This window comes from Ferrovibrio sp. (genome assembly GCF_029255545.1).
Taxonomy (GTDB): Bacteria; Pseudomonadota; Alphaproteobacteria; order Ferrovibrionales; family Ferrovibrionaceae; genus Ferrovibrio.
This window is the reverse complement of record NZ_JANLJJ010000042.1, coordinates 14,913-57,579: the sequence shown is the minus strand read 5'-3', so window position 1 is coordinate 57,579 and position 42,667 is coordinate 14,913. Positions and strand designations below refer to the sequence as shown.

The window sequence follows — 42,667 nt, the reverse complement described above, 5'->3', positions numbered from 1 at the left end:
GTATCTGCGAAATGAAGCGGCTGTATGTCGACCCGGCTGGCCGAGGCCACAATCTTGGCCGCCTGCTGGCCGATGCGGTGATCGCGGAGGCCCGGCGGCTGGGCTATCGGCTGATGCGGCTGGATACCCTGCGCCGCATGGTGGCGGCCAACCGGATTTATGATGCATTGGAATTTCGCGATATTCCGCCATATTATGACAATCCCATGCCGGATGTGCGCTACCGTGAACTGAAATTATGAACATTGTTCATTTTTATGAACGATGATACGGTTTCCTTCATAAGCCGGAGGAAGCCATGACGACAGAACCCATCGTTTTGTACGATCGCGACGGCCGCATCGCCCGCATCACCCTGAACCGGCCCGAACACCTGAACGCCATCCATGAAGAGACGCCCGACCTGCTACGAGCCGCCGTGGAGCGCGCCAACCGGGATGACGATGTGCATGTGATCGCGCTGACCGGCGCGGGGCGAGCCTTCTGCTCGGGCTATGATCTCAAGGAATATGCCGAGGCGCCGCGCCCGGTGAAGGGTAGCCAGGACATGCCCTGGGACCCGCTGGTGGATTACCAGTGGATGCGGCACGCCACCGATTGCTATTTCAGCCTCTGGCGCTCGCTCAAACCCGTGGTGGCCAAGGTGCGCGGCTTTGCCGTGGCCGGCGGCAGCGACATCGCCCTGTGCTGCGACCTGGTGGTGATGGCGGAAGACGCCAGGATCGGCTATCCGCCGGCACGCATCTGGGGCTGCCCTACCACGGCGATGTGGGTCTATCGCTTAGGGGCCGAGAAAGCCAAACGCATGCTGCTGACTGGCGACCTGATCGACGGCAAAACGGCCAAGGAATACGGCCTGGTGATCGACGCCGTGCCGGAAGCCGATCTGGATGCCCATGTGGAGGCTCTGCTGGCGCGCATCGCCAGCGTGCCGAAGAACCAGCTGATGATGCAGAAAATGATGGTCAATCAGGCCTATGACAATATGGGCCTGAACTCGACCCAGACGCTGGCGACACTGTTCGATGGCATCACGCGGCATTCACCCGAGGGCGTGGCGTTCAAGGCGCGCTGCGAACAGATCGGCTTCAAGGCCGCCGTGAAGGAACGCGACGGCGGCGACCCGCTGGCCTGGAAGAATGCCCGCTGAGACGACCGCCAATGCCGACACCGCTGCCGCGAAGCAAAAGCGCCGCGGCGCGGTGAAGGCATTCAAGCGCGACGCCATCCTGCAGGCCGCGCGCGCCATTTTTGCCCGTGACGGGCTGGATGGCGCCACCCTGCGCGCCATCGCGGCTGAGGCCGGCGTGGCTGTCGGCACGGTGTATCTGCATTATCCCGGCAAGGAAGCGCTCTATGCCGACATGCTGGCCGGCTCGCTGGCCGACCTGCTGAAGCACCTGCGCGAGGCTGTGGCGAAAGCCTCGGCCGAGGATCACCTGCTGGCCGCCGCGCTGGCCTTCTACGGCTTCTACCGCGACCGGCCCGACGACCTCCATCTCGGCCTATACCTGTCCCAGGGTCTGAAGCCCATGGGCCTCAATCCCGAACTGGATCGCCTGCTGAACGGCCGTCTGATCCAGTGCTACACCGTGATGGGCGACGGCATCCGCCGGCTGGCGCCGTTGCCGCCTGAGGCGCTGAAGGCCGAGACGGTGTCACTGGCGGCCGCCATCACCGGCGCGCTTATGCTGGAGGTCACCGGCCGCCTGAAGGTGCTGGGCGATGACGGCGAGGCCGTGGTGCGCCGGGCCGTGGAAAGCCTGGCCCGCCGGCTGCGTTCCGGTGCTTGAATAGCGGCCCCTGACGGGCGAACATGGCCCGGCATAAAAAACATAGCCCGACCCGAGAGAGTTTCCCGTGAGCAGTTTTGTCGAGACCTACCGCGGCTCCGTCGCCGCCACGGAATGCGACCAGTATGGCCACATGAACGTGCAGTTCTATACCGCCCGCGTCAGCGACGCGGCAGCCAGCGCGATGCTGGCGGCGGGCTTCGGGCAGAAGGCTTTTCTTGAGCACAAGCTGGGCATCGTCGCGGTGAATGCCGAGATGAAATACCTGAGCGAGTTGCATGCCGGCGACATGATCCGGGTGGAAAGCGGCGTGCGCTCGGCCGAAGGGCGCAAGATCCGGTTTCAGCATCGGCTGTACAATGCCGAAAGCGGTGCGCTTTGCATGCAGGCCGATGTGCTCGGCTTGTGCTTCGACCTGGAGCAGCGCAAATCCGTGCCGCTGCCGGCCGATATCCAGGCTGGTTTTGAAACGCTGCGGGTCAGCGGCGAGGAGCCGGCCGGCGCGGTGGCCCTGCCGCCGGCAGAACAGGGTTTCGTGCCCAGCGGCCGCGCGCCGGTGCAGCCCTGGGAATGCGATCACATGGGGCATCTGAACGTACAGTTCTATCTCGCGCGTTTCGCCGAAGCCGAGAAGCAGGTGCTGCTGGCGCTTGGTTATGGTCCGACGCGCCGCCGCACCGACAGGGTGGCGGTGCGGCCGCTGAAGCATCGCATCCAGTTCAAGCGCGAAAACCACGAGGGTGCGGTGCTGCGCCTGCGCAGCGGTATCCGTGCCGTGGAAGCCGACCGCCTGCATCTGTATCACGAGCTCTACGAGGACGAGACCGGCACATTGTCGGCCACCTGCGAAGCGACCGTGATCCTCGACGCGCTGGATGGCAGCGGCGCGTTTGCCCTGCCGGCCGATGTGAAACAGGCGGCCGGGAAACTGGCCGCGCAGCTTGTGGCGCCGCCGCCGCCCGGCCCGACCGGCAGCCTGCCGCCGCCATCCGCTCCGGTGGAAGGCATGTTCGAGACCTGCCGTGGTTCGGTGGACAAGTGGGAAGCGGAAGAGACCGGCCGCATGGCGACGCGATTCTATATCGCGCGTTTCTCGGAGGCGGCCGGCAACATGCTGGCTGGCGGCGACATGACCGCCGAGCAGATGCGCCAGCAGGGCCTGGGCTCTGCCGCGCTGGATTACACTATCGACTATTTCCAGCCGCTACATGTCGGTGATGCCTATTACACCCGCACCGGCATGCTTGAGCTGCGGGAAAAGACCTGGCGCTTCTGCCATTTCCTGCTCGACAGCAACACGCGCCAGCCGCTGGCGCGTGCCGAGATCATCGCCGTGCTGTTCGACCTGAAGGCCCGCAAGTCCATCGTGATGCCCGATCATGTGCGGCAGTCGTTTTCCACGCGGCTGGTGACGCCGCAGCCGGTGGAATAGGCGAACGAGGGAAGGGCGGCGCGGCATGGAAACCCTGCTCAACGTCTCGCTGCCGTTTTTCGGCCTGATCTTCACCGGCTATGCCGCCGGCTATACAAAACTGATCACCGCCCAGGCTTATCTGGGCCTGAATGCCTTCGTGATCTGGTTCGCCCTGCCGGCAATGCTGTTCCTCAAGATGTCGGAAGCCCCGGTCTTCGAGGCTTTCGACCCGAAATTCGTTGCCGCCTATACCGGCGGCGGGTTGATGGCCTATGGCCTGGTGGTGGGCCTGAGCCGCTTGCTGTTTCCGATGAAGTGGGGCGAGCGCGCCGTGCAGGGCATGGGCGCATCCTTCGGCAATGTCGGCTTCATGGGCCTGCCCATTCTGGTCACGCTGTTCGGCGATGCCGCCGTGCTGCCGGCCGTGCTGGTGATCGTGTTCGACCATATCCTGCTGATCCCGATCACGACCGCGATCATCGAGGGCAGCGCGGGCGGCCATGCCTCGCTGGGTGCGATCTTCCGCAAGGTGGCGATCGGTATGAGCCGCAATCCGCTGATCCTCTCCACCTTTGCCGGCCTGATCTGGGGCCTGATCGGCTGGCATTTGCCGGTGCCGCTGTATGCGCTGCTCAAGCTGCTGTCGGATGCCTCGGCGCCTTGCGCGCTGTTCGCGCTGGGCCTCACGCTGGTCGGCCGGCCGATCTCGGAGGGGCTGGAACAGGTGACGCTCACCGCCATCGGCAAGCTGGCGATCCATCCGCTGCTGGTCTGGATGCTGGCGGCCTATGTGCTGAAGCTCGATCCGTTCCTCACCGCCGTGGCGGTGATCCAGGCCTCCATGCCGACGGCGGCGAATGTTTATATCCTCGCCACCGCCACGAATACCTACGTGCAGCGCACCTCCAGCACCATCCTGGTGACGACGATGATCGCCACGATCACCGTGTCGGCTTTCATGGTGCTGTTTACGGCCTATTGAGGCCGGATCAGAGTTTCGTGCGCACCGACCACAGCTCGGGGAAGAAGCTGCGTTCCAGCGCCTGGCGCAGATAGGCCACGCCGGCGCTGCCGCCGGTGCCGGGCCGCATGCCGATGATGCGCTCTACCGTCTTCATGTGGCGGAAGCGCCATTGCTGGAAGCTGTCCTCGACATCGACCAGCTCCTCGGCCATCTCGTAGAGATCGAAATGGGTTTCGGATTCGCGGTAGACGATCTGCCACAACGCCTCGATGCGCGGATCGGCCTCATGCGGTTTGGTCACGTCGCGGTTCAGCACATCGGCCGGCACGGCCAGGCCGCGGCGCGCCATCAGGCGCAGGGCTTCGTCGTAAATGCTGGGGGCATCAAAAGCGGCCTGCAGGCGGGCGAAGATGTCGGCGCGGTGGCGGTGGGGTTTGAGCATCAGCGCGTTCTTGGCGCCGAGCTTGAATTCGATCAGGCGATATTGCCAGGACTGGAAGCCGGAAGACGAGCCCAGCACCGGGCGGAAACGCAGGTAATCCGCCGGCGTCATGGTGGCGAGCACGTCCCAGGCCTGGATCAGTTGCATCTGCACGCGCGAAACGCGGGAGAGGCATTTGAACGAGGGGCCCAGTTCGTCGGCGCGGATATGGTCAATCGCGGAATCCAGCTCGCGATTGAGCAGTTTCATCCATAATTCCTGCACCTGGTGGATGACGATGAACAGCAATTCGTCATGCTCGGCCGAAAGCGGCTGCTGGGCCGCCAGCAGGGTGTCGAGCTTCAGGTAGTCGCCATAGCTCATCCGGTCGGAGAAATCGGTCTGGATGCTGTCGGTGGTCATGGGCTTGCTCCGCAAATAATTTTAAGCTTAAAATATCATGCCCGGCACGGAAAGGGCGAAAAGCGGGATACCTGCCTTGCTCGACCTGAAATCCCATTTCAGCCGTTTCTTAAGCAGCGACCCGCAACGCCTGCATTTCGCCGCCCACAGCCATCATCCCTGGCCTGATGTCAGTCGCGACGCCCACCAACAGGCCTGGGACGATGCCGCCCGCCTGATCGACGGCAAATGGGAGCATATCCTGGGCGCGGTGCTGCCCGCAGCGCAGGGGCATGTCGCCTGGCACCTCAATTTAAGCGATCCAACGAGTGTCGTCTTTGCGCCGAACACCCACGAGTTGCTGATGCGGCTGCTGTCCTGCTGCCCGGCGGAGCGGCCGGTGCGGGTGCTGACCAGCAACAGCGAGTTCCATTCCTTCACGCGCCAGATCGCCCGCTTGGAGGAAGACGGCCTGGCGCAGGTGCAGCGCGTGGCTGCTGAGCCGTTCGACAGCTTCGCGGCGCGGTTCGCGGAAGCGGCCCGCGCCGGATTCGACCTGATCTATCTCAGTCAGGTGTTCTTCAATTCCGGTTTCGCCGTGACGGCGCTGGATGAGATCGTGGCGGCTGCCGGCGATGCATTGCTGGCGGTGGATGGCTACCACGCCTTCATGGCGCGACCGGTCGACTGGTCGGCATTCGAGGCGCGGGCCTTCTATCTGGCTGGCGGCTACAAATACGCCATGGCGGGCGAGGGTGTATGTTTCATGCATTGCCCGCCGGGTTGGGGCGCACGGCCGCGCGATACCGGCTGGTATGCCGCCTTCGGCGCGCTGAGCAAGCCCGATGACGCCCGCGTGGCCTATGCGGAAAACGGCTGGCGTTTCATGGGCGCCACCTTCGATGCCTCGGGGCTGTATCGCTTCAATGCCGTGCAGAATTGGCTGCAGGGGCAGGGCATCACGGTGGCGATGATCCATGATCATGCCCAGGCCCTGCAGGGGCGATTTGTCGCCGGCCTGCCCCGGCTCCTGCCGTCCGAGTGGCTGGTGGTGCCGATCACCAACCCGGCGCGCGGCAATTTCCTCACCTTCGACCTGGATGATGCCGAGGCGATGCATCGCCGGCTGACCGAGGCAAAGGTCGTCACCGACCTGCGCGGCCGTCGCCTGCGCTTTGGCTTCGGCCTGCACCAGACGCAGGCCGATGTGGATGAGCTGCTGCGGCGGCTTCAGAGCCTGTAGCCGGGATCCTTCGCATCCAGCAAACGCAGCAGCCCGGCCCAGGCCAGGCCGCTGACATCGATCTTCATGCCGCGCACCTGGGCCTTCACCACCTCCTGCACATGCGCCGGCGGCGTGTGCATCGGCCGGCCGCCGGCCAGGGCGCGCACCTGGGCCTGGCAGGCCCGTTCCAGCACGTGGATGTTGAGGAAGGCCTGGGCCACGGTCTTGCCGCAGGCCAGCGTGCCGTGGTTGCGCAGGATCATCAGGTTGTTCATGCCCAGATCGGCCACCAGACGCTCACGCTCGTCCAGGTTCAGCGCGATGCCCTCGAACTCGTGGTAGCTCAGGTTGCTCAGGGCCACCATGGCGGTCTGGCTCAGCGGCAGCAGGCCCTCGGCCATGGCCGAAACCGCGATACCGTCGCCGGTATGCAGGTGCAGCACACAGCCCACGTCGTGGCGCGCCGCATGCACGGCGGAATGGATGGTGAAGCCGGCGGGATTAATGATGTTGTCGGTGGGCGAGACGATGTTGCCCTCCAGATCCACCTTCACCAGCGAGGATGCCGTGATCTCGTGGAACATCCAGCCATAGGGATTGATCAGGAAATGCTCCTGCGGCCCCGGCACGCGGGCGGAGATATGGGTAAAGATCAGGTCGTCCCAGCCATAATGCGCCACCAGGCGATAGGCGGCGGCCAGGTCGACGCGGATCTGCCATTCCTCGGCCGATACGGTTGCGCGGATATCGGGGACAGCCTTGAGCGACGTGGCGGGCGGGGGCATGGCTACTCTCTGGATCAGTTGCTGGAATTGCGGTGAATCTCGCGCATGGTCTTGATGAAATCGTAGATCATCATAAGCATGACGCCGACCCAGATGATGATCAGCGGCAGCGCCTTGACCCAGGCGATCATGATGCCGAGGAACGCGCACATCAGCGCGATGCCGATCAGTCCGGCGAGCAGGTTGGATTTGAACATCGCGGTCTCCCGTCCGGTCAGGTGAAGTCGAAATTCTGCAGCCAGTTGGCGGTACGCAGCAGCCTGGCGTCGCTGCCGCGTGGCCCGACCAGCTGAACGCCGATCGGCATGCCACCCTCGCCCTGCAGCAGAGGGATGGTGACTGCCGGCAGGCCGCAGAAGGTCCATAACGTGCAGAAGGCAGGGCTGCCGGTCGCCTGCAGGCCAAGCGGGGCAACGCCCGGCGCGGCCGGCGTGACGAAGGCGTCATAGGCGAAGAAGGCGTCTTCCAGCGCGGCGTTCAGGGCCTCAATCGCCTCGATGGCGCGGGCATAGTCGAAACTGGAATGGCCGCTGCGGCCGCGGGCGATCATCTCGCGCAGCACGGGGCTGATCTGCTCGGGAGATTGTTCGTATTCGCGGCTGAGATTGACGGCCAGATCGGTTTCCATCAGCGTCTTGTGCCAGGCGATGGCATTGCCGAAGGCCGACGGCAGGTCGAACCGCTCAATCGTTTCGCCTAATGCCTCGACCAGTTCGGCAAATCCCGCGTGGGTATCCTCGCCGGCCTGGTCCCACAGCGGCGAGGGCACAAAAGCCAGCCGGGGCGTTACCGGCGGGGTGCTGACCGCGGTTTGACGCAGTGGCATGCGCTGCGGGCGCGTCGCCGCATCCTCGGGATCAAAGCCGATCATGCATTCGGCGATCAGCGCCGCGTCTTCGACCGAACGGGCAAAAACCCCGACATGGTCGAGCGCGCGTGACAGGCGCAGCGCGCCGGTGCGCGGGATCAGGCCGAAGCTGGGCTTGTAGCCGACCACGCCGCAGAATGACGCGGGGCGGATCACCGAGCCGTTGGTCTGGCTGCCGATGGCCAGCGGCACCATGCCGGCGGCCACGGCGGCAGCCGAACCGCTGGAGGAGCCACCGGGCGTGCGGGCCGGGTCAAGTGGATTGGCGGTTTTGCCGGGATGATAGACGGCAAATTCGGTGGTCACCGTCTTGCCGAGGATCACGGCGCCAGCCTGGCGCAACAACGCCACCGCGGCGGCATCGCGGCGTGGCGTGCGGCCGGCATGCAGCGGAGAGCCGTCGCCGGTCGGCATGTCGTGGGTGTCGAAAATATCCTTCACCCCGACCGGGACGCCGTGCAGCGGGCCATGCGGCCTGCCGGCGCGGTGGGCGTCATCGGCCATGTCGGCCTGCAGCAGTGCCAGGTCACGGTCGAGAAATGCCCAGGCGCCGACGGTATCTTCCTGCCGCTCGATACTCGCCAGGCAGGCCTCGGTCAGCTCGCGTGAGGTGATGCGGCCATCGGCGATCGCCGCCGCCGCATCACGCGCCGAGATCCATTCCAGGGCATCGCTTTTCATGACTGTATCCAAAGTGGCTCCTTCACCGCGGCGAGTAGAGATAGTCCGGCAGCCACAGAACGATGCCCGGGAAGATGTAGACGATGACCATCGACAGGAAGACCATGAACACGAAGGGCAGGGCACCGGCGAATATCTGTGTCAGTTTCACATGTGGCGGTGAGACGCCTTTCAGGTAATAGGCCGCCATCGCCATCGGCGGCGTGTTGAACGAGGTCTGGATGTTCAGCGCCACCAGGATGCCAAAGAAGATCGGATCGATCTCGAATGTCTTCAGCAGCGGCAGGAAAATCGGCACGAAGATGATGATGATCTCGCTCCATTCCAGCGGCCAGCCCAGCAGGAAGATGATGACCTGGGTCAGGATCAGGAATTCCACTGGCGACATGTCAAGGCCAAGGATGAAATGCTCGACCACCGAATGACCGCCCAGATAGGAGAAGACCGACGAGAATGTCCATGATCCGATAAACAGGTAGCAGACCATCGCCGTGGTGCGGGCGGTGAGGAAAACCGCTTCCTTCACGCGCTCGAAGGTGAGCTGGCGATAGGCCGCGGCCAGGACCAGGCTGCCCAGGGCGCCGATGCCGGCGGCTTCTGACGGCGTGGCGAGGCCGAACAGGATGGCGCCCAGCACGGCAAGGATCAGAATCGCCAGCGGGAAGAACGAGGTCAGCAGCGCCCAGATCACCCGGCTGAACGGCACATCGGTCTGATCCTTGGGCAGTTTCGGCGCCCAGTCCGGTTTCACCACGGCCACGCCGATGACGTAGACGATGTAAAGACCGGCCAGCATGAAGCCCGGGAACAGTGCGGCGGCATAGAGTTTCACCGCCGATACGCCGGCGGTGGCGGCGTAGACGATCAGCAGGATCGAGGGCGGGATCAGGATGCCCAGCGTGCCGCCGGCGCAGACCACGCCGGCCGACAGGCCGGTGTTGTAGCGCGCCTTCAGCATGGCCGGGAAGGCGAGCAGGCCCATCAGCGTCACCACGGCGCCAACGATGCCGGTGGCAGTGGCGAACAGGGCGCAGGTGATCAGGGTCGCGACGGCCAGCGCTCCGGGAATGTTGCGCATCGCCACCTGCACCGAATGGAACAGGCGGTCAAGAATGTTCGATCTTTCGACCACGTATCCCATGAACAGGAATAACGGTACGGCGGTAAGCACGTCGCTTGACGTCACTTCGAAGGTTTTCTGGATCAACAGGCTGAAAACCCGGTTGTCGAAAATATTGTCGAGCTGGGTTGGTCCGGCATAGGCGTAGTAGCCGAACATCACGCCCATCGCCATCAGCGTGAATGCGATCGGGAAGCCGAGCATCACGATGACGATGAACAGCGAAAGCATCAGAATAGCGACCTGCGGGTCGGTCATGGTCAGGCCCCCTTGCCCGAGGCGGCGTTTTCGCCGGCATGTTCTTTCTGGTATTGCTGCTCGGCGAGGATCGCCGTCTCCATTTCCTCCACGTCATGCAGGCGTTGCGGCCAGGCGCCGTCGCGGATGCAGACGATGCAGCGGATGATGTCGGCGATCCCCTGCAGAAACAGCAGAACGCCGGTAAGCGGGATCAGGCCTTTCAGCGGAAAGACTGGGATGCCGGCCGGGCTGAAGATGCTCAGCTCCTTGAACATCCATGACATCCTGGCGAAGTTCCAGCCCGCCCAGATGAAGGCGATCACGGCGGGAAAAAAGAAGATGATGTAGAGGATGAGGTCGACAATGGCCTGCACCCGTGGCGGCCACAGGCGGTAGATCACGTCGGCGCGCACGTGGCCATTGCGCGATAGGGTGTAGGCGCCGGCCATCAGGAACAGCGCACCATAGGTGATATAGCTGATATCGAAGGCCCAGGTGGTCGGCGCGCCCAGCAGGTAGCGCATGAAAACCTCATAGCTGACGCCGAATGTCAGCACGAGGATCAGCCAGCCGAAGCATTTTCCGACCCAGGAACTGAGCAAGTCGATGAAGAGCAGCATGCGTGTCATTATCAGTCACCCGAAGGCAGCGTCTACTTGCAGTGAGAAGTGGGCGGCGTCTTGCGGCGCCGCCCACGGGATAGAAATCCGGCTCGGGCCGGACTTTTCCGGTCAGCCCTGCATCTTGCCGAAATGATGCTCGTAGGCGGTGACGTAATCGGCCGAGTTCAGGGTTTCGTAATAGACCACCCGCTTGACCCAGGCCTTCTGTGACTCCATCACCTTCTTCATGTAGGCATCCTTGCCCAGAGCCTCGATCAGGCCGTCCCAGGCCTTGATCTGCGCCTCGAACACATCCTTCGGCGTGCGGATGACGTTGACCTTGTCCTTGTCCTTCAGTTCCTGCAGGTCCCTGGAGTATTGATCCATGGCCTTCCAGTAATTCGCCGAGGATGCGGCCTCGGCGGCGTATTGCAGGATTGCCTGATGCTCTTTCGGCAGGCCGGCAAACTTCTGTTTGTTGAACATGATCTCGAAATACTCGGTCGCCTGGTGATAGCTGCCGAGCATGTAGTTTTTCGCCACGTTCTGGGCGCCGAAGCGACGATCGGAGGTCGGGTTGTTGAACTCGAACGCGTCGATCACGCCGCGTTCCATGGCGGGCACGATTTCGCCACCGGGCAACTGCGCGACGGCCAGGCCCATGGCTTGCATCAGGTCAGCCGCCAGGCCCACCGTGCGGTATTTCAGGCCTTTCATGTCGGCCATGCTCTTGACCGGCTTCTTGAACCAGCCAAGCGGCTGGGTCGGCATCGGCGTGGCGAAGAAGCTGACGATGTTGAGCTTGAGGATGTCGGTCAGCAGCTCATTGAACAGCTCCTTGCCGCCGCCGCGATAGATCCAGCCCAGCCCCTGCTCGGCATTGAAGCCGAAAACCGGGCCGGAGCCGAACAGCGATGCTGCCTTGTGCTTGCCGTACCAGTAGACGGGCACGGTATGCGCCGAATCCAGCACGCCGGTATGCACGGCATCCTGCACGCTGAAGGGATGCACCACCGCGCCGCCGACCAGCAGATCGACCTTCAGGCGGCCGCCAGCCATCTCGTTCACGCGGGTGCAGTAATCGGCCGCCATCTCCTGGAAGATGTCGGATGCGGTCCAGGACGTCTGCATCTTCAGGGTCACGGTCTGGGCCCGTGACACATTCGGCATGGCGATGGTGCCGACGGCTGCGCCGGCAGCGATACCGCCGGCCTTGAGGAATTTGCGGCGCGTGGACTTGGCCGCGCCGGTTTCGGGATTGCTAAGGGTTTGATTGGTCATATCGTTCCTCCCATTCGTTGTCGATCTTTTCACGCGACAATCGCACCGCCGTTATCCTGCCTGTCGGTCGGCTGACCGGCTCAGGCAGGCGGCGGCAAATTCGGTACGATGGGAGGCAACGTCTTCTTTATTTAGGTCAGCCTAGGTCGCGACGTGTAATGGGTCAATGCCACAATGTGATGCTACCAATCTGAACCAATTTTGCAGCGCAATATGCGGTGGCAGACAACGAAAAAGGGCCGGGAAACCCCGGCCCTTTGACATCGCATGCAGGTTTGTAATCAGGCGGCGTAGAAGCTTTTGCCCTGATCGGCCATGTCGCGCAGCAGCCTGGGTGGCGTGAAGCGGGCACCGAATTTCTGCGCCAGCTGGTCGCATTCGGCCACGAAGGGCTTCACGCCCACGCTGTCGATGTTGCTGACCGTGCCGCCCCGGAAGGGCGGAAAGCCCCAGCCCATGATCGAGCCGACATCGGCATCGCGCACGTCGATGATCACCTTTTCCTCCAGGCAACGGGCGGTTTCGACCGACTGGATGTAGACCAGCCGCTTGATCACGTCCTGCACGTCGGGCTGTTCGGCCTTGACCGGGAAATGTTTGCCCAGATCAGCCCACAGCTTCTTCCTGCCGTCGGCCGGATAGTCATAGAAGCCCTTGCCGGCCTTCTTGCCGATGCGACCCAGCTTTTCGACCATGGCCTGGAGCACCGGCTCTGAACCATCCGATTTGTAGGCGTCACCCAGGTCCTTCCTGGTCTGGCTGCGCACGCGGTGCATCAGCTCCAGCGACACTTCATCGGCCAGCGCCAGCGGACCGACCGGCATGCCGGCCATCTTGCCGGCATTCTCGATCACTGCCGGGGCCACGCCCTCGGCCAGCATGGTCAGGCCTTCGGTCACGTAGGTCGCGAAGACGCGGCTGGTATAGAAACCGCGTGAGTCGTTCACCACGATCGGCGTCTTGCGTATCTTCTTCACGAAGTCCATGGCCCGCGCCAGCGTCTCATCCGAGGTCTGCTTGCCGCGGATGATCTCCACCAGCGGCATCTTGTCGACGGGCGAGAAGAAATGCAGGCCGATGAAATTGGCCGGGCGGCTGCTGGCTTCGGCCAGGCCGGTAATCGGCAGGGTCGAGGTGTTGGAGGCAAAGATGGCGGTCGGCTCCAGCTGAGCCTCGGCCTTCTTCGTCACCTCGGCCTTGATGGCGCGATCCTCGAACACGGCCTCGATCACTAGGTCGCAGCCCTTGAGGTCGTCGTAAGACGTCGTGGCCTTGATCAGGCCCAGCTGCTTTTCCTTGTCGGCTTCGCTGGTCTTCTTCGCCTTCACCCGCTTGTCGAGCAGGCCGGCGGTATAGGCCTTGCCTTTCTCGGCGGCTTCCTGGGTGGAGTCCAGCAGCACGACATTCAGCCCGGCAGACGACGCTGCATAGGCAATGCCGGCGCCCATCATGCCGGCGCCCAGGACGCCCACCTTTGTGTAGGCCTGGGTCGGCACGTTCTTGGGGCGGTTGGCCAGCTTGTTGGCTTCGCCGATTGAGAAGAACAGCGAGCGGATCATGTTGCGCGCTTCCTTCGACTGGGTGCAGGCGACGAAATAGCGGCTTTCGATCTTCAGGCCGGTATCAATATCGACCAGCATGCCCTCGTAGACGCAGGACATGATGTATTGCGCGTTCGGGTAGTTGCCCATGGTCTTGGCGCGCAGCATGCCGTTGCCGGCAGTGAAGACCTGCGCGCCCTTCGGCGTGTTGGCGGCTTCCGGCACGCGGAAGCCTTTCTGGTCCCAGGGCTTCACATGGCCGGTCTGGCCCTCATTGAGCAGCCAGGCCTTGGCGCGGATCAGCAGCTCACCTGGCGCCACCAGCTCGTCGACCATGCCAAGGGCCAGCGCGGCCTTGGGATCGACCTTCTTGCTTTCCAGGATCATCGGCAGGGCCTTGGACACGCCGATCATGCGCGGCAGCCGCTGGGTGCCGCCGGCACCGGGCAGCAGGCCGATGCTGGCTTCCGGCAGGCCGATCAAAGCCTTGGGATTGTCGGCGGCGATGCGGCGATGGCAGGCGAGGCAGATTTCATAACCGCCGCCCAAAGCCGTGCCGTTGATGGCGGCCACGAAAGGCTTGCCGGCCTTTTCGATGTCGCGGAACAGCTTCTGCAGGGCGAAGGAGTTCTGCAGGGCCTTGGCGGCGTCCAGGCTTTCCTTCAGCAGGTTCACCAGGTCGGCGCCGGCGACGAAGTCGTTCTTCGCCGAGGTGACGATCACGCCTTTCACGGCCTTGTCCTGGATGGCCTTGTAGACGGCCTCGCGGAAGGCGGCGAGGCTGTCGCCGTTCATCACGTTCATCGGCCGGTCGGCCATGTTCCAGACGATGGCGGCGATGCCGTCGCCGTCGATGCTGTAGTCGATCATTGTCCTACCCTTGAATCTTTTGTTATGGCCGCGATCAGACGCGTTCGATGATGGTGGCGATGCCCATGCCGGCGCCGACGCAGAGCGTGACCAGCGCGGTGTTCTTGTCGCTGCGCTCCAGCTCATCGACCATGGTGCCCAGGATCATCGCCCCGGTGGCGCCCAGCGGATGGCCCATTGCGATGGCGCCGCCATTCACGTTGATCTTGTCATGCGGCACGTTCAGTACCTGCATGAAGCGCAGCACCACCGAGGCAAAAGCCTCGTTCAGTTCATAAAGGTCGATATCGGAGGGCTTCATGCCGGCCAGCTTCAGCGCCTTCTCGGCGGCGAAGCTGGGGCCGGTCAGCATGATGGTGGGTTCCGAGCCGACCGAGGTGAAGGCGCGAATGCGGGCGCGCGGCTTCAGGCCGGCCTTGCGGCCGCCTTCGGCATTGCCGATCAGCACGGCGGCGGCGCCGTCGACGATGCCGGAGGAATTGCCGGCATGGTGCATATGCTCGATCCGCTCCACATCGGGATAACGCTGCATCGCAACCGAGTCGAAACCGAACTGCTCACCCATCACGCCGAACGAGGGCTCTAGGGCGGCCAGGCTCTGCATGGTAGTTTCCGGCCGCAGATGCTCGTCGCGATCCAGCACGGTCAGGCCGTTGATATCCTTGACCGGGATGATCGATTTCTTGAAGCGGCCTTCATCCCAGGAGCGCTTGGCGCGCTTCTGGCTTTCCACCGCATACGAGTCCACGTCGGCGCGGCTCATGCCGTATTTGGTGGCGATCAGGTCGGCCGAGATGCCCTGCGGCACGAAATAGGTCGGCATCGCTACCGCCGGGTCGGTCGCCCAGGCGCCGCCGTCGGAGCCCATCGGGATGCGGCTCATGCTCTCGACGCCGCCGCCGATCGCCATCTCTGCCTGGCCGGACAGCACCTTGGCCGCGGCCATGTTGCAGGCCTCCAGCCCCGAGGCGCAGAAGCGGTTGATCTGCACGCCGGCAACGGTCTCGGCGTAATTCGCCTGGATCACCGCGACGCGGGCGATATCGGCACCCTGCTCGCCTACCGGCGCCACGCAGCCCAGCACCACGTCATCGACCAGGCTGGTATCCAGCTCGTTGCGGTCGCGCACCGCTTCCAGCACGGTGGTGGCCAGGCGCATCGGGGTGACTTCATGCAGGGCGCCGCTGGAACGGCCCTTGCCGCGCGGCGTGCGCACGGCGTCGTAAACGAAGGCTTCGGTCATTTTTTCTCTCCCTAGTGTAGCGCGGTTGCGCCGGGTCCCGGATTTACAGGGTGCGGCTGATCAGTTCCTTCATGATCTCGTTGGTGCCGCCATAGATGCGCTGGACGCGGGCATCGGCATAGGCACGGGTGATCGGATATTCCCACATGAAACCATAGCCGCCGAACAGCTGCAGGCAGCGATCGAGGATCTTGCACTGCAGGTCGCTGCACCAGTATTTCGCCATCGCGGCGGTGGCGACGTCCAGCTTGTGCTGGGCCACCATCTCGATGCATTTGTCGACGAAGACCCGGGCGATCTGCGTCTCGGTCTTCATCTCGGCCAGCTCGAATTTGGTGTTCTGGAAATCCAGCACGCTTTTGCCGAAGGCCTTGCGTTCGCGGGTGTAGTCCACCGTCCATTTCAGCGCGGCCTCGCAGCCGGCCACGGCCATGATCGCGATCTGCAGGCGTTCCCAGGCCAGTTCCTGCATCAGGTAGAAGAAGCCCTGGCCTTCGCCGCCCAGCATGTTCTCGGGCGGTACGCGCACATCGGCGAAGAACAGCTCGGAGGTGTCCTGCGCCTTCATGCCGAGCTTTTCGAGATTGCGGCCCTTGGTGAAGCCCTCGCGGCCAGCCTCGACCAGGAACAAACTGGTGCCCTTGGCGCCCTGCTTGGGGTCGGTCTTGGTCACCACGATCACCAGGTCGGCATTCTGGCCATTGGTGATGAAGGTCTTCTGGCCGTTGATGACGTATTCGTTGCCGTCCTTGATGGCGGTGGTCTTCACCGCCTGCAGGTCGGAGCCGCCGCTCGGCTCGGTCATGGCAATGGCGCCGATCACCTCGCCGGAGGCCATTTTGGGCAGCCATTTCTTTTTCTGCTCTTCCGAGCCATAGGCGAGGATGTAGGGCGCGACGATGTCGGAATGCAGCGAGAAGCCCGGGCCGGTGCAGCCGGTATAGGCCTGCTCTTCCATCAGGATGGCCGAATAAAGGCGGTCGACGCTCGAGCCGCCATACTGCTCCGGCATGGTGGCGCAGAGGAAACCGTTCTCGCCGGCCTTGCGCCACACCTCGCGCGGCACGAGGCCGTCTTCTTCCCATTTGGCATGGTGAGGCACGACTTCGCGCTCGAAGAACTTGCGCGCCGCCTCGCGGAACATCTGGTGGTCTTCGGTGTAGATGCTGCGCGGGATGCCGTATTCGGTCATTCTCTTCGTTTCCTCTCCTGGACTTGCCATGCCCTCCTTCTTCTGAGGAGTGGCATGGCCTTGATGATCAGAAATTGGCGGCCTTCAGCATCATGGTGCTCTCAGAGCCGGCCTGGATCTTGGCCAGTTGCGCCGCCGTGTCGGGCAGCATGCGCTCCATGAAGAAGCGAGCGGTGACCAGCTTGGTCTCGTAGAAATCCTTGTCGCCCACACCCTCGGCCAACTTCTGCTTGGCCACCTCGGCCATGCGGGCCCACATGAAGCCCAGCGCGACCAGCGCGAACATGTTCAGGTAATCCCACGAGGCGGCGCCGGCTTCGTCCGGGTTCTTCAGGCCACGTTCGCTGATCAGCGCGGTGGCGGTCTGCAGGCGGGCGAAGGCCTTGGCCAGCGGCATTACGTAATCCTTGCCGATCGCCGGGTCCATCATCTTTTCCTCGATGAAGACCGAGACCGGATGGAAGAACCGCCGTGCCAGCCGGCCGATGCCAGTCGGCAGCTTGCGGCCGACCAGGTCGAGCGCCTGGATGCCGTTGGCACCTTCATAGATCATGGCGATGCGGGCATCGCGCACGAACTGCTCCATGCCCCATTCGGCGATGTAGCCGTGGCCGCCATAGACCTGCTGGGCCATGGTGGCGCACTGGTAGCCGTAGTCGGTCATGTAGGCCTTCACCATCGGGGTGAGGAAGGCGACCAGGTCTTCGGCCTCCTGGCGCTTCTCCGGCTCGGGGTGCTTGGCGGCGACATCCAGCTCGATGCCGGTCCACAAAGCCAGCGCGCGGCTGCCCTCGACGAAGGCCTTGATGGTCAGCAGCATGCGCCGGATGTCGGGATGCACGATGATCGGATCGGCGGGTTTATCTGGCGCTTTCGTCCCCGTAATCGCACGACCCTGCAGGCGGTCATTGGCATAGGTCAGCGCGTTCTGGTAGGCCACCTCGGCCTGGGACAGGCCCTGCACGCCGACGCCGAGGCGGGCGGCGTTCATCATCACGAACATCGCCTGCATGCCCTTGTGCTTCTGGCCAACCAGCCAGCCCTTGGCGGCATCGTAGTTCAGCACGCAGGTCGAGTTGCCATGGATGCCCATCTTGTGCTCGATCGAACCACAGGACACGCCATTACGCGCGCCCAGGCTGCCATCCGGGTTGACCAGGAATTTCGGCACGACAAAGAGGCTGACGCCCTTGATGCCTTCCGGGCCGCCGGGAATCTTGGCCAGCACCAGATGGATGATGTTCTCGGCCAGGTCATGCTCGCCGGCCGAGATGAAGATCTTGGTGCCGGTGATCAGGTAGCTGCCATCGGCCTGCGGCTCCGCCTTGGTGCGCATCAGGCCCAGATCGGTGCCGCAATGCGGCTCGGTCAGGTTCATGGTGCCGGTCCATTTGCCCGACGCCATGTTCGGCAGATACATGTCCTTCTGCTCTTCCGAGCCGTGCCGCAGCAGGGCCTCGTAGGCGCCATGGGTCAGGCCGGGATACATGGCAAACGCCATGTTGGCGGAAGACTGGATTTCCGCCATGGCGATGCCGATCACGTGCGGCAGGCCCTGGCCACCGTATTTCTCTTCCGCGGTCAGGCCGCCCCAGCCGGCCTCGCAATACTGCTGGTAGGCTTCCTTGAAGCCGGTCGGCGTGGTCACCACGCCGTTATCCCACTTGCAGCCTTCCTGGTCGCCAACCTGGTTGAGCGGGGCGGTCACCTCGCTCATGAACTTGCCACCTTCTTCCAGCACGGCGTCGATGACGTCGCGCGAGGCATCGGTGAAGCCCAGCTGGTTGCTCAGTTTCTCGATCTGCAGCACATCGTGCAGCACGAACTGGAAGTCCCTGATCGGGGCGGTATAGCTCGGCATGACTGTGTCTCCCTGATCCCTGTCTCAGTTGCGCAGGGGCTTGCCCTTGGTGAGCATATGCTCGATGCGGTCCAGCGTGGCGTTGGTCTTGATCAGCGCCATGAAGTTCTCGCGTTCCAGCTCTAGCAGTTTCTTCTCGGTGATCACCTCGGTGATGTCGGTCTTGCCGCCCGACACCACATTGGCCAGCGCGCCTGACACGACCACGTCGTGCTTGGTGGCCTTGCCCTGCTGGAAGAAGCCTTCCACGGCCAGGCTCATCGCCGCCTTGGCCGACGGGCCCGGCAGGCTGATTTCCACCGGCACCGGCGGCTTGTAGTCCTTGGCCAGCTCCAGCGCCTTCGCCTTGGCATCGGCCAGCAGGCGGCGGCGGTTCATGGTGATACCGTCGCTGTCGCGCAGGATCAGCATGTCGCGCGCTTCCATGGCCGAGGTGGCGACCTTGGCGGTCGAGATCGCCTCGAACACCTGGGCCAGCGCCGGCATCGGGCCGCCGGGACGCTTGCGGTTGGTGATGGCGCGGGTGACCAGCTCCTTGCAGCCGCCCCAGCCCGGGATCACGCCGACGCCGACCTCGACCAGACCCATATAGCTTTCGGCATGGGCCTGGATCGCCGAGGAATGCATCGCCAGCTCGCAGCCGCCGCCCAGCGCCATGCCGCCAACGGCGGCCACGACCGGGAAGGGCGCGTATTTCAGCTTCATATAGGTATCCTGGCCTTCCGAGATGCCCTGCTCGATGGCGGGCCACATCGCGATATTGGCCTGGAACAGCGCGATGCCGACATTGGCGCCGACCGAGAAGTTGTCGGAATCGCTGCCGATGATCAGGGCCTTGAAGCCTTTCTTGTCGATCTTGGTGGCTTCCTTCACCATCGCGATGATGTCGGCGTCCACCGCATTCATCTTGGTGTGCAGCTCCAGGCAGGCGACGCCGTCGCCCACATCCCAGATGCTGGCGCCGCGATTAGACAGGACCGGCTGCTTGCCACGCTTGATATCGGCCAGCAGCCAGGCATCCGGCGCCACCACCATCTCGGCATAGTCGCCCTTCGGCGTCAGGCGATAGGCCTTGCCGTTCTCTTCCTTGTAGAAGGGGCGGCCGGCGGCGATCTCGACCATCTTCGGCACCGGCATGCCGGATGCTTTGAGCTTGTCGGCGAACCAGCCCGTGCCGAGCTGGTCGATCTGCTGGTAGGGGCCGTATTTCCAGGCATAGCCGGTCTTCATCGCGGTATCGACCGCGGCGATGTCGTCGACGATCTCGGGCACCAGGTCGGCGGCATAGCTCAGCACGCGGCTCAGCACGCCCCAGGCATACTGGCCGCCCTTGTCGTCATGCTCGACCAGGGCGCGCAGGCCTTTTCTCGCCGCCTTGGCAGAATCCAGGTTGGCGCGCCGCAGCGGACGATACTCGCCGGTCCCGAGGTCCAGCACTTCCTTGCCGCGGGCGCGGTAGAAGCCGCCCTTGCCCTTGCGGCCGGTATAGCCGTCCTTGATCATCTTCTGCATCAGGGCATTCAGCGGATGATCCGCCTTGTAGAAAAGATGCAGCGGATCGGTCTTGGGCAGGGTTTTCAGCATCGAGCCGACCACATAGGGGCCGAGGTCGATGCCGGTCAGGTCGGCCAGGCCGAAAATGCCGGTCTTGGGCACGCCCATCGGCTTGCCGACGATACTGTCGGCTTCTTCCACGGTCAGGCCCAGGTCATAGGCCAGCGCGGTGGCGACCGTGGACCAGTAGATGCCGATGCGGTTGGCGATAAAGCCCGGGCGATCCTTGCAGTCCACCACTTCCTTGCCCAGCTTCACGTCGCCGAAGCGGCGCAGCGCCTCGATCACGTCGGGCTTGGTCTTCGGACCCTTCACCAGTTCGAACAGGCGCATGTAGCGCGGCGGATTGAAGAAGTGGGTGACGGCGAAATCCTGGGCGAAGCTCTCGGGCAGGCCCTCGGTCAGCAGGTCGAGCGGGATCGTCGAGGTATTCGAGGTGACGATCGAGCCCTTCTTGCGCTTCTGCTCCAGGGTCGCATAGAGCTTCCGCTTCAGGTCGACATTCTCGATGATCGCCTCGCAGATCCAGTCCACATCGGCCAGCTTGTCGAGGTCGTCTTCCAGGTTGCCGGGGGTGACCAGCCTGGCGACGCGCGGGTGCATGAACGGCGCCGGCTTGGTCTTCAGCATCTTCTCGATGGCGCCCTTGGCCAGCGCGCTGCGGTCGTTGGCGCCGGCTGGCACGATATCCAGCAGGATGACGGGGATGCCGGCATTGGCGACATGGGCGGCGATGCCAGACCCCATGACGCCGGCGCCGATCACGGCGACTTTCTTGATCTCGCTCATGGTCAAATGGCTCCGGTGCTTACACGGCTTCCAGAACGGTGGCGATGCCCTGGCCGCCGCCGATGCACTGGGTGGCCAGCGCGAACTGCTTGCCTTCGCGCTTCAGCAGCGACGCGGCCTTGCCGGTGATGCGGGCGCCGGTGGCGCCCATCGGATGGCCCAGCGCGATGGCGCCGCCATCCAGGTTTACCTTGGCCATGTCGTAATTGGCCTGTTTCACGCAGGCCAGCGCCTGGGCGGCGAAAGCCTCGTTCAGCTCGACGATGTCGATGTCCTTCATCGACAGGCCGGCGCGCTTCAGCGCCTTTTCGGTTGCCGGCACCGGGCCGATGCCCATCAGCTCCGGCGCACAGCCGGCCACGGCGATCGACTTGATGCGGGCCAGCGGTTTCAGGCCATGGGCCTTGGCGAAATCCTCCGAGCAGACCAGCGTGGCCGAGGCGCCGTCGGTCAGCGGCGAGGAGGTGCCGGCGGTGACGGTGCCGGCGGCGTCAAAGGCCGGATTCAGGCCGGCCAGGCCTTCGGCGGTGGTGTCCGGACGGATGCAGCCATCCAGCTCGACGCGGTTGTTGCCGTCGACGATGGCGACGATCTCGTCCTTCAGCTTGCCGGCCTTCTGCGCGGCCGCGGCCTTGGCATGGCTTTCGACCGCCATCTGCTCCTGCGTCTTGCGGTCGATGCTGTACTTCTTGGCCAGGTTCTCGGCGGTGATGCCCATCGAGACATAGGCCTGCGGGTATTCCTGCAGCAGCTTGGGATTCGGCAGGGTGTTGAAACCGCCCATCGGCACGCGGGTCATGCTCTCGATGCCGGCGCAGATGAAGGCCTCGCCGGCATTCATCTGGATGGCGCCGGCGGCCTGGTGGATGCCCTGCATGGAGGAGCCGCAGAAGCGGTTCACCGTGGTGGCGGCGGCGTCCTGCGGGATGCCGGCCAGGAAGCTGATCAGGCGGGCGACATTCAGGCCCTGTTCGCCCTCGGGGAAGGCGCAGCCGACGATCACGTCCTCGATGGTCTTCGGGTCGACGCCGGTGCGCTCGAGCAATGCCTTGACCACCTGGGCGGCCAGGTCGTCAGGACGAACCTTGGTCAGGGCACCCTTGCGGGCCAGCGTGAAGGGCGAGCGGGCGTAGCCGGCGATCACCACGTTGCGCATCATGACGGCGTCTCCTTGGAATGCGGACGGACTTTATCTGGTTGTCGAAAAGCCCCGGGGAAGCCTCTTGTGGAGGGTCCCCGGGGAAAGCGGGGGTACGGCGGTGATTATTCCGCGACGTTGGCGAGTTCGCCGTGCGTCTGCACGAATTCCTTCAGCGTCACCGGCTGGCGGTCGCGCTCACGGGCCTTGAGGAATTCTTCCATCGTGCGAATGTCGTGTTTCAGCTCAAGCACGGCAGCCTCGATGTCGCGACGCTGCTGCTCCAGGGCGCCCAGGCGGTCGCGTGACCGCTTCAGGGTAAGACGGAGCTGTTCCAGTTGGCCATCGCCGAGATCGTAGAGGTCGATCATTTCGCGGATTTCGGCCAAGCTGAAGCCTAGGCGCTTGCCGCGCAGGATCAGTTGCAGGCGGGCGCGGTCGCGCTTGGTGTAGACCCGCATCATGCCCTGACGGGATGGATGCAGCAGGCCCTTGTCCTCATAAAAGCGGATCGCGCGGGCCGTGACTTTGAACTCGTGGGCCAGATCGGTGATCGTAAAGGTCTTTTCCGACACGGCATGCCTCCCATTGGGCTTGTTTTGTGAGTCGGCAGGGAGTCTTAGTTTACGTTTACGTAAACGTCAAACCGAATCTTGACGCCCCACCGGGTTTTCTAATTTTTACTGGTAATCCGGTATTTTTCTGATATTGTAGTCATAATCAAAACTGGAGGAAACCACTATGTCCGACAATCGGATTGCGACATACGGGGCATTCTGGCCGTTTTACCTGCGTGAGCATGCCAAACCGGTCACCCGCGCCTGGCATTATCTCGGCACCACCATCGGCCTGACCTGTCTGGCCATGGCGATCGGCACCGGCAACCTGCTCTGGCTGCTGGCTGGTCTGGTCTCGGGTTACGGTCCGGCCTGGATCGGCCATTTCTTCTTCGAGAAGAACAAGCCGGCCAGTTTCCGCTATCCCCTCTGGTCCTTCATTTCGGATTTCCGCATGTATTTTGCCTTTCTGAGTGGCAATCTGGGCCGCGAGCTGGCCAAGGCGCAGGCTGGGGCGCAGCAGGCTGGGACGGGAATCGAGGCGGTGCCGGCCGGGGAGGCCCCCGCAAGGCAGTGAGGGGCGGATCGAGGCCCAACGCAGCCCGCGATGGTCACGAAAACGCAACGGTTGACGTGCCAGTTTAACAATCGATGATGGCCGCAAGGCCAGCATGCAGCGGTCGGGTCGGCGCTGCCGGCCATGGCCGCTTGGGCGTCGCGTCTCGGGATTCACCAGCAATTATGCAAATCTACCTTCCCATCGCCGAGCTGTCCGTCAGCGTATGGCTGCTGCTCGGGCTCGGTGGGGCGGTGGGGTATCTGTCGGGCCTGTTCGGCGTCGGCGGCGGCTTCCTGCTCACGCCGCTGCTGATCTTCATCGGCGTGCCACCGCCGGTGGCGGTGGCCACCTCGGCCAACCAGGTGGTGGCGGCCAGCGTCTCAGCGGTCTATGCGCATTGGCGCAAAAGCAATGTCGATTTCAAGATGGGTACCGTGCTGCTGGTTGGCGGGCTGATCGGTTCCAGCTTCGGTGCCTATCTGTTCAGCGTGCTGAAGCGCATCGGCCATCTTGATGCGGTGATTGCGCTGTCATATGTGACGATCCTGGGCGTGATCGGCGCGCTGATGCTGACCGAAAGCCTGCATGCCCTGCGGCGCAAGCCGAATGGCGGCCAGCCGGTCAAGCGGCGTAAACGGCTGCATGACCATCCGGTCATCCGTGCCCTGCCGTTCAAGATGCGGTTCCGCAAATCGCAACTTTATATCAGCGCCCTGATGCCGCTCAGCCTTGGCGTGCTGGTCGGCATCCTGGCGGCAATCATGGGCGTTGGCGCCGGCTTCCTGCTGGTGCCGGCGATGATCTACCTGCTTGGCATGCCGACCGCCGTGGTGGTCGGCACCTCGCTATTCCAGATCATTTTCGTCACCGCCAATGTCACCATGCTGCACGCCATCACCACGCAGACGGTGGATGTGACATTGGCTTTGCTACTGCTGGTCGGCTCGGTGATTGGCGCGCAATATGGCGTGCGCCATGGCGCGCATCTGCGCGGCGAACAGGTGCGTGGTCTGCTGGCGGCCCTGGTGCTGGCGGTGGCGATTGCGCTCGCCTTCGAGCTGGTGCTGACGCCTGACGACCTCTATTCCCTCGAAGCCGGCGGTCCGCGATGATGCGTCTGGCCGCCTTATTTATGCTGCTGCCGGCCCTGCTTCTGGTTCCGGGTGGCGAAGCTCATGCCCAAGCAGCGCGTAACGCGCCACGCGGCCCGGTACCGGCCGATGCACCGCTGATCACCGACCTGTCCTCGCATCTGATCGCCATCACCTCCAGCTTCACCGGCACCGAACTGTTGCTGTTTGGCGCCATCGATGAGCCGGGCGAGGTGATCGTGGTGGTGCGCGGCCCGACCTCCACGTCAGTGGTGCGGCGCAAGCGCCAGACGCTGGGCCTGTGGCTGACGCGGCGCTCGGAAAGCTTCGATGGAGTGCCGGCCTATTATGCCGTGGCCAGCACGCGGCCGCTGGCCGAGATTGCGCCGCCCAGCCTGCTGCAGCGCCTGCAGATCGGCGCCAACACCCTGCGGTTCCGCTATATCGGCCGCCGCAACCCCGACGAAGTCAGTGAATTCCGCACTGCCATCGTGCGCCAGAAAACCCGCGAGGGGCTTTACCGCGACAATACCGGCGGCGTCGATTTTCTTGGCCCCAAGCTGTTCCGCACCGCGATCAGCTTTCCTGCCACCGTGCCGGTGGGCACCTACCAGACGGAAATCTATCTGGTGCGCGACGATCGTATTGTTGCCGCGCAATCGACGCCCCTGTTTATCGACAAGCAGGGCATCGAACAGGAAGTGTTCGATTTCTCACGGCATGAACCGGCGGTCTATGGCCTGGTCGCCGTGCTGCTGGCGGCCATCGCCGGCTGGCTGGCTGCAGTCGCATTCCGGCGCGGCTAAGCCGCTTCCGGCGCGCCGGAACTTGTGTCAATCTGTAGGCAGACCAAGTTGGAAGAGTGACGAGTGCCATGGACAAGGATACGCTTGAGCAGACCAGGCTCATGCTGCGCCGTTTCGTGCGCGAACGGCTGGTTCCCCTCGAAAAGCAGGTCGCAGATGAGGATCACATCCCCGATGAGATCCGCCGCGCCTGCGCTGAACTTGGCCTGTTCGGCCTGTCCATCCCTGAAGAATACGATGGCCTGGGGCTCAATCTGGCCGAGGAGATCGAACTGGTCTTCGAGCTGGGTTGGACCTCGCCAGCCTTCCGCAGCATGTTCGGCACCAATGTCGGCATCGGCAGCCAGGGCATCCTGATCGACGGCACCCCGGAGCAGAAACAGACCTGGCTGCCCCGGCTCGCCAGCGGCGAGGTGATCGCCTCCTTTGCCCTGACCGAACCGGATGCCGGCTCGGACGCGGCATCCGTACGTACCCGCGCCGAACGCCAGGGCGACCACTATGTCATCAACGGCGCCAAGCGCTACATCACCAACGCACCCTATGCCGGCATCTTCACCCTGATGGCGCGTACCGATCCCGATAACAAGGGCGCTGGCGGCGTCACCGCCTTCATCGTCGAGGCCGGCACACCCGGCATCACCATCGGCAAGCCCGACAGGAAGATGGGCCAGCGCGGCTCGCATACCGCCGATGTGATCTTTGACAATGCGAAAGTGCCGGCTGCCAATATCATCGGCGGCCGCGAGGGGCAGGGTTTCAAGACTGCGATGAAGGTGCTCGACCGCGGCCGCCTGCATATCTCGGCCATGTGTGTCGGCGCCGCCGAGCGGCTGATCCACGAGGCGGTCAGCTTCGCCCGCGAGCGCAGGCAGTTCGGTCAGCCGATTGCCGAATTCCAGCTGATCCAGGCCATGCTGGCCGACAGCCGTACGGAAGCTTATGCCGCGCGCTGCATGGTCCGCGATGCGGCGAAACGCTATGCGACCGGTGAGAATGTCTCAATGGAAGCCTCCTGCTGCAAATATTTTGCCTCCGAGATGGTCGGCCGCGTCGCCGATCGCGCGGTGCAGATCCATGGCGGCGCTGGCTATATGCAGGAATACGCCGTCGAACGCTTTTATCGCGATGTGCGGCTGTTCCGGCTCTACGAGGGCACCAGCCAGATCCAGCAGATCGTCATCGCCCGGCAGATGCTGCGCCAGGCCGAAGCCGGGGCCGAGGGCTGAGTCGTGCCGGAGGACGGACCCAGTCGCAGCGCGACCAAGACTGCGATTGTCCTGGTCGGCATCTGTTTCTTCCTGAACGCGCTATCGCGCGGTGTCGGCGAAACCTTCACTACCTTCCTCCTGGCGCTGACCGAGGAGTTCCAGGCCAACCGCGCCGATGTGGCGGCGATTTATTCGCTGCAGATGCTGCTGGCTGGCTGCAGCGCGCCACTGGCCGGCTACTGCTTCGACCGTTTCGGCCCGTTGCGCCTTTACATCGCCGGCCTCGCCATGCTGATGCTGGGATTGGTGCTGGCCTCTTTCGCCACCCAGCTCTGGCATTTGTATCTTTTCATCGGCGTCGGGGTTGGCAGCGCGGCGGCCTCGCTGGGCAACGCGCCGCACTCGGCCCTGCTGGCGCGCTGGTTCGAGGGTGCCAGACTCTCCCGGGCCATGAGTGTGGTCTATGCCGCGCTTGGCATGGGTTCGCTGATGCTGGTGCCGCTGGCGCAGTACGTGATTGAGACCTGGGGCTGGCGCGTTGCCTATCTCACGCTGGCCGGAATCGCCCTGCTAGCGTTGCCGGCCCTGCTGCTGCTGCACTGGCCCACGGTGCAGGCTGGCCGTATCCGGCTGCCGCAGCCCGTCGCAGACGCAGCGTCAGGCGCCATGGCCGGTGATGACTGGACTCTGGGCAAGGCGCTACACACGACCGCCTTCTGGGGACTGGCCTCGGTCTTCTTCTTCACCAGCGCCGGCATGTTCTCGGTGATGGTGCAGGCCGTGGCCTACCTGGTCGAACTGGGCTACGCGCCGCTGCAGGCGGCCTCGATCTACGGCCTGGTCGGCGTGCTGACCCCTATTGGCATTGTCGGTTTTGCCTGGCTGGATGGTCGCGTCGGCCGCCATGCCTCGGCGGCCCTGTCCTATGCCTTCAGCCTGGCCGGCCTGGCCGCGCTCTGGGCGCTGGAAGGTTGGCGCTCACCGGTGCTGCTGTGGCTGTTCGTGCTGCTGGTCGGCCTGTCATTCGGGGCCCGCGGCCCGATGGTGGGGGCGACGGCCGCCCGCATCTTCCAGGGCCGGCGCTTCGGGATGATCTTCGGCACTATCATGGTTGGTTCCGGCCTGGGCGTGTCGTCTGGCACCCTGATCGGCGCCAAGCTGCACGACCTGACCGGCGGCTATACCGCGGTTTTCCTGTTTGCCGCCGTCTGCGTCATTGCCGGCGCCCTGCCATTCTGGACCTATCGCTCGCTGCGCCGCTACGGGCCCTGATTTGGGGGATGACATGCGGGTATTGTATCCTGGCAATGATGCGTAACCGGACGGGTTGAAAGGTGGTCGGGAATCCCTATCATTTCGCCCAAAGTTTTTCGGCCTTACCCCTTACTTTCCGCCCGAAAGGACGTCCCGATGAGCAAGTTCGGCCAGAGCCAGCCGGTTCGCCGTGTCGAAGACCAGCGTTTCATCACCGGCAAGGGGCGCTATACCGACGATATCAACCTGCCCAGCCAGGTTTACGGCGTGATGCTGCGTTCGCCGCATGCCCATGCCAGGATTCTGAAGATCGACACGTCGGCTGCCCAGGCCGCCCCGGGCGTGCTGGCCGTCTATACCCATGCCGACCTGAAGGCCGCCAATATCGGCGACCTGCCCTGCACGATTCCGCTGAAGAACCGCGATGGCTCCATGCGCGCCGACCCGCCGCGCCCGGCGCTGGCCGATGGCATGGTGCGCCATGTCGGCGATCCGGTTGCTTTCGTGGTGGCGGAAACCGCTGCCCAGGCCCGTGATGCCGCCGAGATGATCGAGGTGGATTACGATGCCCTGCCGGCGGCGGCCGAACTGGCCACCGCGATGGAGCCGGGCCAGCCGCAGATCTGGCCGCAGGCGCCCAGCAACCGCGCCTTCGACTGGGAGATCGGCGACAAGGCCAGAATCGACGCGCTGTTCGCCTCGGCCGCCAAGACGGTGAAGCTGACGCTGGAAAACAACCGCATTGTCGTCGCCTCGATGGAGGCGCGCGTGGCGCTGGCCGCCTTCGACAAGGACAGCGGCCGCTTCACGCTTTACACGCCCACCCAGGGCGTGTGGGTGCAGAAGAAGCTGTTGGCCAAGATCCTCGGTCTGCCGGAAGAGAAATTCCATGTCGTCACGGGCGATGTTGGCGGCGGCTTCGGCATGAAGATCTTCATCTATCCCGAGCAGGTGATGACGCTGTTTGCGTCGCGTGCGCTCGGCCGGCCGGTGAAATGGACCTCGGATCGCGGCGAGGCTTTCCTGACCGATACCCATGGCCGTGCCAACCTGACCCATGCCGAGATGGCGCTGGACAAGGATCACAACTTCCTGGCCCTGCGCATCCACAACATCGCCGACATGGGCGCGTATCTCTCCACCTATGCGCCGATGATCCCCACCATGGCCGGCACCAAGGTGCTGTCCTCGGTCTATCGCTTCCAGGGCGTCTATTCGCGCGTCGAGGGCGTGTTCACCAACACCGTGCCGGTGGATGCCTATCGCGGCGCCGGCCGCCCGGAATCGAACTACATCATGGAACGCCTGATCGACGTGGCCGCCCGCGAGCTGGGCATCGACCGCGCCGAGCTGCGCCGCAAGAACTACATCCCGCCCACCGCCTTCCCGTGGACCAGCGCCATGGGGCTCACCTATGACTCGGGCGAATTCGAAAACACCTCCAATACTGCGCTCAAGGCCATCGACTGGGCCGGTTTCGAGGTTCGCCGCGCGGAAGCGAAGAAGCGCGGCAAGCGTCGCGGCATCGGCATGGCCTATTACCTGGAGGCCACCGGCGGCGCGCCGACCGAACGCGCCGAAATCCGCTTCGCCGAGGATGGTTTCGTCGAGGTCTATGTCGGCACCCAGTCGACCGGCCAGGGCCATGAAACCGCCTATACCCAGATCGTTGCCGAGCAGCTCGGCGTCGATTTCGACAAGGTCCGCATCCTGCAGGGCGATTCCGATGCCATCCCCACCGGCGGCGGCACCGGCGGCGCGCGGTCGCTGTATTCCGAGGGCGGCGCAATCCTGAAAGCCAAGGACGGCGTGGTCGAGAAGGGCAAGGTGGTGGCCGCTGACATGCTTGAGACGGCGGCCGGCGACATCGAGTTTGCCGCCGGTCGCTTCCGCGTCGCCGGCACCGACCGCGATATCGGCATCGTCGAGGTGGCGCAGGAAGCCCGCAAGCGCAGCAATGCCAAGGCCGGCGAAGCAGCCGGCCTCGATACCGCCGCCGACTGGCAGGTGCAGGCGATCACTTTCCCCAATGGCTGCCATGCCTGCGAGGTCGAGATTGATGAGGCCACCGGCGTGGCCGAGGTGGTGCGTTATGTGGTGGCCGACGACATGGGCAAGGTGATCAACCCCACCATCGTCAAGGGCCAGATCCATGGTGGCGTGGTGCAGGGCGTCGGCCAGGCGCTGTATGAAAACGTCGTCTACGATACCGACGGCCAGCTGCTAACCGGCAGCTTCACCGACTATTGCCTCCCGCGTGCCGACAACTTCCCCGAGATCGAGGTGATCCTCTGCGAGGTGCCGTGCAAGACCAATCCGCTGGGCGTCAAGGGCGCGGGCGAGGCGGGCGCTGTCGGTTCGGCCCCGGCCACGATCAGCGCCATCGTCGATGCGCTGGCTGATCTTGGCGTCAAGCATGTCGACATGCCGGCGACGCCGCAGAAGCTGTGGCGCATCCTCAGCGGCGGGGTGGCTCAGGCTGCCGAATAGGCGATCTGCAGGCGGTTCAGGCCGCGCACCACGATCGAATCGCTCCAGTCCGGCGGGGCGGCCAGTACGATGTCGCCCAGCCGCTCCAGCAGGATCGGGAAGGCGACTTGGCCTTCCAGCCGCGCCAGCGGCGCGCCCAGGCAGAAATGGATGCCAAAACCGAAGGTGACGTGGCGGCTGCTGTCGGCGCGCACGATGTCGAAGCGGTCCGGATCGCTGAACGCCTCTGGATCGCGGTTGGCTGATGCCAGCATCTGGAAGACACGCTCGCCCTTGCGCATGGTCCGGCCACGCAACTCGTAGTCCTCGGCCATCACGCGCACCTGGGCCAGCGACGGACCGTCCCAGCGCAGCATCTCCTCCACTGCATTGGCGACCAGGGCTGGGTCGTTGCGCCGGTCGCGCAGCATCTGCATCTGGTCGGGATGCCGCAGCAGGGCTAGCAGCCCATTGCCCAGCAGATGCGTGGTCGTTTCATGCCCGGCAAACAGCAGCAGCACGCAGGCGGCCACCAGTTCGTCGCGGTTCAGGAAGTCGCCGCGTTCGGCGGCCATCACCAGTCCGGTGGTGACGTCTTCGCGAGGTTGTTTGCGGCGCTCCTCCACCAGGGCGCCGAAATACTCATTCATTTCCACGACCGCGTCATTGGCGCGGACGTATTTGTCTGGCGAAAGCCGCGAGGTCAGCACGAAACTGCCCAGGTCGTCCGACCAGTGTTTCAGCAGATCCACATCCGCCTGCGGTACACCCAGCAGGGCGGCGATCACCGTGGCCGGCAGCGGATAGGCAAAGCTGCGGATGAAATCCGCCTCGCCTTTCTGCAGCAATTCATCCACCAGACCATGCACGATCGCCTCGATCCGCGGCCGCAGGGCGGCAACGGCAGACGAGGTGAAGGCCCGGTTCATCAGGCCACGCAGCCTTGTGTGGTCAGGCGGGTCATTGAACACGGCCCACAACGCCATATGGGTTTCCAGGTCGGTCAGGCCGCCGCGGGTATCGTCGGGCAGGTGAGCGAAGAAAGGACGCATCCGGTCGGACGACAGGCGGGGATCGCGCAGGGAGGCGCGGATATCGTCATGCCGGGTCAGCATCCAGCCGCCCAGCCGCTTGCTCCAATGCACCGGATCGTCCTGCCGCAGGCGGGCCAGCGCCGGATAGGGATCGGCAATCACGGCGGCATCATGGGCGTCAAACTGGATCGTCACCGCGTTATCCTCCCGCTCTTTTTTGCTATTCTGGCGCAGCATTTGAACGCGCCGGCCAGTATGGAGAGGATTCGATGGCTCGTGAATACCCTGCGCAACCGCTGGTCGGCCTGGGCGCCATCGTTTGGAAAGGCGGTAAGGTGCTGATGGTGCAACGCGGCAATCCGCCCCGCGCGGGCATCTGGAGCCTGCCGGGCGGGGCGCAGCATCTGGGCGAGACGGTCGCCCAGGGCATCCACCGGGAAATCGCCGAGGAGACGGGCGTCCGGATCGAACTACTTGGCCTGGTCGATGTCATTGATTCTGTCCACACGGCGGCTGATGGCCGGATCCTGTACCACTACACGATCATCGATTTCGCCGCCCGCTGGATTGCCGGCGAGGCGGTGGCCGGCGACGATGCCGCAGCCGTCGCCTGGGTCGATCCGGCCGACCTGGACCACCTGGATGTGTGGGAGGAGACCCAGAGAGTGATCGAAAAATCGCGCATCTGGCTCGGCTAGGACCGGTCTGGTTCTTTGCGCCTGCCCCGCCGTGTGGTTAAGTAGGTTCTGGGTTTCAGTTATTCTACCGGCAGGCGTGGGGGATGAATTTTCCAAAAGGCGCTGGGTCGCAATTCCAGCCCGCGAAATTCGAGGAACGCGGTACGGCCGTGGCCTTCACCACGCCGGCGCTCAGTCAGGCGCGCGTGCGCATGGACAGCCGCGACAACCTGGAACTTACCGTTTCGGCCTTTTCGGGCGTGAAGGGCAATTACGTCATCCGCTGGAAGGACGTGCCTGACATATTTTCGCTGACCATGCATGACCGCGCGCTGCAGGAAGCGATCCTTGCGCGCAATTCCTGCCTGCCGCCCGATATCCGCATGGCCATGCTGGAAACCGCCAAAACCGGTTTGGCCGGCCCGGAAGCGCAGCTCAGCGCGGAAGAGAGCCTGACCGAGGAGGAGAACGAGGTTCTGCTCACCCGCTACTATCTGTTCAAATCGGCGCTGGAGAAGCTCTCGGGCGGCGAGATGAAACTGAATGTATCGGATTTCACCACTGCCAGCGGGCGGGAGCGGATCAAGAGCGGCCTCGCCGGAATCGCCAAGGGACTGGGCATGACGGCCAACGAGCTCTACGAGCGTCTGGAACGCTGGGGCGGCTATCTCGCACCGCTCGGCATGCCGGGCATGCAGAAGGAGTGCCGGGTGCGGCGTCTGATCGGGGGCATTTCCGGCCTGGCCGACAGCCTGACCCAGTGGGCCGATACCGATAAATCGGAAGCGTCCTATCTGGCGCATGGCATCGCCAGGGTCGCGCTGTTCACCGAGGATTTTGCCCGCGACCTGGCTACAGCCGCTGTTCGCCCGGTCGAATATGCCGATCGCGTGCTGGCCAACTGGGATAAGGCGGTGGCCAATTTCCGGCAGGATATCGAGCGGTTATGGTGGACCGTCGATGGCTGGGAGTTCATCCTGCTGCTGTGGAAGGATGCCGAGGACCGCGACCGGGACAGTCAGCGCGCCGCGGTAACGGAAATTTATCGAGTTCTGCCGATTATCCCCGAGAAAGAAGCCATGAACCGTCCGAATCTGCGGGCCATGCAGGAAAGTACGCGCATGCAGGTGCGCGCGCTTGAAGGGTGGAATTCCGGGGTGCTCGATATCGAAATGATACGCCGCGTCGAAACCGTCAAACGGAGGCGGATATGAGCGATCTTGCTTCCGAGCTGCGCGATATCGAACGCAAGCTGTTCGAGATTCCGGACGAGAAGGTCGCGCAGCTCACCCTGCTGATCGAACGTTCGCGTGCCGTCGTGTTGTCGGCCGCGCTGGCGGATGCGGCGCTCGGCACCCTGCGCCCGCGCCTGGCCAAGACCCGGCCGCCGCGACATCTGACCCTGCAGCGCATTTTCTGCCATCCCTTTGAGGATCTGCTGATCCTGCCCGAGGACGGCGACAAGCAGTTCGGCCGTATCTCGCGCGCTTCCCTGGCGCCCTGCTGGGAGTTCATGCTGCAATGCCTGGATCAGGCGGCGGTGAAGGAACTCGAAGCCAGCCTGCGCGCCTCCCAGGCGCCGGCCATCGGCGCCACCGCCGATCCGCGCATCGCCAAGCTGGGCGCCACGCTCTGGGGTATCGCGGCGCGCCGCCTGCGCGAGGAAATCAGCCGCTGTGACAGCGAGCCGGCCTGGCGTGCCGAATTGGTCGCAAAACTGGGTGGCGAAACGGTCTTCCTCGATCTGGTCGACATGCTGGGCATGCTCGAGATCGCAGGACCGCTGGAGCAGCTGCGCGAGGAACTTTCGCCCAAGCCGGTCGGCAAGTTGCTCGACGAGCAGGTCGAGGCAATCAAGGAGCATTACAACGGACTTACCGCCAGTGGCGCCGGCCTGCCCGGGTACATGATCGCCTTCGTGCTGGCCCGCATGAGCAATCCGTTCCAGCTGCTGCCGATCATGGACGGCCTTGGCGACGTGCCGACCGGCATCGACGGGCTGAAGCCGGGCAAATATGCCCGCCGCATGATCGCTGGCGACAGCAAGCGTTTCTTCAAGGCGATCGGCCGCTCCGATGCCACCAAGCTGGAGGCTGGCAATATCGCCGGCATGGTCGATGACTTCGTCGGGATGATTGGCCGGCTCAAGGCCGACGGCATGGCCGAAGGCCCGCAGCCGGAAATGGAAGCGGCTGGCGCCAAGCTGCGCGACATGGTGCGCATCGGCGTGCTGGACGGCGCCGATGGCGCGATCCTGACCGCGCTGGAAGCTCCCGGCGCGATCGAGCCGGGCCAGGAAGCGGCGATCAAACAGGCGATCTTCGATGCCAAGGTGGCGGCCGAGAACCGCGTCTACGCCATCCAGAAGGTCGCCCGCGTGGCCGGCGAGATCGGCGCCGACAAGGATGTCGGCGCGACACTGAAGACGCTGGGTGGGCAGATCGAGCAGGGCGGCAGCACGCTGATCGCCGATATCAAGGCCGGCCGGCTGAACGGCCTGGGCAAGGAGGCCGCGCGCCAGCAGCTCTACGGCGCGGTGCGCATGCTGGAGCTGGTCAGCGGCGCCAATGTGGCCGCCAAGCTGATGAAAGACGGCCTCGCCGCCATCGACAAGATGCCTGGGTAGGTTCACGATACTTGTCGGGTGGCCTGGCGTACGGGAGCGGCCGATGAGCATGGACCAGGGTGATAATGCCGGTCGGAAGAAGCCGGGGCCCGCCGAAATCCGGCAAATCGTCAAACTGCATCATGACTACCGCAATGGCGTGCTGGGCGGTCGGCGCGCCAGCTTTGCTTTTCATGACCTGACAGGCGGCGTTTTCGCGGGCGCGGATCTCAGCGATGCGGATTTTACCGGCGCATCGTTGTATGGCGCCAATCTCGGTGGCTGCAATCTGGATCGCGCCCTCCTGTTCGGCGCCGATCTGCGTGGCGCCAACCTGATTGGCGCCAGTCTGGTGCGTGCCGATCTGCGCGGCGCGATGCTGCAGGGCGCGAACCTGACCAATGCCAACCTGTTCGATGCCGATCTGCGCGACGGCCTGATCGCCGAGCGCGATGCCCGCGGCAACATCGTGGCTAAGACCTTCGAAACCCGCATTCCGGCCGAGATGCAGGGCGCGCGCATGCGGGGCGCCAACCTGTCCAGCGCCAAGATGAGCGGCGCGATGGCCAACCACACGGATTTCACCGATGCGATCATGGTTGGCTGCAATCTGGTGCGGGCAAATCTGACCAATGCCAATCTGACCAATGCCAATCTGACGGATGCCGACCTGTCGGGGGCCACGCTGAAAGGCGCTGCCTTGACCAATGCCGTGCTGACGGGCGCCAAGACCGTGATGGCCGACCTGTCAGGCGCCGACGTCGCCGGGATGATCGGCGACAAGCCGGCCGGCAAGCCGCTCGATCAGCTCGGCATGCCGCCGGTGGAAGCATTGCGCCTGCATGCGTTATGGGTGACCAGCGGTGGTCGGGATGGCCGGCTGGTCGATTTCAGCGAATACGATCTGCGGCAGATCGGCAGTCTCTATAAGGCGCAGCTCACCGGCCTGATGGCGACCAAGGCGGTGTTTTTCGGCCTTAACATGGAAGGCGCCGCCCTGCAGGGCGCCCGCCTGACCGGTGCGGATCTGCGCAATTGCCGCCTGGTTGGCGCCGATCTGCGGGGCGCCAACCTGAAGGACGCCAAGCTGGCTTATGCGGATCTGCGCGATGCAGACCTGCGGCCGCTCGTGATCGCGCCCGACCGGCAGTTCCCTTGCCATCTCGATGGCGCCATGCTGCGCCATGCCGATCTGCGTGGCGCAAAGCTGGAAGGCGCCGTGCTGCGCAACGCGGATATGCAGGATGCCAACCTGGGTGGTACGGATTTGGCCGGCGCTGATCTTACCGACGCGATTGGCGTACCGGAGCGGAAATAGCGCGGTTCAGCGCGCCGAAGCTCGCGAAGCATAAGGCACGGCTTCGACTGCAAAATCACTCAAGTCGTTGGCTTCTCGTCCCAGCATGAGCGTGTCGGCGCCATCACGTTCGATGGCGGCGCGGATGTTGAAGGCCTGATGCGTATAGCCGTGTTTATCGCCAATGTGATAGAGCAGGCTGCCATTCTGGCGCTGGGTGCCGCCGGTCGGCACGGCGCGCATGCCCAGCAGCGGCAGATGGCCGATCTCGACATCCGCGAGTTTCTCCGCGATCAGCGCGGCGCGGGCCAGGAAACCCGGCGTGTCAAGAACGGCTTCCTTGGCGCCGGCTGGCAAGTCGCGGTTGAAGGCGCCGGCCAGAATCTGCCCCGGCAATGCCTTGGCGATGATGCGTGCCAGCGTGATCGTCACGTCGCCGACGATATACTCAAACCCGCGCGGCGTGGTGCCTTCCACCTGATGGTAGGAGAAATGGCTGCCGATGGAAAAAGCGGCGCGCAGGGTGGGCACCAGTCGCGCATTGCCTTTCTGCCGCGCCAATGCATTGTCGGCCAGGATCAGCAGCAGCGCCAGCCAGCAGCGCAGGTCGGCCTCGATGCCCTTGGCCCGGTTCCACACATAGAAGCCGTCGCCCACGGTGGAGCGCGCCAGCTCGGTGCGCAGGCCGGCATTGTTCATCCGCTTGACCGCGCTGTTGATCGAGTATTCCAGAGAGGAAAGCTGGGCCACTTGCTCCAGCGGCGTGTGCTTCGAAAAACTGACGATATCGAACAGGATTACCGCGCGGCTGGCGGTTTCCATCACCGCATAGCGTTTGACCAGATTCTCGATCAGCAGCGGATTGACCTCGCCCTTGGCGCCGCCGATCGAAAACGGCAGCTCCATCTGCACGGCGCGGGCACGCAGGGCTTTGCAGGTATCGGCGAAGGTGCGTGGGCCCATCAGCCGCTTGCCGCGGATCAGCCGCGGCAGCTCGGCGGCGCGGCCCAGTACGTTATAAGGCTCGGAAAAGCAGAAACTGATGCGGCTGCCCTGATGGGTCCAGCCGGCGACGATGGTTTTTCCCAGTCGCCAGGATGAATGCAGGACGAAATCGATTTCCCGCATGCCCTGACGCACGGCATCGGCTTCGCTCATCCTGCAGCCTCATCCCCCAATGCAGCGCTTCTGCCGGCGCTGCTCCCGGCTGGGATATCTTACGAGCGTGGCTGGCTGCGCGCCAGACTGATCAGCGCGCTGGTGGCGGCATCATGGAGATGTTGCGCGGCGGCGTCGGTCAGCTCCTCCAGGATCGGCTTGGCAAGCTGCTTGCCAAGCTCGACGCCCCACTGGTCGAAGGAATTCACGCCCCAGAGGATACCCTGCACGAAGATCTTGTGCTCGTAGAGGGCGATCAGCATACCGAAATGGTATGGGTCGAGCTTTGGCAGCGCAATGGTGGTGCTTGGCCGGTTGCCGGGGAACACCTTGTGCGGCGCCAGCATGGCCACCTGCTCAGGGCTCAGGCCGGCCGCGTGCAGTTCGACCTCGGCCTCGGCCCGGGTGCGGCCGCGCATCAGCGCCTCGGCCTGGGCGAAGGCATTGGCCAGCAGGATGTCGTGATGACGGCCCAGCGGATAACGCGACTTCAGCGGCACGATGAAATCAGCGGCCACCGGCTGCGGTCCTTGGTGCAGCAGCTGATAGAAGGCATGCTGACCGTTGGTGCCCGGTTCGCCGAACACGATCGGTCCGGTGGCATAGCCGAGCGGCCGGCCCCAGCGGTCGACGCTCTTGCCGTTGCTCTCCATGTCGGCCTGCTGCAGATAGGGCGCCAGCTTGCACAGGCTCTGGTCGTAGGGCAGCACGGCCAGGCTGGTGAGGCCGAGGAAGTTGATGTTCCACACGCCAGCCAGCGCCATCAGTACTGGCAGGTTCTCGTGCAGGGGTGCGCCGACAAAATGCCGGTCCATTGCGTGCGCGCCGGCCAGCAGGCTGCGGAAATTCTCCATGCCGATGCCCAGCGCGATGGGGAAACCGATCGCCGACCACAGCGAATAGCGGCCGCCGACCCAGTCCCAGAATTGCAGCACCTGATGAGGCGGAATGCCGAACTTGCCGGGCACCGCAGTATTGGCCGAGATGCCCATGAAATGCCGCGGCCAGTCGATGATGCCGGGGCCGAGTTTTTCCTGCAGCCAGGCTCGTGCCGTCTCGGCATTGGCCATGGTTTCCTGGGTGGTGAAGGTTTTCGACGCCACCACGAACAGGGTGGTCTCCGCCTCGCACTTCTCCAGCGTGCGCGCGATGTCGGTGCCATCCACGTTACTGACGCAGTGGACCGCGATATCGGTGTCGCGGTCGGCATTCAGGGCTTCCAGCGCCATGCGCGGACCGAGGTCGGAACCGCCGATTCCCATGCAGACCACATGACGGAACGGCTTCTCGGTGATGCCGCGCCAGCTGCCGTCGCGGATCGCGGCGATAATCTCGGCCATGCGCTCCAGCTCGCGCTGCACCTGTGCGACGATATCGATGTCATCCACGGTCAGGGTCGCATCGGCCGGCAGGCGCAGCGCGGTATGCAGCACCGCGCGATCTTCGGTGATGTTGATGTGCTCACCGCGCAGCATGCGGTCGCGCCAGGTTTCCACCTGCGCCTCGCGGGCCAGATCGAGCAGCAGTTCGAGCGTTTCGGCCTCGATGCGCTGGCGTGACAGATCAAGCAGCAGGTCGCCGCAGCGGAACGAGAGTTTGGCAAACCGTTCGGAATCGGCGATGAACAGGTCGCGCAGGTGATGATTGCGCACCGCTGTGGCGTGCGCCACAAGGGCGCGCCAAGCGGCGGTCTGGTCGATCGGCGGCGGCAATGTCATTTCTCCTCCGTCGGTTCGTTCTGCTTTATGTTATCACGTCAGGGCCGCGGCGCCCGCTGGCCGCGCGCAGGCCGGTCATGTGCTCGGCGAAATCCACCAACGGGGCGATCCGCGCCTGCACGTCGTCGCGCTGGCGCGCCGGGTCGGCTTCGAACAGCTCGAAATACAGCCGCACGGTGGCGCCTTCGGTGCCGGTGCCCGACAGGCGGGCGATCACGCGCGCCTGCTCGCCGCAGACCACGCGCAGGCCCTGGCCCGTGCTGATCGACTGGTCGATGGGATCGGTATAGGCAAAATCATCGGCGGTGGTAACGACAAGCCCGCCGATCCGGTTCCCCGGCAGGCTGGGCAGCGCGTCGCGCAGGCGTTGCAAAGCTGCCGCCGCGATCCCGGCATCGACGGCCTCGTAATCATGGCGGCTGTAGTAATGCCGGCCGAAGCGGCGCCAATGGGTCGTCAGCAGCGAGGCAACCGTTTCGCCCGGCTTCACGGCCAGCAGGTTGAGCCAGAACAGCACGGCCCACAGGCCGTCTTTTTCGCGCACATGGGCCGACGACGTGCCGTAGCTTTCCTCGCCGCACAGCGTGATGCGGCCGGCATCCAGCAGGTTGCCGAAGAATTTCCAGCCAGTCGGCGTCTCGAAGGAGGCGATGCCGAGGCCAGCGGCCACCGCATCGGCGGCGCGGCTGGTCGGCATCGACCGCGCGACGCCGGCAAGGCCTTTGGCATAACCGGGTACCAAAGTCGCATTGGCGGCCAGCACGGCGAGGCTGTCGCTGGGCGAGACCGCGATGCCGCGGCCCAGGATCATGTTGCGGTCGCCGTCGCCGTCGGAGGCGGCGGCAAAATCCAGCCGGGCTTCCAGCACGGTTTCGCGGTACAGCGCCTCGGCATGAGCTGGGTTGGGGTCAGGATGGTGGCCGCCGAAATCTTCCTTCGGCTCGGCATTGATCACGGCATCTGCCGGTGCGCCCAGCATCTCGACCAGCAGGCGTTTAGCATAAGGCCCGGTCACCGCATGCATGGCGTCAAACCGGAAGCGGAAATCCGGCCGCCGGATCAGCGCACGGATGGCCTCGAAATCGAACAGGGTTTCCTGCAACGCGGCGTAATCGTCCACCGGATCAATCACTTCCACTGCCATGCCGTTGATATGCTGCAGGCTGACATGATCGAGGTCGAGGTCATGATGGTCGAACACGCGATAGCGTTCGATCTGTGTGGTGCGCCGGTAGATCGCCTCGGTCACGCTCTCGGGCGCCGGGCCGCCATTGCCGATATTGAACTTGATGCCGAAATCGCCGTCCGGTCCGCCGGGGTTGTGGCTGGCTGACAGCACTAGGCCACCCTGGGCGCCATGGCGGCGGATCACCGCGCTGGCCGCCGGCGTGGAGAGAATGCCGGCGCGGCCGACCAACGCGCGGGCGATGCCGTTGGCGGCGGCCATGCGCAGGATCACCTGGATGGCCTGGCGGTTGAAGAAGCGCCCGTCGCCACCCAGCACCAGCGTGCCGCCGCGCAGATCAGCCTGGGTATCGAATACCGATTGCACGAAGGCTTCCAAATAGCCCGGCTGGCGGAACACCATCACCTTCTTGCGCAGGCCGGACGTGCCCGGTTTCTGCCCGTCGAACGGCGTGATCGCAATCTCGTGCGGACTCATTGGCAGGAATCCTGGTTCAGCGCGGCACGCGGCTGACCAGATCGTAGCGCGCGCCGGTCCTGGCCATCAGAATCACGGTGTGCAGGCGGGCGAAACCCTTTTCGATGGTCACGCCGCGGCAGAGCGGGCCGGAATTGATTCCGGAGGCGACGAAGATGGCGTCGTCGCTCTTCACCAGTTCGTCCCCGCTCATCCACTTGCCGCTGTCGAGGCCGAATTCCTTCACCTTGACGGATTCTTCCTCGCCCTGCGGATCGACGCGGCCGAAGAACTCGCCGCCCAGCGCCTTGGTGAAGATCGCTGTGATCACGCCTTCGGGCGAGCCGCCGGTGCCGAACAGGGCATCGACATTCTGGCCCTTCTGCAACGCCATGAAGGCGCCGGCCACGTCGCCGTTTTCCTGCAGCATGGTGCGGGCGCCGGCGTCGTGGATGTCCTTGATCATCGCATGGTGCCGCTTGCGGTTCAGCACGAAGATGCGCAGTTCCGAGATTGGCTTGTTCAGCGCGGCTGACAGCGCCTCCAGTTTTTTCTTCACCGGCCAGGTCGGATCGACCTTGCCCTTGGCGGCGGCCGGCAGGACCAGTTTGTCCATATAGAAACTGGGGCCGAGATCGAACATCGCGCCGCGTGGCGCCAGGGCGAACACGGCCATCGAATTGTCGACGCCGTTGGCCATGTTGGTTGTGCCCTCGATCGGATCGACGGCGATTTCGATCTCGGGTTCACCCCCGAGCGCAGCCTGGCCGATGCGCTCGCCGCGATACAGCAGGGGGGCATGATCCTTCTCGCCCTCGCCGATCATCACCACGGCATTGATGTTGATCTGACCCAGCGCCTTGCGCATGGCATCCACGGCGGCGCCGTCGCCTTCTTCCTTTTTGCTGCGGCCGACCCAGTCATAGGAGGCCAGCGCGGCGGCCTCGGTGACGAGACGCAGGGCGAACGGGAAATCGGCGCGGTCGAAGGGACCGGGACGGGTGCTCATGGGTGAAACTCCGAGGCAGCAGAGATCGGATCGGGCCGGTTGGTCCGGGCGGTTTATTCCTTGGAAATACGGCAAAAACCGGGCGAGGCCAAGACGGAGGCGGCCTTTTTCGCGGTATTGTTTTGCGCCTTATTGGTCAAACCGCCGGCGCCAGAAATCCTGGCTCTGCCGTTCGCCCACGTCGCAACCTTTCGGATACTGGTCGCCGGATTGTGCGCGTTGCAGCAGGGCAGGTGCTTTTTTGACTTTCGTTGCCGGTTTTTGGGCGATTTCCAGGATCAGCTTGCGCCGCACCGCCTCGCCGAAGGTGTCAAAACTCTCCGCCACCACCATGAAAGAGCCCGGCCCGCCGATCACGCAGCCCTCGTAATAACGGTCCAGATCCTCCAGCATCGGGAAGCCCCAGGTATTCTGCTTGCCGTTCATGATCGGCAGGCCGTTGATCACGATGCCAGCGGCTAGCGCCTTGTCGCGCGCCAGGTCGACCGGGCCGCCATCGTTGTTCGGCCCGTCGCCCGAGATGTCCAGCACCTGCCGCACTCCCTTGTAGGGTCCGCTGCCGAAGCGGGGGATGGCATAGAGGATAGCGCCAGTGATGCTGGTGCGCCGCGCGGTGCGGATCGGATGCTCAACCAGCCGGCGGGCCACGGCCTCGGCGCTGGCTTGGTCGGAAACCAGTGCCCAGTCCAGCACATCGCCCTGGGTGTAGCTGTCGGCCCATTCGAAATAGGCAAGTGCGATTTTGCCGTGGATGCCGCCGCGGATCGCCTTCACCACGGCCGGATGCATGATGGCCTTGGCATAGCCATCACGTTGCAGCCGTGCCTCGTCGGGATCGATACTGCCGGAAATGTCGACGGCCAGCAGCAATTCCAGATCGACCGGGATTTTCTCCGCTGCTCCTGCATCCATTGCCGGAAGCGCCGGAACCAACCCCGTGAGCCACGCCAGCACCAGAAGAGCCGGGAGCCTGAACCGCATGGCATGAAGCTAGTACGGCTGCGACATTGCGTCCATCGCAGACTTGAATCCAGCCCGGCCGACACTGGACAAGCCGGCCGGCCCTGCCGATGTTACAGCCATGAGCAGCGCATCCCGTCTCTATGATGTTGCCGTGATCGGCGGTGGCCTGGCCGGCCTGACCCAGGCTATCGCCTTGGCCCGTCACGGCCTTTCGGTCACCGTCATCGACCGGGAAGACCCGGCCCGTGCCTTGGCCGCCGGTTTCGATGGCCGGGTTTCGGCCATCGCACTCGCCTCACAGCGCATGCTGGAGGGGATCGGGCTCTGGGCCCATGTCGCCGAAGCCCAGCCAATGTGGGATATCCGCGTCTCCGACGGCGACTCGCTGCTCTTCGTGCATTACGACCATCGTGAGTTGGGCGACCAGCCCTTCGGCTACCTGGTCGAGAACCGGGTGATGCGCCAGGCCCAGCAGGCCGCCATTGCCGGCCTGTCAAAACTCGACCTGATGGCGCCGATGACGGCGGCCAATATCGAATATGGTGCCGCCGGTGCCGGCGCGCCGGCGCGACTTGTTTTGGCCGATGGCCGCCAGATCGAGGCCCGGCTGGTGATCGGCGCCGATGGCCGGCA

General features: G+C 64.2%; 37 protein-coding genes. 17 read left to right on the top strand and 20 right to left on the bottom strand.

What is annotated here, in order from left to right:
• From Q1J79_RS08710 to Q1J79_RS08690, 5 genes are all read left to right on the top strand, one after another.
• Window positions 1–242: GNAT family N-acetyltransferase (locus tag Q1J79_RS08710; RefSeq protein ID WP_300299286.1), on the top strand; the 242-nt coding region annotated here is incomplete at its 5' end.
• Window positions 243–298: 56 nt separating this feature from the next.
• Window positions 299–1,150 (top strand): crotonase/enoyl-CoA hydratase family protein, encoded by an 852-nt coding sequence (locus Q1J79_RS08705; RefSeq protein ID WP_300299284.1) that lies wholly within the window; start codon window positions 299–301, stop codon window positions 1,148–1,150.
• Window positions 1,140–1,793 (top strand): TetR/AcrR family transcriptional regulator, encoded by a 654-nt coding sequence (locus tag Q1J79_RS08700; protein WP_300299282.1) that lies wholly within the window; start codon window positions 1,140–1,142, stop codon window positions 1,791–1,793. The genes Q1J79_RS08705 and Q1J79_RS08700 overlap by 11 nt, the downstream gene beginning before the upstream one ends.
• 67 nt (window positions 1,794–1,860) lie before the next feature.
• The gene (locus tag Q1J79_RS08695; RefSeq protein ID WP_300299280.1) at window positions 1,861–3,225 is read left to right on the top strand and encodes a thioesterase family protein; all 1,365 of its coding nucleotides are present in this window, start codon (window positions 1,861–1,863) and stop codon (window positions 3,223–3,225) included.
• A gap of 25 nt (window positions 3,226–3,250) precedes the next feature.
• Window positions 3,251–4,189, top strand: a complete 939-nt coding sequence (locus tag Q1J79_RS08690; RefSeq protein WP_300299278.1) for an AEC family transporter — start codon at window positions 3,251–3,253, stop codon at window positions 4,187–4,189.
• Between the two features lie 7 nt (window positions 4,190–4,196).
• On the opposite strand, the gene kynA is transcribed toward Q1J79_RS08690, so the two are convergent.
• Window positions 4,197–5,015 carry a tryptophan 2,3-dioxygenase gene (gene kynA / locus Q1J79_RS08685; protein ID WP_300299276.1) on the bottom strand — a complete coding sequence of 273 codons (819 nt, stop codon included), beginning with the start codon at window positions 5,013–5,015 and terminating at the stop codon, window positions 4,197–4,199.
• 76 nt (window positions 5,016–5,091) lie between these two features.
• Between kynA and Q1J79_RS08680 the strand changes: the two genes are divergently transcribed.
• Window positions 5,092–6,237 carry an aminotransferase class V-fold PLP-dependent enzyme gene (locus Q1J79_RS08680; protein ID WP_300299274.1) on the top strand — a complete coding sequence of 382 codons (1,146 nt, stop codon included), beginning with the start codon at window positions 5,092–5,094 and terminating at the stop codon, window positions 6,235–6,237.
• On the opposite strand, the gene Q1J79_RS08675 is transcribed toward Q1J79_RS08680, so the two are convergent.
• The 13 genes from Q1J79_RS08675 to Q1J79_RS08615 form a co-directional block, all read right to left on the bottom strand.
• On the bottom strand, window positions 6,225–7,004 hold the full coding sequence (locus Q1J79_RS08675) for a class II aldolase/adducin family protein (protein WP_300299272.1): 780 nt from the start codon (window positions 7,002–7,004) through the stop codon (window positions 6,225–6,227). The genes Q1J79_RS08680 and Q1J79_RS08675 overlap by 13 nt on opposite strands.
• Before the next feature lie 14 nt (window positions 7,005–7,018).
• Complete coding sequence (locus tag Q1J79_RS08670; RefSeq protein WP_300299270.1) at window positions 7,019–7,201, bottom strand: hypothetical protein; 183 nt, start codon at window positions 7,199–7,201, stop codon at window positions 7,019–7,021.
• A 17-nt stretch (window positions 7,202–7,218) separates the two neighbouring features.
• Window positions 7,219–8,553 (bottom strand): amidase, encoded by a 1,335-nt coding sequence (locus Q1J79_RS08665; protein ID WP_300299268.1) that lies wholly within the window; start codon window positions 8,551–8,553, stop codon window positions 7,219–7,221.
• A 22-nt stretch (window positions 8,554–8,575) separates the two neighbouring features.
• Window positions 8,576–9,931 (bottom strand): TRAP transporter large permease subunit, encoded by a 1,356-nt coding sequence (locus Q1J79_RS08660; RefSeq protein ID WP_300299266.1) that lies wholly within the window; start codon window positions 9,929–9,931, stop codon window positions 8,576–8,578.
• Window positions 9,932–9,933: 2 nt separating this feature from the next.
• Window positions 9,934–10,533 carry a TRAP transporter small permease subunit gene (locus tag Q1J79_RS08655; protein ID WP_300299264.1) on the bottom strand — a complete coding sequence of 200 codons (600 nt, stop codon included), beginning with the start codon at window positions 10,531–10,533 and terminating at the stop codon, window positions 9,934–9,936.
• Window positions 10,534–10,644: 111 nt separating this feature from the next.
• The gene (locus tag Q1J79_RS08650) at window positions 10,645–11,796 is read right to left on the bottom strand and encodes a TRAP transporter substrate-binding protein (RefSeq protein WP_300299262.1); all 1,152 of its coding nucleotides are present in this window, start codon (window positions 11,794–11,796) and stop codon (window positions 10,645–10,647) included.
• 281 nt (window positions 11,797–12,077) lie between these two features.
• Window positions 12,078–14,207 (bottom strand): 3-hydroxyacyl-CoA dehydrogenase NAD-binding domain-containing protein, encoded by a 2,130-nt coding sequence (locus Q1J79_RS08645; RefSeq protein ID WP_300299260.1) that lies wholly within the window; start codon window positions 14,205–14,207, stop codon window positions 12,078–12,080.
• A gap of 34 nt (window positions 14,208–14,241) precedes the next feature.
• On the bottom strand, window positions 14,242–15,450 hold the full coding sequence (locus Q1J79_RS08640) for an acetyl-CoA C-acetyltransferase (RefSeq protein WP_300299258.1): 1,209 nt from the start codon (window positions 15,448–15,450) through the stop codon (window positions 14,242–14,244).
• Window positions 15,451–15,493: 43 nt separating this feature from the next.
• Window positions 15,494–16,672, bottom strand: a complete 1,179-nt coding sequence (locus Q1J79_RS08635) for an acyl-CoA dehydrogenase family protein (protein ID WP_300299256.1) — start codon at window positions 16,670–16,672, stop codon at window positions 15,494–15,496.
• 37 nt (window positions 16,673–16,709) lie between these two features.
• A complete protein-coding gene (locus tag Q1J79_RS08630) occupies window positions 16,710–18,503 on the bottom strand; it encodes an acyl-CoA dehydrogenase C-terminal domain-containing protein (protein ID WP_300299254.1) in 1,794 nt (597 codons plus the stop codon).
• 24 nt (window positions 18,504–18,527) lie between these two features.
• Complete coding sequence (locus tag Q1J79_RS08625; RefSeq protein WP_300299252.1) at window positions 18,528–20,846, bottom strand: 3-hydroxyacyl-CoA dehydrogenase/enoyl-CoA hydratase family protein; 2,319 nt, start codon at window positions 20,844–20,846, stop codon at window positions 18,528–18,530.
• 19 nt (window positions 20,847–20,865) lie between these two features.
• On the bottom strand, window positions 20,866–22,002 hold the full coding sequence (locus Q1J79_RS08620) for a thiolase family protein (protein WP_300299292.1): 1,137 nt from the start codon (window positions 22,000–22,002) through the stop codon (window positions 20,866–20,868).
• Between the two features lie 107 nt (window positions 22,003–22,109).
• Window positions 22,110–22,559, bottom strand: coding sequence for a MerR family DNA-binding transcriptional regulator (locus tag Q1J79_RS08615; protein WP_300299250.1), 450 nt, complete (start codon window positions 22,557–22,559; stop codon window positions 22,110–22,112).
• 166 nt (window positions 22,560–22,725) lie between these two features.
• On the opposite strand from Q1J79_RS08615, the gene Q1J79_RS08610 reads away from it, so the two are divergent.
• From Q1J79_RS08610 to Q1J79_RS08585, 6 genes are all read left to right on the top strand, one after another.
• Window positions 22,726–23,118, top strand: a complete 393-nt coding sequence (locus tag Q1J79_RS08610; protein WP_300299248.1) for a DUF962 domain-containing protein — start codon at window positions 22,726–22,728, stop codon at window positions 23,116–23,118.
• Window positions 23,119–23,282: 164 nt separating this feature from the next.
• On the top strand, window positions 23,283–24,212 hold the full coding sequence (locus tag Q1J79_RS08605) for a sulfite exporter TauE/SafE family protein (protein WP_300299246.1): 930 nt from the start codon (window positions 23,283–23,285) through the stop codon (window positions 24,210–24,212).
• Window positions 24,209–24,997, top strand: a complete 789-nt coding sequence (locus tag Q1J79_RS08600) for a TIGR02186 family protein (RefSeq protein WP_300299244.1) — start codon at window positions 24,209–24,211, stop codon at window positions 24,995–24,997. The genes Q1J79_RS08605 and Q1J79_RS08600 overlap by 4 nt, the downstream gene beginning before the upstream one ends.
• A gap of 68 nt (window positions 24,998–25,065) precedes the next feature.
• Window positions 25,066–26,226: an acyl-CoA dehydrogenase family protein gene (locus Q1J79_RS08595; RefSeq protein WP_300299242.1), complete on the top strand. Its 1,161-nt coding sequence runs from the start codon at window positions 25,066–25,068 to the stop codon at window positions 26,224–26,226.
• A 3-nt stretch (window positions 26,227–26,229) separates the two neighbouring features.
• Entirely contained in the window at window positions 26,230–27,480 is a 1,251-nt protein-coding gene (locus Q1J79_RS08590) for an MFS transporter (protein ID WP_300299240.1), read from the top strand.
• Window positions 27,481–27,618: 138 nt separating this feature from the next.
• Window positions 27,619–29,952 (top strand): xanthine dehydrogenase family protein molybdopterin-binding subunit, encoded by a 2,334-nt coding sequence (locus tag Q1J79_RS08585; protein WP_300299238.1) that lies wholly within the window; start codon window positions 27,619–27,621, stop codon window positions 29,950–29,952.
• Here the strand turns inward: Q1J79_RS08585 and Q1J79_RS08580 are convergent.
• A complete protein-coding gene (locus Q1J79_RS08580; RefSeq protein ID WP_300299236.1) occupies window positions 29,937–31,160 on the bottom strand; it encodes a cytochrome P450 in 1,224 nt (407 codons plus the stop codon). The genes Q1J79_RS08585 and Q1J79_RS08580 overlap by 16 nt on opposite strands.
• 74 nt (window positions 31,161–31,234) lie before the next feature.
• Here Q1J79_RS08580 and Q1J79_RS08575 point away from each other — a divergent pair, with 74 nt between their 5' ends.
• From Q1J79_RS08575 to Q1J79_RS08560, 4 genes are all read left to right on the top strand, one after another.
• Entirely contained in the window at window positions 31,235–31,663 is a 429-nt protein-coding gene (locus Q1J79_RS08575) for an NUDIX hydrolase (RefSeq protein WP_300299234.1), read from the top strand.
• 83 nt (window positions 31,664–31,746) lie between these two features.
• On the top strand, window positions 31,747–32,856 hold the full coding sequence (locus tag Q1J79_RS08570; RefSeq protein WP_300299232.1) for a hypothetical protein: 1,110 nt from the start codon (window positions 31,747–31,749) through the stop codon (window positions 32,854–32,856).
• Window positions 32,853–34,268, top strand: coding sequence for a hypothetical protein (locus Q1J79_RS08565; protein ID WP_300299230.1), 1,416 nt, complete (start codon window positions 32,853–32,855; stop codon window positions 34,266–34,268). Before Q1J79_RS08570 ends, Q1J79_RS08565 begins: the two co-directional genes overlap by 4 nt.
• 43 nt (window positions 34,269–34,311) lie before the next feature.
• Window positions 34,312–35,565, top strand: a complete 1,254-nt coding sequence (locus Q1J79_RS08560) for a pentapeptide repeat-containing protein (RefSeq protein WP_300299228.1) — start codon at window positions 34,312–34,314, stop codon at window positions 35,563–35,565.
• Window positions 35,566–35,571: 6 nt separating this feature from the next.
• Here the strand turns inward: Q1J79_RS08560 and Q1J79_RS08555 are convergent, their stop codons facing one another.
• The 5 genes from Q1J79_RS08555 to Q1J79_RS08535 all read right to left on the bottom strand — a co-directional run bounded on the left by Q1J79_RS08555 (window position 35,572) and on the right by Q1J79_RS08535 (window position 41,983).
• On the bottom strand, window positions 35,572–36,702 hold the full coding sequence (locus tag Q1J79_RS08555; protein ID WP_300299226.1) for a hypothetical protein: 1,131 nt from the start codon (window positions 36,700–36,702) through the stop codon (window positions 35,572–35,574).
• A 59-nt stretch (window positions 36,703–36,761) separates the two neighbouring features.
• The gene (pgi, locus tag Q1J79_RS08550; protein WP_300299224.1) at window positions 36,762–38,420 is read right to left on the bottom strand and encodes a glucose-6-phosphate isomerase; all 1,659 of its coding nucleotides are present in this window, start codon (window positions 38,418–38,420) and stop codon (window positions 36,762–36,764) included.
• Between the two features lie 25 nt (window positions 38,421–38,445).
• Window positions 38,446–40,083 carry an alpha-D-glucose phosphate-specific phosphoglucomutase gene (locus tag Q1J79_RS08545; protein ID WP_300299222.1) on the bottom strand — a complete coding sequence of 546 codons (1,638 nt, stop codon included), beginning with the start codon at window positions 40,081–40,083 and terminating at the stop codon, window positions 38,446–38,448.
• Between the two features lie 16 nt (window positions 40,084–40,099).
• Window positions 40,100–41,071, bottom strand: a complete 972-nt coding sequence (gene glpX / locus Q1J79_RS08540) for a class II fructose-bisphosphatase (RefSeq protein WP_300299220.1) — start codon at window positions 41,069–41,071, stop codon at window positions 40,100–40,102.
• Between the two features lie 129 nt (window positions 41,072–41,200).
• A complete protein-coding gene (locus tag Q1J79_RS08535; protein WP_300299218.1) occupies window positions 41,201–41,983 on the bottom strand; it encodes a DUF1194 domain-containing protein in 783 nt (260 codons plus the stop codon).
• A gap of 169 nt (window positions 41,984–42,152) precedes the next feature.
• Between Q1J79_RS08535 and Q1J79_RS08530 the strand changes: the two genes are divergently transcribed.
• Window positions 42,153–42,667: FAD-dependent oxidoreductase (locus Q1J79_RS08530; protein ID WP_300299216.1), on the top strand; the 515-nt coding region annotated here is incomplete at its 3' end.

What these genes read in the sequence shown, in the direction of transcription:
- Q1J79_RS08665 (WP_300299268.1), bottom strand. Translation starts at nt 8,553, where the DNA reads ATGAAAAGCGATGCCCTGGAATGGATCTCGGCGCGTGATGCGGCGGCG.
- Q1J79_RS08600 (WP_300299244.1), top strand. Translation starts at nt 24,209, where the DNA reads ATGATGCGTCTGGCCGCCTTATTTATGCTGCTGCCGGCCCTGCTTCTG.
- Q1J79_RS08610 (WP_300299248.1), top strand. Translation starts at nt 22,726, where the DNA reads ATGTCCGACAATCGGATTGCGACATACGGGGCATTCTGGCCGTTTTAC.
- Q1J79_RS08705 (WP_300299284.1), top strand. Translation starts at nt 299, where the DNA reads ATGACGACAGAACCCATCGTTTTGTACGATCGCGACGGCCGCATCGCC.
- Q1J79_RS08560 (WP_300299228.1), top strand. Translation starts at nt 34,312, where the DNA reads ATGAGCATGGACCAGGGTGATAATGCCGGTCGGAAGAAGCCGGGGCCC.
- Q1J79_RS08700 (WP_300299282.1), top strand. Translation starts at nt 1,140, where the DNA reads ATGCCCGCTGAGACGACCGCCAATGCCGACACCGCTGCCGCGAAGCAA.
- glpX (WP_300299220.1), bottom strand. Translation starts at nt 41,071, where the DNA reads ATGAGCACCCGTCCCGGTCCCTTCGACCGCGCCGATTTCCCGTTCGCC.
- kynA (WP_300299276.1), bottom strand. Translation starts at nt 5,015, where the DNA reads ATGACCACCGACAGCATCCAGACCGATTTCTCCGACCGGATGAGCTAT.
- Q1J79_RS08620 (WP_300299292.1), bottom strand. Translation starts at nt 22,002, where the DNA reads ATGCGCAACGTGGTGATCGCCGGCTACGCCCGCTCGCCCTTCACGCTG.
- Q1J79_RS08575 (WP_300299234.1), top strand. Translation starts at nt 31,235, where the DNA reads ATGGCTCGTGAATACCCTGCGCAACCGCTGGTCGGCCTGGGCGCCATC.
- Q1J79_RS08640 (WP_300299258.1), bottom strand. Translation starts at nt 15,450, where the DNA reads ATGACCGAAGCCTTCGTTTACGACGCCGTGCGCACGCCGCGCGGCAAG.
- Q1J79_RS08545 (WP_300299222.1), bottom strand. Translation starts at nt 40,083, where the DNA reads ATGAGTCCGCACGAGATTGCGATCACGCCGTTCGACGGGCAGAAACCG.
- Q1J79_RS08605 (WP_300299246.1), top strand. Translation starts at nt 23,283, where the DNA reads ATGCAAATCTACCTTCCCATCGCCGAGCTGTCCGTCAGCGTATGGCTG.
- Q1J79_RS08565 (WP_300299230.1), top strand. Translation starts at nt 32,853, where the DNA reads ATGAGCGATCTTGCTTCCGAGCTGCGCGATATCGAACGCAAGCTGTTC.
- Q1J79_RS08630 (WP_300299254.1), bottom strand. Translation starts at nt 18,503, where the DNA reads ATGCCGAGCTATACCGCCCCGATCAGGGACTTCCAGTTCGTGCTGCAC.
- Q1J79_RS08595 (WP_300299242.1), top strand. Translation starts at nt 25,066, where the DNA reads ATGGACAAGGATACGCTTGAGCAGACCAGGCTCATGCTGCGCCGTTTC.
- Q1J79_RS08655 (WP_300299264.1), bottom strand. Translation starts at nt 10,533, where the DNA reads ATGCTGCTCTTCATCGACTTGCTCAGTTCCTGGGTCGGAAAATGCTTC.
- Q1J79_RS08535 (WP_300299218.1), bottom strand. Translation starts at nt 41,983, where the DNA reads ATGGATGCAGGAGCAGCGGAGAAAATCCCGGTCGATCTGGAATTGCTG.
- Q1J79_RS08555 (WP_300299226.1), bottom strand. Translation starts at nt 36,702, where the DNA reads ATGAGCGAAGCCGATGCCGTGCGTCAGGGCATGCGGGAAATCGATTTC.
- Q1J79_RS08645 (WP_300299260.1), bottom strand. Translation starts at nt 14,207, where the DNA reads ATGATCGACTACAGCATCGACGGCGACGGCATCGCCGCCATCGTCTGG.
- Q1J79_RS08585 (WP_300299238.1), top strand. Translation starts at nt 27,619, where the DNA reads ATGAGCAAGTTCGGCCAGAGCCAGCCGGTTCGCCGTGTCGAAGACCAG.
- pgi (WP_300299224.1), bottom strand. Translation starts at nt 38,420, where the DNA reads ATGACATTGCCGCCGCCGATCGACCAGACCGCCGCTTGGCGCGCCCTT.
- Q1J79_RS08675 (WP_300299272.1), bottom strand. Translation starts at nt 7,004, where the DNA reads ATGCCCCCGCCCGCCACGTCGCTCAAGGCTGTCCCCGATATCCGCGCA.
- Q1J79_RS08570 (WP_300299232.1), top strand. Translation starts at nt 31,747, where the DNA reads ATGAATTTTCCAAAAGGCGCTGGGTCGCAATTCCAGCCCGCGAAATTC.
- Q1J79_RS08625 (WP_300299252.1), bottom strand. Translation starts at nt 20,846, where the DNA reads ATGAGCGAGATCAAGAAAGTCGCCGTGATCGGCGCCGGCGTCATGGGG.
- Q1J79_RS08670 (WP_300299270.1), bottom strand. Translation starts at nt 7,201, where the DNA reads ATGTTCAAATCCAACCTGCTCGCCGGACTGATCGGCATCGCGCTGATG.
- Q1J79_RS08690 (WP_300299278.1), top strand. Translation starts at nt 3,251, where the DNA reads ATGGAAACCCTGCTCAACGTCTCGCTGCCGTTTTTCGGCCTGATCTTC.
- Q1J79_RS08635 (WP_300299256.1), bottom strand. Translation starts at nt 16,672, where the DNA reads ATGGCAAGTCCAGGAGAGGAAACGAAGAGAATGACCGAATACGGCATC.
- Q1J79_RS08650 (WP_300299262.1), bottom strand. Translation starts at nt 11,796, where the DNA reads ATGACCAATCAAACCCTTAGCAATCCCGAAACCGGCGCGGCCAAGTCC.
- Q1J79_RS08660 (WP_300299266.1), bottom strand. Translation starts at nt 9,931, where the DNA reads ATGACCGACCCGCAGGTCGCTATTCTGATGCTTTCGCTGTTCATCGTC.